Here is a 56,645-nt window from a genome sequence, read left to right as displayed (position 1 = left end):
GCGGTGCGCAGGGCGGATGCTTCGATGTCCAGCAGGTCCAGTTCCTGGCCGACGACGGACCAGTGGCCGGCGTGAGTGGGGAATGGGATGAGGACGGTGTAGGTTTGGCGGTTTGCCATAGGTGAATCTCCGGGCATAAAAAAGGCCGCAATGCGGCTTTCTTTCGTTTCAGATGGATTGTGGTACGGGAAAGCCCCCCAATGGTGCAGGAGTGTTTAGTGAAGTTGAGGTTCTAGCCAGGAAGGGCTCGTCGGACGATGGTTCGCCAACGGAAATTCGGTTTGTTGCGGCCAATTACGCAAGAGGCGTCGATATTCTTGCAACTCGGAATACTGAGCAGGCGTGAGGGTCGTTGGACCACCACTCTCTAGCTCATCACGATGCCTTGAAATAATTCCATCCGTCGGAGACAAATGAACATCGCGCCAAGCTCGCTCAGCAGCAATCAACTCTTCGTCACTGGGTGGCGGCGGTTCAGCCAAAATTGGAAAACCATCATTATTCCAAGCGATGACTTTACCTTCAGACTGACCGACCAATAATTCGGCGTATCTTTCAGTCGAGATCTCAAGTGCATCACTCGGCATAAAACTGTTTATTTCAGGGTCATAAAACCCGCGAGTAGATTTTGAAGCAAACATTGATATCTCCTTATATCAGTAGCCGATCACGATAAAAAAACCACCAAGTTTAGAAGTAGCAGCCCCCGTCGTAGAGAGCATCGCAGTAGCACTCAATGCGTTGGTAGTCATCGACGTCAGAGAGAAAACCGTCGCCCCTCCGTTTCCCAGAATAGACCCGCTGAGACACGCAGTTGGGAACGTTATTGGTAAGGTTGCCGACCAATTTCCAAATCCAGTCCCATTGGAAACGGCAGTTCCCCACTGAATAATCAGCCCATTGGGGAGTTTCTGATAACCGTGGTAGTCTATCGACGAAGCAAACTCGCCAGCTAACTTCAATGCCGCTGCGCCCGACAAAAAATAATTAGTTCCCTGCAACACTAAATCGACTGACGAGCCAGGAGGGATGACCAGACTGGTTTGAGGCCTCGTCGCTATGACTGCTATAGTATCGGTGCCAGCAGGAACCAACTTTGCGTTTACCGAACCTACGTTTCTCACAGAAATCACACTTCCTACCGGCCCGGTGCTAGAGGGCGGTAGTGTTACCGTGAATTCGGTGCTTGAATTCAGCAGCAATACCCTCCCGAAATATTGCGACGTTAAACTTGCACTAACTGAAAGCACGGAGACGTCATTATAGTTTCCCAAAGCCCGCTGCACGAACTGAGTAGACGCGGGCCGCTGGCTGATATCAAACTGCGGAACTACGGCACTGGCAAACATATTTCCGCCGCTGACATACCATGCCCCTGCACCAGTAACGTTATTCAGCAGCGTCAGTTCAAGAATATCGCCATAAATCATGCGTATACTTTTCACACTAACCGACTGACCCGGATCTGCCCCGTATATAAGATCAGTCCCAGCCCGAGTTACCGCTGCCGAAACAGTGTTGTAACAAATTACCGTGACAGTCGCACCATTCGGGAGGTCTGACGAGACGGGGAGATCTACAGTGCTGACTGTGTCACCAAACAATACAGTCATCTGACCCACCGCGGCGGCAGGAATCGAACCACTATTACTTATAGAAGTACTTCCTGAATACTGCTTACCCAGCCGCCGCGTCCACTCAGTCGTTGCCAGCAAGGAAGAGTTATCGAATCGCGGAGCCGATGGCGCCGTTGCCAACCCCTGAAATGCTGGCGAATTGAGCGGTGCAAACCCTTGCGTCACATTCTGAAACGACAAAGGCGTGGTACCCAGTACGATGGCTCCATCCGTGACCAACTGCCAGATCGTATCTGCGAGCGTCACCCCCTGCTCAACTGACACCGTCATCGCTGATGTCACTTTGGCATTTAAGTCTGCATCTTTAGCCCGAACCCATGCTGTGTTCGCCACCATATACAGCCCGTTATCTTTCGCAGCGGTCTGGTTTTTAACAAGAACCCGGTCACCTGCAACAACAGCCACACCATCAATTACTTGTGCTGCACTCAGGGTGATACTTGTCGTGGTCGCCACGCGCACCGATTGTTTCGCATCCAGTTTGGCCAACTCATCAGCCACATAATCCATCACCCAAGCCCGCGTAGCCTTGACCACCGTGTCGTCAATCAACAACGTCACCTGCGACGCGTTACTAGTCTCGAAAACCGAGCGGATATAAAACTCTTTACCCGAACCCGACATCGCCAACACTGGCTTGAATGACTCCGGGTATTTGACGATCGCATAAAGAACCCCCGTGTCCGTCCAAAGCCCAGCCTCCCGCACATACCAGCCACCGACCTCAGGCGGAATAGTCACCTCAGCCAACAACCAGCTCGGATTCCTCTCATCTTGAAAAAGCGCGTTCAATGGCCCGCGCCACACCTCACGTTTCAGCGCTTTGGCGGTGGCGTCGGGGTTGTAGACGGCACCGTTACCATCACCCACCGAAATTTGCGCGAGTTTGATCGGTACGCCAGCAGCCTTGCAGGCAGTTTCATAAGCAATACCTGCATTGGTCAGCAGGGTATAAAAGTCGGCCATTTAGGACCCCTGTGGATAAATAGTGACGGTTTCGATGGTGTAGAGCCCCGCAGCCATAAAGACCATGCCGGACGCTTCAAGCCCCTCGATAACCATCGGATAGATAGTGGTCAGTTCACCGCAGACGGTCGCGGCGCCGATGGAGTGGTTTCCAAATGCGCTCAACCCCAACGTGACAGTGAAAACATCACGTTCGCTCTTGGCTTCCGCCAGACGCCTGTCCAGCCGAGCGTCGAGTTCTTCGCTGTAGGGCAGCTCGGAATAAGCCCTGATGGAAAAGCTGTAGGGTTTGCCTCGTGGGCTCTGTTGATACCAGGCGCGCACTTCGGGGATCAGTTGCAGACCTTTGGCTGCGTTCTCGAGTGCCTTGCGGGTACCGGCCTGTCGAGCGGTGGGCCAGGCGAAACTTACCGTTGCGCGTTTTTCAGCCTCGACAGCGGTGGCACTCCATTCGATTACCCCTCGATCAGCCGCGAGATAAGGTAAAAACTCCGCGGGTGTTTGCATCGGGTCCATCAGTTCGGGAAATGGCGGAGTTACTCGCTCAAGCAGCTGGCTAAAGCCTTGATCCAACGCCTTTTCCAGCGGCGAACTGTTGACCGGCAACAGGCTTGCTTTGGGATCCCTCATAGCGTGCGCACCTCCACCTCGACACCCGTGCAATACGGGGCCTGGAACGCCGTGCTGATGATCGGCTCCAGCGGTTCGAGGATGTGCAGTTGCGCCGCGCCGGCGCTGTGGATGGCGTAGTCGATCCAGCTTGGGTCGACCCGGCCTTCCAGGCGATGACAGGAGTCGGCGTAGGTTTGCAGCAGTTGCTGCGCAGCCACTTGAGTCAGGCCCGAATCCGGTCCGGCATTGATCTTGGCCACCACACGAATTTTGTACCGTTGAATCTGCGCAGCCTGCACGGTGACCAGATCGGTTTCCGGTCGTACATCCGGCCGTGCGAAATGTCGCCGCACACCGTCGAGTAAATCGGCGGAAGGTGTGCCATCCCCTTCCCTGGACAGTACGGTGACCATCACTTCGCCAGGAGCCGTACGTCGCCCGTTGCCATCCTTGACCTGGGCTGCGTAGCCGTCCGGATCGAAGGCGTAGCTGACGGTCACCACGCCCGGCGTAGCGCTCTGCACCTTGACCGACGGCCGCTCGCCGAGGGTGAACACTTCGCGGCGGTACTGCATGCGCGAACCCGCTGCCGGCGCATGGGGTGCCAGGTAATAGCGCAGGCGCGCATCGTCGTCGCTTTCCAGGGTGGGTGGCACCGGCGGGAAGGCGGCCGGGTCGCCGGGGTCGAGCACCTGGCGCTCCAGGCCCATGTCGGCCAGGCGCGCATCCAGGTTGCTGCCGGTGGCCCACCACGCCAGCATCTGCTTGATACGGGCGTTGTATTTGCGCTCATGAGTTTGCAGCCGCACGCAAAACGCTTCCAGGGCCAGGGTCAGCAGCTCGCTTTCGTTATCGAGGCTGACCTTGAGCTTGGCTGCGGTTTGCGGCGCGCGGGTGGCGACGTAGTCGACGACGAACGCCTTGAACTCCGCCAGCAGCGGTTCGAATTCATCGACCGCGATAATCGCCGGCTCCGCCAGTTGGTTCTGGCCAGGGATCAGCATGCTCATGTCACGACCTCGAAGGATTGTTGGCGGTTTTTCCAGGTACCGGCAAAACGCAGCAATAAACCTGCGCCCTGGCGCGTGGCGACAATGACCTGGGGTTGGAAATCGGCGATGCCGTTCTGGGTGGTGTAGAACGCTTGCGCGGCGTGGCTTTGGGCGAGGATCAGCAGATCGTCACCGAGGTTCTGGCCGAGCAGTTGCGGGATCAGCGAGCCGTACAACGGGCGCTTCTGGCGAGTGCCCACGGGGGTGGTCAGCGCTCGGGTGGCACGCTGTACAAATTGCAGCCAGTCATCGACCGCTGCCCCGGTGTTCCTATCGATTCCGATCATGGCAAATCCTTATGCGCTGCTGATCACACGGCCCTGGTGATCCACCAGTGGGCCGCTCAAGTGCACACCGCCAGCGTCCAGCAGCAGGCCGACGGCACCGAGTTGCACAGCGATGTGATCGGCCGTCATTTGCAGGGTGGCGGGGCCGACTTTCACCTCGACCTGTTCGCGGGAACCGCTGAGGGTCGTGGGGCCGTTGGCCCAGTTGAAGGTGTGGCTGGCGTCGTCGTAATCGCTCTGGGTACCGTCCTGATAACGGCGTCGGGTCAATGACGCAACGCTGGAGACCGGCGGAAACAAGCTACTGTTGAGGCCGAAGAGGGCTACAGACTGCGCACCGCCCTCTCCACCGCCATAGTTGAGCAACAGACATTGCTCCCCCACGGAAGGAATGCGGGTTTCGCTCTGCGCCCCGGCACTGGGGTTGAAGAAGCGGATCGCCGGGCTGAGCAACTCACCGTGGCTGACCTTGCAGGTATTGCCGGCGGCGTCGACCTCCTGGCACACGCCAATGCGGCAGAAACTATCCGCGCGTCGATACAGGTCTTCGAGCTGGGCTTCCATTTCCGCCAGGCGCTCGATAATCGGCCCCAGTTGCATGCGTAACAATGCGTCGAACATGGCCTACTCCTGCAACGGGCGATATTGATCCGGATCGTCGATGTCCGAGACTTCCCAGGTGCAGGCAAACAACGGCGTACCTGTGGGATCTTCGAGCAGCGACGGGCCGAAATAGAGGTTTTGGGTGAAGGACACGGTCCAGCTGTCGTAGTCCGTTTCGTTACCGGTGAGTACCGTCGGTGCCGCGACGATGGCCGTGGGCAGGTCGCACTGATCAGGCGGCAGGCCCCAGCGGTTATCCAACGCCAGGTCCATCAATTGGCTGGCCAGGTCACAGGCGTCAAAAGCAGTAGCCCCGCTGGCAACCGTGACGCGGAGTGAAACCGCCAAGGCGTGGGCCTTGCGCCCTTCAAAGGAGCGAACGTCGGGGCCGTTGCGCTCCACGGTAATCAGCACACCGGTTCGGTCGCTGGCGCCCTGGAAGTCTTGATGATTGCCGACGCGCAATAGTGGAAAGGCGCGCTTGAGCGCTTCCCCAATCGCCACGGGGAGCTGGGAAGGTTTTTCGATAAGTGTCATGTAGTCGCGTCCTTGCAACGGTTACGGCTGATCCGGGCGGGAAGGCGGGGTCTCGTTGACCCCGATGCGCTTGGCCGCCCAGCGTTCATAGAGGCCGATGGCAACGTCGGCCCCCGCCATGGCGGTCAGGCAACCAATGGCGCCGGCAGTCCAGATCGACATCCCCGCGGCGTAGCACAGCATCAATGCCGACACCCCGCAGACCATGCATGCTCCCGACCGCAGGGCCAGGCGCCGCACCAGCGACCAGCCCCGCGCGCCCTCCTTGTCGGCGCGCCACATTTCGCCGGAGACCCCGCCGACCAGGGCCAGTACGATCACCAGCCAGATAGGCATTTCCGCTAACGCTTGCTGCTCGTTTGTCATGTCACGCCTCCTGGCTGAACAATGCCGGCAGAGTGCCGGCGCTTGGGTAATTCCATGTGTAGGTAGGCATTCCAAAAAGCCCGGTTACCCGGGCTTTTCAGTAATGCGGTCCTCGGTCTTTCGGCGCTACTGGCGCGGTACGGACCTTTCCTCGATGTTTTTCCGACCACGATCCCTGTCTGCCGGATAACTGCTTCTGGTGCTTTACGCTGCACACCCGGGTCAGTTGCCAACCCTCTGAACCGTTGAGGCCGATTCATCGCTGCCTGTTCGTTGAAGCGGTGTCACTAAAGAGCGTCGGCATCCTTGCCGGTGTTACCTGGCATCCTTGCCATCGCTCTGATGGCGTCCTTGCCGATGTTGCGTGCCTTCCTTGTCTTCCTTGGCAGCATCCTTGCCGCCTCCACCAAGCCTTGTTGGCTGGCTTGGAACAAAGAATATGCATGTATGCATATACAGTCAATGCACAAATGCATTTATTTTCAGCAAAGAAATGCATAGATGCATTTTCAGCCTTATGGGCAAAGGGTTGACGATTTTGTGCAGGCGAAAAAAAGCCCGCTCGATAGCGGGCTTTGTCTTACACAAGGTGGTTAACGGGCGTACATGCCCCACCAGAACACATGACCCAGGATGCTGATTTGCTCATCTTGGATGTCCTGGAAGCTGTAGTCCTCGTCCGGGTGCTCATCGCGGTTGAAACTGCGCAGGCGAATCCCGGAAGGCAGGCGGTAGAGCTGTTTCACCCGCAGTTGGCCGTTGTGATTGATGGCGTACAAGTCGCCATCAACGATGTCTCCAATGGCGCTCTTGCCCGCATTCACCCCCACCGTCGCGCCATCGCGCAACACCGGCAACATACTGTTGCCGCGTACCGTCACGCATTTGGCCTGGTCGAACTGCACACCGTTATGCCGCAGGCTGCGCTTTCCAAAACGCAGGCTGGCCTTCTCACTTTCTTCGATGACGAATCTTCCTGATCCAGCAGCCAATTCAACCTCGCGCAGAAAGGGGATCGACACCTCGTCGTCATTCACAGGGGTGTCGTCATCCCACAGGCTTATGTCCTTGAGTTCCGAATGCATCGGGTCGCGTCCATCATCACGCAAAGCACCCACGGCTGCGCGCCCGCGCAGTTGGTCGGTGCTGACGCGAAAATACTCGGCGATGCGGGAAATATGCTTGTCCGACGGATCAACGATCTTGCCGCTGAGGATCCGGGACAGTGTGGATTGAGGCACGCCGGTACGCCGGTGAAGCTCCGTGGGGGAGATCCGGTCGCGGTCCAGCAGCTCTCTTAAGACGATAGAAACGTTGCGTTTTTGCATAACGCGGATAGTGACGGGAGTTTTTTGGGTTTGCAAATGCTAATTTGCATATTTTATGCACATGCCATGCCGCCGCGCCTACCCGCTTGCGACCTGCGAACCCCGGACCTCGCGTGTTAACCTTGCGCCCATCGCAAAAAATGCTGGGCCGAGCGCCCCCTTTGCCCCACCACTTTCAACGAATTTGCCTACTATCCAATGAGTAAAAACACGTCCGATCTGTCCTCCCACACCCCGATGATGCAGCAGTACTGGCGCCTGAAAAACCAGCACCCTGATCAGTTGATGTTCTATCGCATGGGCGACTTCTACGAGATCTTCTATGAAGACGCGAAGAAGGCGGCCAAATTGCTGGACATCACCCTGACCGCGCGCGGGCAGTCGGCAGGGCAGTCGATTCCGATGTGTGGGATTCCTTACCACTCGCTGGAAGGCTACCTCGTCAAACTGGTGAAGCTGGGCGAGTCGGTGGTGATCTGCGAGCAGATCGGTGACCCAGCTACCAGCAAGGGGCCGGTTGAACGTCAGGTGGTGCGCATTATTACGCCGGGGACGGTGAGTGATGAGGCGCTGCTGGATGAGCGACGTGACAACCTGATCGCCGCCGTCCTGGGCGATGAGCGTTTGTTCGGCCTTTCCGTACTGGATATCACCAGCGGCAACTTCAGCGTGCAGGAGATCAAAGGTTGGGAGAACCTGCTGGCGGAGCTGGAGCGCATCAACCCGGTGGAGTTGTTGATCCCGGATGACTGGCCAAAAGACTTGCCGGCAGAAAAGCGTCGTGGGACCAAGCGTCGCGCGCCGTGGGATTTCGAGCGTGATTCGGCGTTGAAAAGCCTGTGCCAGCAATTCTCGGTGCAAGACCTCAAGGGCTTCGGCTGTGAAACCCTGACCCTGGCCATCGGCGCCGCCGGTTGCCTGCTCAGCTACGCCAAGGAAACCCAGCGCACCGCCCTGCCGCACTTGCGCAGCCTGCGTCATGAGCGACTGGACGACACCGTGGTGCTCGATGGCGCGAGCCGTCGCAACCTGGAGCTGGACACCAACCTGGCCGGTGGCCGCGACAACACGTTGCAATCGGTAGTGGACCGCTGCCAGACCGCCATGGGCAGCCGCCTGCTGACCCGCTGGCTGAACCGCCCGCTACGCGACCTGACCGTCCTGCAAGCGCGCCAGACGTCGATTACTTGCCTGCTGGACGGCTATCGCTTTGAAAAGCTGCAACCGCAGCTCAAGGAAATCGGCGATATCGAGCGCATCCTGGCGCGGATCGGCCTGCGTAATGCGCGGCCCCGTGACCTGGCGCGCCTGCGCGACGCGCTCAGCGCGCTGCCGCAGTTGCAAGTGGCAATGACCGAGCTGGACACGCCCCACCTGCAACAACTCGCCGTCACAGCCGGCACCTACCCGGCACTCGCGGCGTTGCTGGAAAAGGCCATTATCGACAACCCGCCGGCAATTATCCGCGATGGCGGCGTACTCAAGACCGGTTACGACAGCGAACTGGATGAATTGCAGTCCCTGAGCGAAAACGCCGGGCAGTTCCTGATCGACCTGGAAGCCCGCGAAAAAGCGCGCACCGGCCTGGCCAACCTCAAGGTCGGCTACAACCGCGTGCATGGCTACTTTATCGAGTTGCCGAGCAAGCAGGCCGAGTCGGCGCCCATCGATTACCAGCGTCGCCAGACCCTCAAAGGCGCTGAGCGCTTTATCACGCCAGAGCTGAAAGAATTCGAAGACAAGGCGCTGTCGGCCAAGAGTCGCGCCCTGGCCCGCGAAAAGATGCTCTATGAAAACCTGCTTGAAGACCTGATCAGTCAACTGGCGCCGCTTCAGGACACCGCCGCTGCCCTGGCAGAGCTGGATGTACTGAGCAACCTTGCCGAACGCGCGCTGAACCTCGACTTGAACTGCCCGCGGTTTGTCAGCGAGCCCTGCATGCGCATCGTGCAAGGTCGCCACCCGGTGGTGGAGCAGGTGCTCACCACGCCGTTCGTCGCCAACGACCTGTCGCTGGATGACGATACGCGCATGCTGGTCATCACCGGTCCGAACATGGGCGGTAAATCCACCTATATGCGCCAAACCGCCCTGATCGTGCTGCTGGCGCATATTGGCAGCTTCGTACCGGCGGCCAGTTGCGAACTGTCCCTGGTGGACCGCATCTTCACGCGGATCGGCTCCAGCGATGACCTGGCCGGTGGCCGTTCGACCTTTATGGTGGAAATGAGCGAAACCGCGAATATCCTGCACAACGCCACCGACCGCAGCCTGGTGCTGATGGACGAAGTCGGTCGCGGCACCAGCACCTTCGACGGCCTGTCCCTGGCTTGGGCGGCGGCCGAACGCCTGGCGCACCTGCGCGCCTATACGCTGTTCGCCACCCACTATTTCGAACTGACCGTGTTGCCGGAAAGCGAGCCGTTGGTGGCCAACGTGCATCTCAATGCCACCGAGCACAACGAGCGCATCGTGTTCCTGCACCATGTGCTGCCAGGGCCGGCCAGCCAGAGTTACGGCCTGGCTGTGGCGCAACTGGCGGGCGTGCCCAACGACGTAATCGCCCGCGCCCGCGAGCACCTCAGCCGCCTGGAGGCCACGGCCCTGCCCCACGAAACCGTGGTCGCGAGCCCGAAAAAAACCAACAGCAAAACCAGCGCGCCACACCAGAGTGATATGTTCGCCACCCTGCCCCATCCGGTACTGGAGGAGTTGGCAAAGCTTGACCTGGACGACTTGACGCCGCGAAAAGCGCTGGAAATGCTCTATACACTGAAGACACGGGTCTAACGCAGACGCTTGCAAGCTGATATTATCTCGCGCGGTTTGGGATGCTGCGGGCTTTTAGCCTGGTCCGCAGACTATCGCTCTCGAACCTCGCGAGCCCCACCATAAGGGGTTTCGCTGCCGCCGCCTGAGGAGAAAATTAGAAATGACCTTCGTCGTCACCGACAACTGCATCAAGTGCAAGTACACCGACTGCGTAGAAGTGTGTCCGGTGGACTGCTTCTACGAAGGCCCGAATTTCCTGGTCATCCACCCGGACGAGTGCATTGACTGCGCCCTGTGTGAGCCTGAATGCCCGGCCGTCGCTATTTTCTCCGAGGACGAAGTCCCGGAAGACATGCAGGAATTTATCCAGTTGAACGTCGAGCTGGCTGAAATCTGGCCGAACATCACCGAGAAGAAAGAACCGCTGCCGGACGCGGAAGAGTGGGATGGCAAAAAAGGCAAGATCAAAGAACTCGAGCGCTGACAGCGTCGCAGTCCAAAAAAAAGGCCCTTCCGGGCCTTTTTTGCGTTCAGGGGCAGACGCTCACTTTTCTTCAGGCAAAAAAAAGGGGCGGTATGACCCGCCCACATTTTTTCCCTAGTCCCTTTATTCCTTTTCATCATCCTGATGAATCGCATCCTGCGACGTTCCTTCAAGCCATCGTTCCTTGATGGCCGTGCCAATCCGTGGACACAGGGCTGATCTTAGAGAGTTCCCGGCGAAGTTCAACGCGATCCAACCGCTGGACTGACAGCTATCATTGCTCGAGACACAATAAATAGTTGTTATATTTCAATCAGATAGAAAAACACTCCGGTATTTAGAGGCGCTACGGGCGGGCAAAAAAACCAAACACTTACGTAAAAGTAAGCGAATGCTTACACGCGCCATTGCGTAAAAGCGCAATTCGCCGCTTTGGCAGTCCCGACTCGATCCTGCCCCCCTCAATCTTCACTGACAGTGATAGTCGGCATGGCCTGCGTCGCAGCCTCTTGCAGCACGATTCGTGCGCCGACATGGCGGGCCAGCTCCTGATAGATCATCGCGATCTGGCCATCGGGCTCGGCCGCCACGGTAGGCTTGCCGCCGTCGGCCTGCTCGCGAATACCCATCGACAACGGCAATGAGGCCAGCAGTTCGACGCCATACTGGGTCGCCAGCTTCTCGCCTCCCCCTTCACCGAACAAGTGCTCGGCATGGCCGCAGTTGGAGCAGATGTGCACCGCCATGTTCTCCACCACACCCAGCACCGGGATATTGACCTTGCGGAACATCTCGACGCCTTTCTTCGCGTCGAGCAGCGCCAGGTCCTGGGGCGTGGTCACGATCACCGAGCCAGCCACCGGGACTTTTTGCGCCAGGGTCAGTTGGATATCGCCCGTGCCCGGCGGCATATCGATCACCAGGTAGTCCAGGTCGCCCCAGGCAGTCTGCGTGACCAGTTGCAGCAGTGCGCCGGACACCATCGGCCCGCGCCAGACCATCGGCGTGTTGTCATCGGTGAGGAAGGCCATGGACATCACTTCCACGCCCATGGACTCAATCGGCACAAACCATTTCTGGTCCTTGACCTTCGGCCGCGTGCCCTCGGCAATGCCGAACATCACGCCTTGGCTCGGGCCGTAGATATCGGCGTCAAGAATGCCCACCCGCGCACCTTCACGGGCCAGGGCCAGGGCCAGGTTGGCCGCCGTGGTGGACTTACCCACACCGCCCTTGCCGGACGCCACTGCGACCACGTTCTTGACGTTGGCCAGGCCTGGGATCTGCGCCTGGGCCTTGTGCGGCGCGATCACGCACCGAATGTCGACCTTGGCCGCCCCCACGCCGTCCAGGCCTTCGATGGCCATTTGCAGCATCTGCGCCCAGCCGCTCTTGAACAGGCCGGCGGCATAACCCAGTTCCATCTGGACCGACACCTGATCGCCCTGGACCTCGATGGCGCGTACACAGCCGGCACTGACCGGGTCCTGGTTCAAATAGGGGTCGGTGTATTGGCGAAGAACGGCTTCCACCGCTGCGCGATTGACGGCGCTCATGGGCTACTCCCGAAAAAAGACTGACTGAAACAGGCGGCTATCCTAACCGTTCCAGCGGCTTAACGGCATGCTTTCGAAGACAGGGAAGATGCTGAAACAACGCCACGGGGTGAAATAAATTTCCCGGCGCTTTATAGTGGCCGACCTCCGTTTCATCAAGTAGCCGAGCCCCATGTCCGAGCCACGCAAGATCCTCGTCACCAGCGCCCTGCCCTATGCCAATGGTTCCATCCATCTTGGCCATATGCTTGAGTACATCCAGACCGATATGTGGGTGCGCTTCCAGAAGCATCGCGGCAATCAATGCATCTATGTCTGCGCGGACGACGCCCACGGCTCGGCCATCATGTTGCGCGCCGAAAAGGAAGGGATCACCCCGGAACAACTGATCGCCAATGTGCAGGCTGAACACAGCGCCGACTTTGCCGACTTCCTGGTGGACTTCGACAACTTCCACTCGACCCACTCCGACGAAAACCGCGAGCTGTCGAGCCAGATCTATAAGCGCTTGCGCGACGCCGGGCACATTGCCACGCGTTCGATCACGCAGTATTTCGACCCGGAAAAGAAAATGTTCCTGGCCGACCGCTTCATCAAGGGCACCTGCCCAAAATGCGGCACCGAAGACCAGTACGGCGACAACTGCGAAAAATGCGGTGCCACCTACGCACCGACTGACCTGAAGAACCCGCGTTCGGCTATCTCCGGCGCCATCCCGGTGCTCAAGGATTCCCAGCACTTCTTCTTCAAGCTCCCGGATTTCCAGCAGATGCTGCAAACCTGGACCCGCAGCGGCACCCTGCAGGACGCCGTGGCGAACAAGATCGCCGAATGGCTGGACGCAGGCCTGCAACAGTGGGACATCTCCCGCGATGCGCCGTACTTCGGCTTCGAAATCCCCGACGAGCCAGGCAAGTACTTCTACGTGTGGCTGGACGCGCCGATCGGCTACATGGCCAGCTTCAAGAACCTCTGCGCCCGCACGCCGGAGCTGGACTTCGACGCTTTCTGGGGCAAGGACTCCACCGCCGAGCTGTACCACTTCATCGGCAAGGACATCGTCAACTTCCACGCCCTGTTCTGGCCAGCCATGCTCGAAGGTTCGGGCTACCGCAAGCCAACCGGCATCGCCGTACACGGTTACCTGACGGTCAATGGCCAGAAGATGTCCAAGTCCCGTGGCACCTTTATCAAGGCGCGCACCTACCTGGACCACCTGTCGCCGGAATACCTGCGCTACTACTACGCCTCCAAGCTGGGCCGTGGCGTCGACGACCTCGACCTGAACCTGGAAGACTTCGTACAGAAGGTCAACTCCGACCTGGTGGGCAAAGTCGTCAACATCGCCAGCCGTTGCGCCGGGTTCATCCACAAGGGCAACGCCGGTGTGATGGTGGCGGAAAATGCCGCGCCGGAACTGACCGAGGCCTTCCTGGCCGCCGCGCCAAGCATTGCCGATGCCTATGAGGCCCGCGACTTTGCCCGCGCGATGCGCGAGATCATGGGCCTGGCCGACCGTGCCAACGCCTGGATCGCCGACAAGGCACCGTGGTCGCTGAACAAGCAGGAAGGCAAGCAGGCTGAAGTCCAGGCGATCTGCGCCACCGGCGTCAACCTGTTCCGCCAGTTGGTGATCTTCCTCAAGCCCGTGCTGCCATTGCTGGCCGCCGACGCCGAGGCGTTCCTCAACGTCGCGCCGCTGACCTGGAATGACCATGCCACCCTGCTCGGCAACCACCCGCTGAACGAGTTCAAGCCGCTGATGACCCGCATCGACCCGGTAAAAGTCCAGGCCATGACCGACGCTTCGAAAGAAGACCTGGTCGCCAGCCAGACCGATACCGGCGAATCGACGCCAGCGGGCAACGGTGAACTGGCCAAGGACCCCCTCTCCCCGGAGATCGAGTTCGACGCCTTTGCCGCCGTGGACCTGCGCGTTGCGCTGATCGTCAAGGCCGAAGCCGTTGAAGGTGCCGACAAGCTGCTGCGCCTGACCTTGGATATCGGTGACGAGCAACGCAACGTGTTCTCCGGGATCAAGAGCGCCTATCCGGACCCTTCCAAGCTCAATGGTCGCCTGACCATGATGATCGCCAACCTCAAGCCGCGGAAAATGAAGTTCGGTATTTCCGAAGGCATGGTGATGGCGGCTGGCCCTGGCGGCGAAGAAATCTACCTGCTGAGCCCTGACAGCGGCGCCAAGCCGGGTCAACGCATCAAGTAAGCCCGGCGAAACAGCCCTGTCGTTACGGCGACGGGGCTTTTCAGCTAGTACCCCCTTCTCGCTTGCCGGATAATCAGGCCCTGTTTGCTTAACCGGCATGACCATGACCGATATGTTCCTCACCCTTGTCAGCGCCGCCCTGATCAGCAACTTCGTGTTGCAGATGCCGCTGGCGGTCGACCCGGTGCTGGCCCTGGCCTCACGCCAACGGCTGCATGCCCTCGGGATCGCCACCACCCTATTGATGGTGCTCAGCGGTGTGCTGGGTTATCTGCTGGACCACTATCTGTTGCAGCCGTTCGCATTGACGACACTGCGGCTATTTGTGTTTTTGCCGCTGACCGCGCTGTTGATCCACCCGGTGCTCAGCCTGCTGACGCGCGTGCGCCCCGCCCTGGTAACCAACGGTCTGTGGCCACTGCTGCTGGGTAACGCCGGCGTACTGGCCGTGGTCGTGATGGGCACACAAAATGATAAAGGCGTGGTGCACATGGCCGCATTGAGCCTGGGCGCCGGGCTCGGTTTCTGGCTGGTGCTGAGCCTGTTCAGCGACTTGCGCCAACGCATCGCCGACAACGACATCCCCCTGCCTTTTCGCGGTCTGCCGGTCGAACTGATCAGCGTCGGGCTGATGGCAGTGGCTTTCTTCGGCTTCAACGCAATGTTCAAAGCATGAACCTGATTCAACGTATCGACGCGCTGCTGCCGCAGACTCAATGCGGCAAGTGCGGCCACCCAGGCTGCAAGCCTTACGCCGAAGGTATTGCCCAGGGTGAGGCGATTAACAAGTGCCCGCCGGGTGGGCAGGAAACCATCGCCGGGCTGGCACAGTTGCTGAAAGTGCCGGTGCTGGAACTGGACGCCACGCGGGGCGAGGCACCCGCGCAGGTTGCGTATATCCGCGAAGCCGAGTGCATCGGTTGCACCAAGTGCATCCAGGCATGCCCGGTGGACGCCATCGTCGGCGCCGCCAAGCTGATGCACACGGTGATCATCGACGAATGCACGGGTTGTGACCTGTGCGTCGCGCCCTGCCCGGTCGATTGCATCGAAATGCACCCGTTGCTCACGGCGCTACCCATCGTCGGAGGCCTCGCCACCAACGAAGACCAACGCCGTCAGCGCGGCCTCAAGCGTGATCGTGCACGACGGCGCTTTGAGCAACGCAATGCACGTCTGCGACGGGAAGAAGCGCTCAAGATCGCCGAACGCCTGGCCCGGACCAGACACACCGCTGCGCCGGAGCCAGTGCAGGTCGATAAAGCCCAGGCGGCGAGGGAGGCAGCGGTCAAGCAAGCGAAAATCAGCGTGGCCATGAGTCGCGCCCAACTGCACAAATCCTTGAAGGCGTTCGGGCATCCACCGACGTTTGAGCAGCAGTCGCAATTGATCGTGCTGCAACAGCAGTTCGAGGCCGCAGAGCAGGCACTTGCCGCGCTGGAGTTGAACAGCACCCCCAAGGCTGCAGCCCCCAGCAATACCGCCGAACTCAAGCGCGCCAAGATCCAACTGGCCATGCGCCGCGCAGAGCTGAAGAGAGCCCAGGATCAGAAGGCCGACCCGCAGCAATTGGCCGAGGCGCAAGGCAAGCTGGATGAGGCACAGCGCCTGGTGGACGCCCATGACAACGCCTGATCCGCAGCAGGCCTTGCAGCGCGTGTTGCTCGCAACGCTGCCAGGCGTCGTGGCACTGTGCTGGTGGTACGGATGGGGGGTGTTGATCAATTTGATCTTGGCTGGGGGATGCGCGCTACTGGTGGACGCGGGTGTCGACCGCCTGCGAGGACGGGGCGTTCGTGACCTGAGCAGCCTGGTCAGCGCCACACTGCTGGCCCTGGCCCTGCCACCTTATTGTCCCTGGTGGCTGTGTGTAGCCGCTGTCACCGGAGGGTTGCTGCTGGGCAAGCACTTGTATGGTGGCAATCGAAACCCATTCAATCCGGCCATGGTCGGGTACGCCCTGATGCTGGTGGCCTTTCCCCAACCCATGAGCCACTGGCCGGCGCCCCATGGCCTGGACCTGCTGGCCGGCGTCAATCAGGTTCTGGGCCTGCACGGCGCGGCGCCGGATGCCTGGGCCCAGGCCACCGCCTTGGATGCCCTGCGAATCAACAAGAGCCTGACCATCGACGAGCTGTTCGCGCGCAGCCCGGCATTTGGGCATTTCGGCGGCAGGGCCAGCGAGTGGGTCGGCCTGGCCTATCTCATGGGTGGCCTCTGGCTGTTATGGCAGCGCGTGTTCAGCTGGCATGCACCCGTTGGCATGCTGGGCAGCCTGTTTGTGATCAGCCTGCTGTGCTGGAACGGATCGGGTTCGGATTCCCATGGCTCGCCGCTGTTTCATCTGCTGACCGGCGCCACGCTTCTCGGCGCCTTTTTCATCATCACCGAGCCGGTGTCGGGCCCCAGGAGCCCGCGGGCACGCCTGCTCTTTGGCGCGGGCGTAGGCGCGCTGACCTATCTGATTCGCACGTGGGGCGGTTACCCGGACGGGGTAGCCTTCGCAGTACTGCTGATGAACCTGGCCGTGCCCGCGCTGGAGCGCCTGGTAGCACCGAAACAGCCGCAGGTGAATGCATGAGAGTCACCCGAGGCCTGCTGTTGGCGCTGCTGATTAGCATGGGCGGCATCGCCTTGACCTTGGGGCTGCAGCACCTGACCGCCGGCCATGCGGCGCTCCAAGCCCAGACGCAACAGCGTCAGGCCCTGCTCGACCTGCTACCCGCGGACCGCTACGACAACCAGCCCTTGGACCAGGCGCTGGCGATCGCTCCCCAACCCCTGTCAAACAGCCAGCTTCAAGGTGGCTACCTGGCAACCCTGGCCGGCCAGGCAAGCGCCGTGATCCTGCGGTTACAAGCCAACGGCTACGGCGGGCCGATTGAACTGCTGGTGGCCATCGACCGCGACGGTAAGCTGCTGGCAATCAAACCGCTGGCGCACTCGGAAACCCCAAGCCTTGGTGGCCATATCAGTGAGCCCGGCAACCCTTGGCTGGCCGCCTTCAAAGGCCGCACCCGCAGCGACCTGAAAGACCCGACATTCGATCAGATGGCAGGCGCGACCCTGACTTCCCGCGCGGTGTCCAATGCCGCCCACGATGCGCTGCGTTTTTTCGACGAACATCGATCTGCATTGCTGGAGCACGCGGCCCATGACTAAAGCCTTTGGCCTGGCCAATACGCTGATGCTGACACCGTTGATCGGAGTGAGTGACACGCTGCCCAAGGCCCTGAGTTTCCTGGGGCTGTCCGTGCTAGTCGTGACGCTGTACGGCCTGGTCATGGCAGGCGTGCGATCCCGTCTCAGCGCCCCCTTACGATTGATTGCCAGCCTGATGCTGGCCGCGACCCTGGTCAGTGTCGTGCAGTTACTGTTGCAGGCATTTGCACTCACGACCTATCAGCAACTGGGCTTCTATCTCGCCATGATCAGCGTGCAATGCGTAGTACTGGAACACGGCGGCTTCTTCGCGGCCGGCCAGCACAAGGCACGCCTGCGGCTGTTTGGCCTTTTCGCCGCCCTGCTGATACTGCTGGGGTTGCTACGCGCCGGTACCGCCACCACATTCATGCCTGCCGGGTTTATCCTGCTCGGGTTACTGCTCGCAGGGTGCCAAGCCTGGGCCCACTACTCGAAATCACGCTGACCGCCAGCAAGGAGCCGCCCGCCCCATGAACGCCGCAAAACGATTGGAAATTTTTCGTAGGCTTCACGAAGACAATCCGGAACCCAAGACCGAACTGGCCTACTCATCGCCATTCGAGTTGCTGATTGCCGTGATTCTCTCGGCCCAATCGACCGATGTGGGCGTCAACAAGGCCACGGCCAAGCTATTTCCTGTGGCGAACACACCCGCGGCGATTTATGCCCTGGGCGTTGAGGGTTTGTCCGAGTACATCAAGACCATCGGCCTGTACAACAGCAAGGCCAAGAATGTCATCGAGACCTGCCGCCTGCTGGTGGAGCGGCATGGCGGTGAAGTACCGCAAACACGCGAAGCCTTGGAAGCGCTGCCCGGCGTGGGCCGCAAGACGGCCAATGTGGTGCTCAATACGGCGTTTCGCCAGCTGACAATGGCCGTGGACACACATATTTTTCGTGTCAGCAACCGCACCGGCATTGCACGTGGGAAGAATGTGGTGGAAGTGGAAAAGCAGCTGATGAAGTTTGTTCCCAAGCCCTATCTGCTCGATTCGCATCATTGGCTGATCCTGCACGGGCGTTATGTCTGCCAGGCGCGCAAGCCACGCTGCGGCAGCTGTCGCATCGAGGACCTGTGCGAGTACAAGGAAAAAACCTCCGACGATTGAGGAATCATTGATTTTTACGATCAGTCGATTGAAAAAATCTTTTTTACCCATCCATGGATTATCGTTATAAGGAGCGCCAACGGCAGTCTTAGCCCGGAGTTAACCTTATGAGCACTGGCAAAGAACAACTGGAAGTGGATGACGACCTCGTTGAGTCGGATGACGACGGGGCAGAAACACCTGTAGTAGAGGTGGCCAAGACCAATCTAAGCAAACGCCGCACTATCGACAATCTCCTGGAAGAGCGACGCTTGCAAAAACAGCTGGCCGACTACGATTTCGACCTCTGATAGAGCCGATGACGGCCGGAAGCCTCCCTTGCGGAGGCTTTTTTCTGCCGATCTACCTTGATGACGCCCTCCCCTATACCAGCCCGTTGCGCTGGGCCAACTCGATCAAGTCGACCAGGGAGCGTGCATTGAGCTTGAGCAGCAAGCGCGTTTTGTAAGTACTCACGGTCTTGTTGCTGAGGAACATGCCATCGGCAATCTCCTTGTTGGTTTTACCACGCGCCAATTGCTGCAATACCATCATCTCCCGGCCGGAGAGACGCTCGACCATGTCCGCCTCACTGGCGTTGCCCATGGTGGAACGTACCGAGTTCAGCGCCTGATTCGGGAAGTAACTGTAGCCGGAGAGCACCGCCTTGATAGCACTCAGCAACTCTGTCAGGTCCTGCTGCTTGCACACGTAGCCGGCCGCCCCTGCCTGCATGCAACGCATAGAGAAATGCCCGGGTGCCTGCGATGTCAGCACCAGCACCTTGAACGGCGTGGCCTGTTTGGTGGAGGACAGTCGACAGATAACTTCCAGACCATCCAGTTTGGGAATTCCAATATCCAGTATGACAATGTCCGGCATATGCTCCCGCGCAAGTTGCAACGCATCGACACCGTTATCGGTCTCGGCAACGACCTCATAACCATGGCGTTCCATTAGCATACGCACAGCAAGACGAATGACGGGATGATCATCCACGATCAGCACTTTATTCATGAGAAAGTCCAATTTCGCTGTTCGAATTATTCAGAGCAAGCACAATAGCCTAGTCGTTTCCTAGTTGGCATAGCATTCCCCCCTGAGCAACAGCAAGCAGAGACCCAACCCACAACCAGATAGGAATTAACCTACAAAAAATCACCAACGCGGATGTATCGAGTTTTATGGAGCCTTTCAGACCTTTCCGGGGGCACACATATTTTGAGTGAAATATCCAATACATAAGGGGGTGAAGGTAAACGTGGCGCACAGGAGTTTCAGGAAACGCCCCTTGTTTGTCGCCTTCACGCGTACGAGCTGGCAAAAAAAGCCTGACTCTTTCAGTTCCATTTAACATATCTACTTACACCCTAATTTTCCTACAGAACTTTCTGCGTCTTACAACTGCCCCGCACTTTTATGAGTGAATTTTCTGTAAGACATAGTTCCTGATCAGGTGTAAATAATTCATTCATACCTTTAAAAACAGCTACGCCCGCAAACTCAACTTTTTAAGCGCTTAAAATTCCGCATTAAACACTGCTTAAACATATGGAGTTCCCACCTTTTTCAAGGCAAAAAAAATGGCCCCTTGAAAAAGGGGCCATCTTTCACACCATCTTAAAGACTCAGAACAACTTGCGACCCTTGTTGGCCGCAATGCGCATGCGCAGTGCGTTCAACTTGATGAAGCCTGCCGCGTCCGCCTGGTTGTAGGCGCCGCCATCTTCTTCGAAGGTGGCGATATTGGCGTCGAACAGCGATTCATCAGACTTACGACCAGTAACGATCACATTGCCCTTGTACAGCTTCAGACGTACAACGCCGTTCACGTGGACCTGGGAAGCATCGATCATCTGTTGCAGCATCAGGCGCTCAGGGCTCCACCAGTAGCCGGTGTAGATCAGGCTGGCGTACTTGGGCATCAGCTCGTCTTTGAGGTGAGCCACTTCGCGATCCAGGGTGATGGATTCGATGGCGCGGTGAGCGCGCAGCATGATGGTGCCACCCGGGGTTTCATAGCAGCCACGGGACTTCATGCCCACGTAGCGGTTCTCGACGATGTCGAGACGGCCGATACCGTGCGCGCCACCGATACGGTTCAAGGTCGCCAGCACGGTGGCCGGGGTCATTTCGACACCGTCCAGCGCGACGATATCGCCGTTGCGGTAGGTCAGTTCCAGGTATTGCGGCTTGTCGGGAGCGTTCTCCGGGGAGACGGTCCATTTCCACATGTCTTCTTCGTGCTCGGTCCAGGTGTCTTCCAGCACGCCGCCTTCATAGGAGATGTGCAGCAGGTTGGCATCCATCGAGTACGGGGATTTCTTCTTGCCATGACGCTCGATCGGGATTGCGTGCTTTTCAGCGTAATCCATCAGCTTTTCACGGGACAGCAGGTCCCACTCACGCCAAGGAGCAATCACTTTCACACCAGGCTTCAGCGCGTAGGCGCCCAATTCGAAGCGTACCTGGTCGTTGCCCTTGCCGGTGGCACCATGGGAAATGGCGTCAGCGCCGGTTTCGTTGGCGATTTCGATCAAGCGCTTGGCGATCAGCGGGCGTGCGATGGAAGTACCCAGCAGGTACTCACCTTCGTAGACGGTGTTGGCGCGAAACATCGGGAAAACGAAATCGCGGACGAACTCTTCGCGCAGGTCGTCAATGTAGATCTCTTTCACGCCCATGGCTTGCGCCTTGGCACGTGCAGGTTCGACCTCTTCGCCCTGACCCAGGTCAGCGGTGAAGGTCACCACTTCACAGTTATAAGTATCCTGCAGCCACTTGAGGATCACCGAAGTGTCCAGGCCGCCGGAATACGCGAGAACGACCTTGTTTACGTCGGCCATGCCATCACTCCACGGGGTTTTACGGAAAGGCGTCGATTCTACCGACCAAAACCGTGAATTTACAGGGGCGCGACAGCAAATGAAGATAAAGCGACAGATTATGTCGACCGAGCGACCGATGGTCGCACCTTATGACGTGGCAGCAGGGTTGCTGGGGGCCTTGGCCTGGGGCGCCGTTTTGTCCGGAACGGCAACGCGCTCGAGCTGAATGTTCACGCGGCGGTTACGGGCGCGGTTGGCGGCGTTGGTATTAGGCGCCAGGGGGTAGCTTTCGCCATGGAAGCGCATCGTGATCTGCGACTCCTGGATACCATTGGCCTTGAAGTAGTCCATCACCGCCAGGGCACGCCGGCGCGACACATCGCGGTTGGTCAGGCGATTGCCGCTGTTGTCGGAGTGGCCGTTCAACTCGATATGGTTCACCGTCGGGTCGGCTTTCATGAACGCGAGAATCACCGCCAGCTTGCGCTTGGCCGCAGCATCCAGTTCGATGCCACCACCGGGGAAGCCGATTTCGGTCTGTTTGACCTGATCGTAATTCATCGGTAACAGCTTGGCGGTGCACAGTTGATAGTCGTTATAGGCCTTGTTGAATTTCACCGGTAACAGGCGAATTTCCGAATAGCCGCCCTCGCGGGCGTAATGCCGCACGGTCGGGCTGCGCCCCTCGAGCAAACCGGTGAACAGGCGCCCGGCCTGGGCCTGGGAACTGTTGAACAGAACATCGCCACTGCCCGCGTGCACGGCGCCGAGGTTGATATCGCCCCGGCCCGGTTGCCAGGGCGCAGCGGCCGCCAGCAACGTGGCCGAGCCCGCGCCCAACGCGCCGCTGTAGGCTTTCAAACGGAACGTGGCCTGCTCGCCGGCCCGGCGCACGAACTCACCCGAGCCGAAATCGGTGATCGGCTGGGTCAGGCGGCACTCGAATTGGTCGCCTTCCACCTTCCACTCAATATTTTCCAGACGTGTCTGGAACGTGAGGGCCATCGCAGGCAGGCTGGCGAACACACTGAGCAGGGCTAGATAATGCTGGCGCACGGGAGGCTCCACTGGTTTCTACAACACTTCAAAGCGTCATACATCGTTAAGGCATACCCAGGGATATCGGTCGCATCCTGCAAAACTTGATAGCGAGTGCCTGCAAGAGTCTTTTCCGGTAGCATTCCCACCAGATTGACCCGCCTGGAATCCCCAATGTCCGACCGCCTGACCCTGCTGCGTCCCGACGACTGGCATATTCATCTTCGCGATGGTGCTGCGTTGCCCCAAACCGTGGCCGATGTAGCGCGTACGTTTGGCCGCGCCATCATCATGCCTAACCTGGTACCTCCGGTGCGCAATGCCGAGCAAGCCGACGCCTATCGCCAGCGTATCCTCGCTGCGCGGCCGGCCGGCAGCCGCTTCGAACCGCTGATGGTGCTCTACCTGACCGACCGCACCCAGCCCGACGAAATTCGTGAGGCCAAGGCCTGCGGTTTCGTGCACGCCGCCAAGCTGTACCCGGCGGGCGCAACCACCAACTCCGACTCAGGCGTGACCAGCATCGATAAGATCCTGCCCGCCATCGAAGCCATGGCTGAAGTTGGCATGCCGCTGTTGATCCACGGTGAAGTCACCCGTGGCGACGTCGACGTGTTCGATCGCGAGAAGATCTTCATCGACGAGCACATGCGCCGCGTGGTCGAGCTGTTCCCCACGCTCAAGGTGGTGTTCGAACACATCACCACGGCGGATGCCGTGCAGTTCGTCACCGAGGCCTCGGTCAACGTGGGCGCGACCATCACTGCGCATCACCTGCTCTACAACCGCAACCACATGCTGGTGGGCGGGATTCGGCCGCACTTCTATTGCCTGCCGATTCTCAAGCGCAATACCCACCAGGTGGCCTTGCTGGACGCCGCCACCAGCGGCAACCCGAAGTTCTTCCTCGGTACCGACTCGGCTCCCCATGCCCAGCACGCCAAGGAAGCCGCATGCGGTTGTGCCGGGTGCTACACCGCGTATGCCGCCATCGAGCTGTATGCCGAAGCGTTCGAACAGCGCAATGCCCTGGACAAGCTCGAAGGCTTCGCCAGCCTCAACGGTCCACGTTTCTATGGCCTGCCGGCGAATACCGATCGCATTACCCTGGTCCGTGAAGACTGGACCGCCCCTGCCAGCCTGCCGTTTGGCGAGCTGACTGTTATCCCGCTGCGCGCCGGTGAAACACTGCGCTGGCGCCTGCTGGAGGAAAGCAAGTGAGTGAAGACCATTACGACGACGAACACGAGCATAGCGGGGGCGGCTCCCGTCACCCGATGGCCGAGCGGTTTCGCGGCTATCTGCCGGTTGTCATCGACGTAGAAACCGGGGGCTTCAACTGCGCCACCGATGCCCTGCTGGAAATCGCGGCCACCACCATTGGCATGGATGAACAGGGCTTCGTGTTCCCGGAACACACGCATTTCTTCCGGGTTGAACCGTTCGAAGGCGCCAATATCGAAGCCGCGGCCCTGGAGTTCACCGGGATCAAGCTTGATCACCCATTGCGCATGGCAGTCAGTGAAGAAGCGGCGCTGACCGATATCTTTCGTGGCGTGCGCAAGGCATTGAAGGCCAATGGCTGCAAACGCGCGATCCTGGTGGGTCACAACAGCAGCTTCGACCTGGGCTTCCTCAACGCCGCAGTGGCGCGCCTGGACATGAAGCGCAACCCGTTCCACCCGTTCTCCAGCTTTGACACGGCGACCCTGGCCGGCCTGGCCTATGGCCAGACCGTCTTGGCCAAAGCCTGCCAGGCGGCCGGTATCGACTTTGACGGACGCGAAGCCCATTCGGCCCGCTACGACACTGAAAAGACCGCCGAACTGTTCTGCGGTATCGTCAACCGTTGGAAACAGATGGGTGGCTGGGAAGACTTCAGCGACTGAGTTCATCGCCCGCGCATAAAAAAACCGGCCCTCTCAGGCCGGTTTTTTTTACCCGGAATCTGGCTTACAGCTTGCCAGCGTTCTCGGTCAGGTAAGCCGCAACACCTTCAGGCGAAGCGTTCATGCCCTTATCGCCTTTTTTCCAGTTGGCAGGGCAGACTTCGCCGTGTTCTTCGTGGAATTGCAGGGCGTCGACCAGACGGATCAGCTCTTCCATGTTACGGCCCAGCGGCAGGTCGTTGATGATCTGCGAGCGCACAACGCCCTTGTCATCGATCAGGAACGCGCCACGGAAAGCCACGCCGCCTTCGGACTCAACGTCGTAGGCCTTGGCGATGTCGTGCTTCATGTCGGCAGCCATGGTGTATTGGACTTTGCCGATGCCGCCATCATTGATGGCAGTGTTACGCCAGGCGTTGTGGGTGAAATGGGAGTCGATGGAAACGGCGACCACTTCAACATTGCGCGCCTTGAAATCGGCCATGCGGTGATCCAGGGCGATCAGTTCCGAAGGGCAGACAAAGGTGAAGTCCAGCGGGTAGAAAAACACCAGGCCGTATTTGCCTTTGATGGCTTCAGACAATTTGAAGCTGTCAACGATTTCGCCATTGCCGAGGACGGCTGGGACGTCGAAATCCGGGGCTTGTTTACCGACGAGTACGCTCATGGGTTATCTCCTGATGTAGGGGTGACGATTGAAGTAAAAGGACCGGCCTCGAGTCTGTCGCACCTAAGCGACAGACCTGTGACGCAGTCACGCTTCGTGAAGACCGAACATCATACACTGAAAAAACCGTTCGTCAGCGCGCGGGCGTTTAGCCTAAAGACCTACAATTCTACTTTGACAATCATTCTCGTTAACATTAAGATCCATCGCACTTAAGCCTCAACCCGCGACGGTTCTCCCTTATGTATGTCTGCCTCTGCACTGGCGTCACCGACGGACAAATCCGCGAAGCAATCTATGAAGGTTGCTGCAGCTACAAAGAAGTGCGTGAAACCACCGGCGTTGCCAGCCAATGCGGCAAATGCGCCTGCCTCGCCAAGCAAGTGGTACGGGAAACCCTGACGCAGCTGCAAACAGCCCAGGCCGCGCTCCCCTACTCAGCAGAATTTACACACGCTTAAATAAGCGTGTTTTAAAGAACCGGACAGAGTGTCCGGTTTTTTTATGCCCGTATTTCAATTAGTTAGCGTCAAGACGCGGAACACAAACATTCTTATTCCTATTAATTTTCATTTATTATTCAATAACTTAGGTTTGACAGTAGGGGTTTCGACACTCAAACTCCGCCCTATATACAGCTATTACAGGGCAGGACCCCAGTCATGAAAGGCGACATCTCAGTCATCCAGCAACTCAATAAAATCCTTGGCAATGAACTGGTCGCGATCAATCAGTACTTCCTGCATGCACGCATGTATGACGATTGGGGCCTCGAAAAGCTGGGCAAACGCGAATACAAAGAATCGATCAAGGCCATGAAGGACGCCGACGCGCTGATCAAGCGCATCCTGTTCCTGGAAGGCCTGCCCAACGTGCAGGACCTGGGCAAGCTGAACATCGGCGAACACACCCAGGAAATGATCAACAGCGACCTGGGCTTCGAGCGCAAGAGCCACAGCGACCTCAAGGCCGCCATTGCCCACTGTGAAACCAAAGGCGACTTCGGCAGCCGTGAACTGCTGGAAGATATCCTGGAAGACCAGGAAGAACATATCGACTGGCTGGAAACCCAACTGGGCCTGATCGACAAGGTCAGCCTGGAGAACTACCTGCAATCGCAGATGGGTGAATAACCCTTAGCGACAGGTACAAAAAAGCCCCGCTCTCTCAGGAGAAGCGGGGCTTTTTATTACGCGCTTTTACACCAGCATCAAGCTTCAGTCTTGGCTGCCGCTTTTGCCGCTGCGTCTTTGATCAGCGTCTGCAACGAACCGTCAGCGGCCATTTCAGTGATGATATCGCTGCCGCCGACCAGTTCACCGTCAACCCACAGCTGTGGGAATGTCGGCCAGTTGGCGTACTTAGGCAGGTTGGCGCGAATTTCCGGGTTTTGCAGGATATCCACGTAGGCGAATTTCTCGCCACACTGCATCACGGCCTGGGACGCCTTCGCGGAGAAACCGCACTGCGGAGCGTTTGGGGCGCCCTTCATGTAAAGCAGAATGGTGTTGTTGGCAATCTGCTCTTTGATCGTTTCGATGATATCCATGGAACACCTCGGCTGGAACTTTGCGACTCACAGGTCGGCACGGTGGCGCATTGTAACGCAAAATTCCAGCGCGGTGCTCGGGCACCTTATGCGGCCGCGACCTGTACAGGCACGCCATTGAGCGCCGCGTTCCCCGACAGCTCATCCAACTGCCGCTCGTCGGTCAGGTCGTTGGCACTGGCCCCAGGCTGAGTGCTGGCGATAGCCATCTGCACCCCCGGACGCCCATGCCCCCAACCATGGGGCAAGCTGACGACGCCAGGCATCATGTCCAAACTGGCCACGACCTCCACCTCAATCATGCCGATACGCGAACTGACCCTCACCCGCTGCCCATCACTCAACCGACGGCTGGCCAGGTCATCAGGGTGCATCAGCAACTGATGGCGCGGCTTGCCCTTCACCAGCCGATGATAGTTATGCATCCAGGAATTGTTGCTGCGCACATGGCGGCGGCCGATCAGCAGCAGTTCGTCGTCCACGGGTACCGGCTGCGCCGCAAAACGCGCCAGGTCTGCCAGGATCACCGCAGGGGCCGCCTGCACCCGGCCGTTGGCCGTTTTCAGTCGCTCGGCAAGATTGGGCTTGAGCGGCCCCAGGTCCACGCCATGGGGATGGTCCGCCAGCATTGCCACCGACAATTTGTGAGCGGACGCATCACCGTAGGCACCCGCGCGCAGCCCGAAATCGATCATCTGCGCCGGCGGCAGGGTCGGCTTGAGTGCCACACCGGTCCGCGCCGCAAAAGCCTTGGCCAACCCGACAAAGATTTCCCAGTCATGCAGCGCGCCCTCAGGCTTGGGCAGGATCGCGCGATTGAAACGGGTGACATTGCGTACGGCGAACATATTGAACGTGGTGTCGTAATGGTCGTTTTCCAGCGCCGAGGTGGACGGCAGGATCAGGTCGGCGTATCGCGTGGTTTCGTTGATATAGAGGTCGACACTGACCATGAACTCGAGCCCGTCCAGAGCCTGTTCCAACTGACGCCCATTGGGTGTCGAGAGCACCGGGTTACCGGCCACTGTCACCAGGGCGCGGATCTGTCCTTCGCCTTCGGTGAGCATTTCCTCAGCCAGTGCCGACACGGGCAACTCGCCGCCGTACTCCGGGCGCCCGGAAACCCGGCTCTGCCAGCGGTTGAAATGCCCACCGCCGGTGGAGGCCACCAGATCCACTGCAGGGCTGGTGCAGAGCGCACCACCCTCGCGGTCGAGGTTGCCAGTCACCAGGTTGATCAATTGCACCAGCCAATGGCACAGCGTGCCGAACGCCTGGGTCGAAACCCCCATCCGTCCGTAACACACGGCCTTGTCCGCCGCGGCGAAGTCCCGCGCCAACTGGCGAATCTGCCCGGCAGGCACCGCACACTGACGGCTCATGGCCTCTGGGGTAAATCCGGCGATAGCGCGGCGTACCTCTTCCAGGCCCTCAACCGGCAAATGGCTGTCGCGGGTCAGGTCCTCGGCAAACAGCGTGTTGAGCAAGCCAAACAATAGCGCCGCATCCCCGCCAGGCCGCACGAAAATGTGCTGGTCGGCCATCGCCGCCGTCTCGCTGCGCCGCGGATCGACCACCACCACTTTGCCCCCCCGGGCCTGGATGGCCTTGAGACGCTTCTCCACATCAGGCACGGTCATGATGCTGCCGTTGGACGCCAGGGGGTTGCCGCCGAGGATCAGCATGAAGTCGGTGTGGTCGATGTCCGGGATCGGCAGCAACAGGCCATGGCCGTACATCAGGTGACTGGTGAGGTGATGGGGTAATTGGTCCACCGAGGTTGCGGAAAACCGATTGCGCGTCTTCAACAGGCCGAGAAAGTAGTTACTGTGGGTCATCAGCCCATAGTTGTGCACGCTGGGGTTGCCCTGATACACCGCCACGGCATTCTGCCCATGCCGCGCCTGGATCCCCGCCAGTCGCTCGGCGACCAGGGCAAAGGCGTCTTCCCAGGGGATCGGCTGCCATTCGCTGCCCACTCGCAACATAGGCTGGTGCAGGCGGTCCGGGTCATTCTGGATATCCTGCAATGCCACGGCCTTGGGGCAGATATGGCCGCGACTGAACGTGTCCTGCGGGTCCCCCTTGATCGAGGTAATTGCCAGGCTACCGTCGTCGGCGCGGGTGGTTTCCAGGGTCAAGCCACAAATGGCTTCGCACAGATGGCAGGCACGGTGATGGAGAGTCTTGGTCATGGCCAGTCTCTTTATTGGGCTTTGGCCCAACTATGGGCCGCGACCGCCAGAGGCGCCAGCAACGTTCGTCCTGTGAATCGACGAGCATCAGGCTAAGCCATGGCTAAGCGTGAGCAAATGTTTCAGAAAACGCCTGCGCAGCCCCTGAAAGCGACGCAGCCTGGCCTGTGCCCGGCCTCGCAGATTGCAAAAGGTCGTAACGCCAGTGTACAAATGACCCGCTGCTGTCAGGAAATCGTCTTCAAAAGCGCTCTCGCGCCCTTCTTGAACACCCCTAAAAACCGTAGCCCTATTGGTAAGACGCGACATTTAATTATAAGATCGCGCCTTCCCCTATTTCGTCGCCCCGTGCGGCTTTCGCCGCAGGTCTCGCCCGTTGTCACAATAAACAAGGCTTTGAGTATCTGCGGTCTGTTGCAAAAAGGTAGTTAATGATGAGCGCAAGGCACTTTCTCTCCCTGATGGATTGCACGCCCGAAGAGCTGGTCAGCGTGATCCGTCGAGGCATTGAGCTTAAAGACCTGCGTAACCGCGGCGTACTGTTCGAGCCTTTGAAAAACCGCGTGCTCGGGATGATTTTCGAGAAGTCGTCGACTCGCACCCGCTTGTCCTTCGAAGCCGGCATGATCCAGCTGGGTGGCCAGGCCATCTTCCTGTCGCCGCGCGACACCCAATTGGGCCGTGGCGAGCCGATCAGCGATTGCGCGATCGTCATGTCGCGCATGCTCGATGCGGTGATGATCCGTACCTTTGCCCACAGCACCCTGACTGAATTTGCCGCCAACTCACGCGTCCCGGTGATCAACGGCCTGTCCGATGACCTGCACCCTTGCCAGTTACTGGCGGACATGCAGACCTTTCTCGAACACCGTGGCTCGATCCAGGGCAAGACTGTGGCCTGGATCGGCGACGGCAACAATATGTGCAACAGCTATATAGAAGCGGCGATCCAGTTCGATTTCCAACTGCGTATCGCCTGCCCGGAAGGCTACGAGCCTGACGCCCGCTTCCTGGCACAGGCGGGTGACCGCGTCACCGTTGTGCGCGACCCGCGCGAGGCGGTGATCGGTGCGCATCTGGTCAGCACCGACGTCTGGACCTCCATGGGCCAGGAAGACGAAACCGCCAAGCGCCTGGCGCTGTTTGCGCCATTCCAGGTAACCCGCGCCCTGCTCGACCTGGCCGCGCCGGATGTGCTGTTCATGCACTGCCTGCCCGCCCACCGTGGCGAAGAAATCAGCCTCGACCTGCTTGACGATCAACGTTCGGTCGCCTGGGACCAGGCTGAAAACCGCCTGCACGCGCAAAAGGCCCTGCTTGAGTTCCTGGTCGAGCCGGCGTACCACCACGCATGAGCCAGTCCTTACTGCTGAACCTGCGCAATCTGGCATGCGGCTATCAAGACCAACGGGTGGTGCAGAATCTCAACCTGCACCTGAATGCCGGCGACATCGGCTGCCTGCTGGGTTCCTCGGGGTGCGGCAAGACCACCACCCTGCGCGCGATTGCCGGGTTCGAACCGGTGCACGATGGTGAAATCAGCCTGGCAGGCGAAGTCATCTCCAGCGCCGGCTTCACCCTTGCCCCAGAGAAACGTCGCATTGGCATGGTCTTCCAGGACTACGCGCTGTTCCCTCACCTCTGCGTGGCCGACAACATCGCCTTCGGCATTCGCAAGCACCCGCAGAAAGACCGCGTGGTCGCCGAGCTGCTGGAGCTGGTCAATCTGAAGAACCTGGGCAAGCGCTTCCCCCACGAGCTTTCCGGGGGGCAGCAGCAACGTGTGGCCCTCGCCCGTGCCTTGGCGCCGGAGCCCCAACTGCTGCTGCTGGATGAGCCGTTCTCCAACCTTGATGGCGAACTGCGGCGCAAGCTCAGCCACGAGGTGCGCGACATCCTCAAAGCCCGCGGCACCAGTGCGATCCTGGTAACCCATGACCAGGAAGAAGCTTTCGCCGTGAGCGACCATGTCGGCGTATTCAAGGAAGGCCGCCTGGAGCAGTGGGATACGCCCTACAACCTCTATCACGAACCTCTGACGCCCTATGTCGCCAGCTTCATTGGCCAGGGTTATTTCATTCGTGGCCAGCTAAGCACCCCGGAATCCGTCAATACCGAGCTGGGCGAACTGCGCGGCAACCGTGCCTACTCCTGGCCGACCGGCGGCGCCGTGGACGTGTTGCTGCGCCCGGACGACATCGTCTACGCGCCGGACAGCGCTTTGAAAGCGCGAATTGTCGGCAAGACCTTCCTCGGCGCATCGACCTTGTACCGCTTGCAACTGCCGACCGGCGCACAACTGGAATCGATCTTTCCCAGCCATGCCGACCATCAGGTCGGTGCGGATGTCGGGATTCGCGTCGCGGCTGAACACCTGGTGCTGTTCCAGGCCTGCGGCAGCGTCGCGGCGCAGGTACCACGGTCCGAGTCAGGCGTACGGCGCTACAGCCCGGCCAGCAGTATTTGAAGAAACCGGGTCGAAATGTGGGAGGCCCCCGACTTAGCACCGTCGCACAGCAAACTGCCCCCCTTGCCCTGATGCCGTTCAGTCAAAGCTTTTTTGTAGGAGCGAGCTTGCTCGCGAAAAACTCACAGGCGCCGCGTTGATTCAGGAAACACGCGTCATCGTTGACGTTTTTCGCGAGCAAGCTCGCTCCTACAGAAGGCGATGTACGCTTAACTGAACGGCATTAGGGCTTGCCCCGGTACAACCCGGGGCATGGTCTACAGGCTAATACGCAGGATCAGGAGTAACTGATCAGGCCCTGCCAATCGGCGCGAATTTGGCCTGGGTATGTTCCGCCAACACTGCGGCGGACAATTCCACTTCCAGCCCCCGTCTCCCCGCACTGACAAAAATCGTCGCGAACGGCTGCGCCGTCGTATCGATAAACGTGCGCAAGCGCTTTTTCTGCCCCAGCGGGCTGATACCGCCCAACAGGTAGCCCGTCGACCGTTGCGCCGCCGCCGGGTCAGCCATCTCGACTTTTTTCACCCCGGCCGCATGGGCCAAGGCTTTTAAATCCAGACTTCCGACGACCGGCACCACCGCCACCAATAACTCGCCTTTTTCGCTGCTCGCCAACAGGGTCTTGAACACCTGAGCCGGGTCAAGACCCAACTTTTCCGCGGCCTCCAGACCATACGACGACGCTTTGGGATCGTGTTCATAACTGTGAATGCGATGTTCGGCGCGAACTTTTTTCAACAAATCCAGTGCAGGGGTCATGCATGCTCCAGGCGTGGCAAACAGAGGACAGATTCTAGGCCAAGCCCACACAAAACGCTCTAGTACGCCCCTGACTCCCGTCAACACTTGCGGTGACGAGCGTGATCATTCATCAAACCTATAGTTGGAAAATGACTAATAGTTCACTTTCGACCTTTGACAGGCGTCATTCTTGTCTATATTTTTTCGTTTCCGAATACTGTAGGAATACAGCCGCAGTATTCGAGCAGTAAGCCGCGCCGAGGATGGGGATCCTCGACACGGTGAAAATCGCGCAAGGCCCGTTGAGGCCCGACGCCTGACAAGAACAACAAATTGAGGTTTTCCATGACAACTGCACTTCAACAGCCTTCACTTTCGAGCCAATGGATGGCCGAATTCCTGGGGACTGCGCTTCTGATCTTCTTCGGTACAGGATGTGTCGCTGCCCTCAAAGTCGCGGGTGCCAGCTTTGGTTTGTGGGAAATCAGTATCATCTGGGGGATCGGCGTCAGCATGGCGATCTACCTGAGCGCCGGTATCTCCGGGGCTCACCTCAATCCGGCGGTGAGTATTGCCCTGTGTCTTTTCGCCGATTTCGACAAGCGTAAACTGCCCTTCTATATCCTCGCCCAGGTCGCCGGTGCCTTCTGCTCCGCGGCGCTGGTGTACATGCTCTATAGCAATCTGTTTTTCGATTACGAACAAACCCACCATTTGGTGCGTGGGACCCAGGCCAGCCTGGAACTAGCCTCGGTGTTTTCGACCTACCCCCATGCGCTGTTGAGCACCGCTCAGGCGTTCCTGGTGGAAATGGTCATCACCGCCATCCTGATGGGCGTGATCATGGCCCTGACCGACGATAACAACGGCTTGCCACGCGGCCCCCTTGCTCCGCTGCTGATTGGCTTGCTGATCGCAGTCATCGGCAGCGCCATGGGCCCATTGACCGGTTTTGCGATGAACCCTGCGCGGGATTTCGGGCCCAAGCTGATGACCTTTTTCGCCGGCTGGGGTGAAATGGCCTTTACTGGCGGACGCGACATTCCCTACTTCCTGGTTCCGATTTTCGCGCCGATTGTCGGTGCTTGCCTCGGTGCCGCGGCTTATCGCGGGCTGATTGCCCGCCATCTGCCAAGCGCCGCACCTGCCGCAGCGGAGGCCAAAGAAGCCGCCGTCAACGGCGAAACGCGTATTTCCTGATAGCAACCGCCTGGGCCCTACTGCCCTTTTAGTGATCCAGGCCGTTTCCAACTCCCTTATTTCTCGTCCAAGGCAATCGACATGACCGACATTCAGAATAAGAACTACATCATTGCCCTTGATCAGGGCACCACCAGTTCGCGGGCGATCATCTTTGATCGTGACGCCAACGTGGTCTGCACCGCCCAGCGTGAATTCGTCCAGCACTACCCGCAGGCGGGCTGGGTCGAACATGACCCGATGGAAATCTTCGCCACCCAGAGCGCGGTAATGGTCGAGGCCCTGGCCCAGGCTGGCCTGCACCATGACCAGGTTGCCGCTATCGGCATCACCAACCAGCGTGAAACCACCGTGGTCTGGGACAAGGTCACCGGTCGCCCGATCTACAACGCCATCGTCTGGCAGTGCCGCCGCAGCACCGAAATCTGCCAGCAGCTCAAGCGTGACGGCCACGAGCAATACATCAGCGACACCACCGGCCTGGTCACCGACCCGTACTTTTCCGGCACCAAGCTCAAGTGGATCCTCGACAATGTCGAAGGCAGCCGCGAACGTGCGCGCAACGGCGAACTGCTGTTCGGCACCGTCGACAGCTGGTTGATCTGGAAATTTACCGGCGGCAAGACCCACGTCACCGACTACACCAACGCCTCGCGCACCATGCTCTTCAACATCCACACCCTGGAGTGGGACGCGAAGATGCTGGAAATCCTTGATGTGCCGCGCGAGATGCTGCCGGAAGTCAAGTCGTCGTCGGAAATCTACGGTCGCACCAAGAGCGGCATTGCCATCGGCGGCATCGCCGGTGACCAGCAGGCCGCGCTGTTCGGCCAGATGTGCGTTGAACCGGGCCAGGCCAAGAACACCTACGGCACCGGCTGCTTCCTGCTGATGAATACCGGCGACAAGGCCGTGAAATCCAAGCACGGCATGCTCACCACCATCGCCTGCGGCCCGCGTGGCGAAGTGGCCTACGCCCTGGAAGGCGCGGTATTCAACGGTGGTTCCACCGTGCAGTGGCTGCGTGACGAGCTGAAAATCATCAACGACGCCCACGACACCGAATACTTCGCCGGCAAGGTCAAGGACAGCAATGGCGTCTACCTGGTACCCGCGTTTACCGGCCTGGGCGCCCCCTACTGGGACCCCTACGCCCGTGGCGCGTTATTCGGCCTGACCCGAGGCGTACGCGTGGATCACATTATTCGTGCAGCCCTTGAGTCGATTGCCTACCAGACACGCGACGTACTGGACGCGATGCAGCAGGATTCCGGCGAACGCCTCAAATCCCTGCGGGTGGATGGCGGCGCAGTGGCCAACAACTTCCTGATGCAATTCCAAGCCGACATCCTCGGCACCCAGGTCGAGCGCCCGCAAATGCGCGAAACCACTGCACTGGGCGCGGCCTACCTGGCGGGCCTGGCTTGCGGGTTCTGGGGTAGCCTGGACGAACTGCGTGGCAAGGCGGTGATCGAGCGCGAATTCGAACCTCAGCTTGAAGAAGCCGCCAAAGAGAAACTCTACGCCGGCTGGCAAAAAGCAGTGAGCCGCACCCGCGATTGGGAACCCCACGAAGGCGCTGAATAAGCCAAGCGCAGGACCCATATAGGGTTGTAACTGGCAGGGAGCAGATTCCTGCGTCATCATGGGCCACTTTTGTATGGCAGCCCAAAGGACGCCCCATGAATCTGCCTCCCCGCCAGCAACAAATCCTCGAACTGGTCCGCGAACGCGGCTACGTCAGTATCGAGGAAATGGCGCAGCTATTCGTTGTCACCCCGCAAACCATCCGCCGCGATATCAACCAGCTGGCGGACGCCAATCTGCTGCGCCGCTACCACGGCGGCGCGGCCTATGACTCCAGTGTCGAAAACACCGCCTACGCCATGCGTGCCGACCAGATGCGCGACGAGAAACAGCGCATCGGCGAAGCCATCGCCGCGCAAATCCCCGATCACGCGTCGCTGTTCATCAACATCGGCACCACCACCGAATCCATCGCACGTGCGCTGTTAAACCACAATCACCTGAAAATCATCACCAACAACCTCAACGTCGCCACCATGCTCAGTGCCAAGGACGACTTCGATGTGTTGCTGACCGGCGGTAATGTGCGCCGTGATGGCGGCGTGGTGGGCCAGGCCAGCGTGGACTTTATCAACCAGTTCAAAGTCGACTTCGCCCTGGTGGGTATCAGCGGCATTGACGAGGACGGCAGCCTGCTCGACTTCGATTACCAGGAAGTGCGGGTGTCACAGGCGATCATCGCCAATGCACGCCAGGTGATCCTGGCGGCGGACTCGAGCAAGTTCGGGCGCAATGCCATGATTCGCCTGGGGCCGATCAGCCTGGTGGACTGCCTGGTGACCGACCAGCAGCCCGTGCCGGCGCTGGTGCAGTTGTTGAACCAGCATAAGGTTCGCCTGGAAGTGGTCTAGCGCCTGCATTGACGCCATCGGGGGCAAGCTCCCTCCCACCTTTGATGTGTGAACCCGCTCAAATGTGGGAGGGGCGGTGCGACGATTCGACTTGCCCCCGACGGCGATCTATCTGACAGGCCATTGCCTAAGCCTGCCTCGGTTTCATGTTCACAAATTTTCTTTTCTCGCCCCTTCGATGAGTTTTTTCAATCGAAGTCGGGTGGCTGTGGGCGCGTTTATCAGCTACCATTTTCGCAAATGAACATTAATGTTCGAATTCCAATACGAAAAAGATCGCGAGGCCAGCCGATGAACCCTTCTACCTTGCCTGCTCCACCGCTTGCCGAAGTCTATGACGTTGCCGTTATCGGTGGCGGGATCAATGGCGTCGGCATTGCAGCAGACGCAGCCGGACGCGGTCTGTCGGTGTTCCTTTGCGAAAAGGACGACCTGGCCAGCCACACCTCTTCCGCCAGCAGCAAGCTGATCCATGGCGGCCTGCGCTACCTCGAACATTACGAATTCCGCCTGGTGCGCGAAGCCCTGGCCGAACGTGAAGTGCTGCTGGGCAAGGCACCGCACATCGTCAAACAGATGCGCTTTGTGCTGCCACACCGCCCGCACCTGCGTCCGGCGTGGATGATTCGTGCCGGCCTGTTCCTGTATGACCACTTGGGCAAGCGGGAAAAGCTCGCCGGTTCGAAAAGCCTCAAGTTCGGCCCTGACAGCCCGCTGAAAAGCGAAATCACCAAAGGCTTCGAATACTCCGACTGCTGGGTCGATGACGCCCGCCTGGTCGTACTCAATGCCATGGCCGCCCGTGAAAAAGGCGCGCATATCCACACCCAGACCCGTTGCGTCAGCGCCCACCGCAGCAAGGGCCTGTGGGAAATGAACATGGAACGCGCCGATGGCAGCCTGTTCTCGATCCGCGCCAAGGCGCTGGTGAATGCAGCCGGCCCATGGGTCGCCAAGTTCATCAAGGAAGACCTGAAGCTCGATTCGCCCTACGGTATCCGCCTGATCCAAGGCAGCCACCTGATCGTGCCGAAACTGTATGAAGGCGCCCACGCGCACATCCTGCAGAACGAAGACCAGCGTATCGTCTTCACCATCCCCTACCTGAACCACCTGACCATCATCGGCACCACCGACCGCGAATACACCGGCGACCCGGCAAAAGTGGCGATTACCGAAGGCGAAACCGACTACATGCTCAAAGTCGTCAACGCCCATTTCAAGAAACAGCTGAGCCGCGACGACATCGTCCACACCTACTCCGGGGTGCGTCCGCTGTGCAATGACGAGTCGGACAACCCCTCGGCCATCACCCGCGACTACACCCTGTCCCTCTCCGGCGGCACGGGCGAAGCACCGATCCTGTCGGTATTCGGCGGCAAGCTGACCACCTATCGCAAGCTCGCCGAATCGGCGATGGCGCAATTGGCACCGTACTTCACCCAGATGCGCCCAAGCTGGACTGCCACGGCCAGCCTGCCCGGTGGCGAGGACATGACCACGCCAGAAGCGCTGGCCGAGGCCATTCGCGCCAAATTCGACTGGGTACCCAGCGAGATCGCGCGCCGTTGGTCCACCACCTACGGCAGCCGTACCTGGCGCCTGCTGGAAGGCGTACACACCCTGGCCGACCTGGGTGACCACCTGGGTGGCGGCCTGTACACCCGCGAAGTCGACTACCTGTGTGCCGAAGAGTGGGCGACCCAACCCCAGGACATCCTGTGGCGCCGCACCAAGCTCGGCCTGTTCACCACCCCGGAAGAACAGGACAACGTGCAACGTTACCTGTCCAAGGTTGAACAGAACCGTAGCCGCATCCAGGCAGCCTGACGGACCCGTCGTACAAAAGCCCCTGCGCCCTGTGGCCCAGGGGCTTTTTCATGCCGGCCTCCACATTCGGTTTTCCGAACGCAATCCATCATCCGATTCGGTTTGCCGGATCGAACCGTTGCAAATTTGCCGTCACGCAAAGTTAATCTCGATATAAATCAACTAGTTAACCTTTTACTCCCGGTCTGGCACGACTCATGCTCTACACTCTCTCACGATTGCCTTGGACGCCTCAGGAGCCGTCACGGGCATTCGCCGTACAAGAGAGCCGTCTAGCCGGCTTCATAAAAAAAACAAATGTCGAGGAAGTATTGATGCGCATCGTTCCCCATATTTTGGGCGCAGCTATCGCTGCTGCTCTGATCAGCACTCCAGTTTTCGCCGCCGAACTCACCGGCACACTGAAGAAAATCAACGACTCCGGCACCATCACCCTCGGGCACCGCGACAGCTCCATTCCGTTTTCCTACATTGCGGATGCTTCAGGCAAGCCAGTGGGCTACTCCCACGACATCCAGCTGGCCATCGTCGAAGCCCTGAAAAAAGACCTGAACAAACCCGACCTGCAGACCAAGTACAACCTGGTCACCTCGCAGACCCGTATCCCGCTGGTGCAGAACGGCACCGTGGACATCGAGTGCGGTTCCACCACCAACAACGCCGAACGCGCCCAGCAAGTCGCCTTCACCACCAACATCTTCGAAATCGGCACTCGCCTGCTGGTCAAGAAAGACAAGGAAGGCAAGCCTAGCTACGCCGACTTTGCCGACCTGAAAGGCAAGAACGTCGTGACCACCGCCGGCACCACGTCCGAGCGCATCATCAAGGCGATGAACGCCGACAAGCAGATGGGCATGAACGTCATCTCCGCCAAAGACCACGGCGAGTCCTTCCAGATGCTGGAAAGCGGCCGTGCCGTAGCGTTCATGATGGACGACGCCCTGCTGGCCGGTGAAGAGGCCAAGGCCAAGAAGCCGGATGACTGGGTCATTACCGGTACACCGCAGTCCTTTGAAGCCTATGCCTGCATGGTTCGCAAAGACGACCCAGCCTTCAAGAAAGCCGTGGATGACGCCATCGTCGGCCTGTACAAGTCCGGCGAAATCAACAAGATCTACGCCAAGTGGTTCGAAAGCCCGATCCCACCAAAAGGTCTGAACCTTAACTTCCCGATGAGCGAAAAGGTCAAGGAACTGATCAAGAACCCGACCGACAAGCCGGCGCCGGAAGTAAAGATCTAAATACTGACTAACCTTATCTCCTGAGGGAGCCAACGCTCCCTCAGGCGTCTGTTACTACCTGCTGGCTGTATTTTGGAACACTCGACCTGGCGGTTTTCGAGCCGATCGCGTGTGCCTGACGTTCGTCGTCAGGCGGGAAAGGATCTTCCCCAAGCGGGTGCTTGTACATCGATCGATCTCGAGGGGAGACCCTAATGAATTACAACTGGGACTGGGGCGTGTTCTTCAAGTCCACCGGCGTGGGCAGCGAGACTTATCTCGACTGGTACATCGCCGGCCTGGGCTGGACCATCGCCATCGCTGTCGTGGCATGGATTATCGCCTTGCTGCTGGGGTCCATTCTGGGCGTCATGCGCACCGTGCCAAACCGTCTCGTATCGGGCATTGCGACCTGCTACGTGGAACTGTTTCGTAACGTACCGCTGCTGGTGCAGCTGTTCATCTGGTACTTCCTGATACCCGACCTGCTGCCGCAGAACCTGCAGGACTGGTACAAGCAGGACCTCAACCCGACCACCTCGGCCTACCTGAGCGTTGTCGTGTGCCTGGGCCTGTTCACCGCCGCCCGTGTGTGTGAACAGGTGCGCACCGGCATCCAGGCGCTGCCACGTGGCCAAGAAGCGGCCGCACGCGCCATGGGCTTCAAGCTGCCGCAGATCTACTGGAACGTGCTGCTGCCCCAGGCCTACCGGATCATCATTCCGCCGCTTACCTCGGAATTCCTCAACGTGTTCAAGAACTCCTCCGTGGCGTCCTTGATCGGCCTGATGGAACTGCTGGCGCAAACCAAGCAGACCGCCGAGTTCTCGGCCAACCTGTTCGAGGCCTTCACCCTGGCCACGCTCATCTACTTCACCCTGAACATGAGCCTGATGCTGCTGATGCGCGTGGTCGAGAAGAAAGTCGCAGTGCCCGGCCTGATCTCCGTGGGGGGTAAATAATGGAATTCGATTTCAGCGGCATCATCCCCGCCATCCCGGGCCTGTGGAACGGCATGGTCATGACCTTGAAGCTGATGGTCATGGGCGTAGTCGGCGGCATCATCATCGGCACCGTCCTGGCCCTGATGCGCCTGTCGTCCAACAAGCTGTTGTCCCGCGTGGCCGGCGCCTATGTGAACTACTTCCGTTCGATCCCGCTGCTGCTGGTGATCACCTGGTTCTACCTGGCGGTACCGTTCGTACTGCGCTGGATCACCGGCCAGGACACGCCAATCGGGGCATTCACCTCCTGCGTCGTGGCGTTCATGATGTTCGAGGCGGCGTACTTCTGCGAGATCGTACGGGCCGGCGTGCAGTCGATCCCCAAGGGCCAGATGGCCGCCGCACAAGCGATGGGCATGACCTACGGCCAGACCATGCGCCTGATCATCCTGCCCCAGGCGTTCCGCAAGATGACCCCGTTGCTGCTGCAACAGAGCATCATCCTGTTCCAGGACACCTCGCTGGTCTACACCGTGGGCCTGGTGGACTTCCTCAACTCCGCCCGCTCCAACGGCGACATCATTGGCCGCTCCAATGAGTTCCTGATCTTCGCCGGTGTCGTCTACTTCATCATCAGCTTTTCCGCCTCGCTGCTGGTCAAGCGTCTGCAAAAAAGGTTTGCCGTATGATCTCTATCAAGAATGTCAACAAGTGGTATGGCGACTTCCAGGTGCTGACCGATTGCAGCACCGAGGTCAAGAAAGGCGAAGTGATCGTGGTGTGCGGGCCGTCCGGTTCGGGCAAATCCACCCTGATCAAATGCGTCAACGCGCTGGAACCGTTCCAGAAGGGCGATGTGATCGTCGACGGCACGTCCATCGCCGATCCGAAGACCGACCTGCCGAAGTTGCGTTCGCGCGTGGGCATGGTGTTCCAGCACTTCGAGCTGTTCCCGCACCTGACCATCACCGAAAACCTGACCATTGCGCAGATCAAGGTGCTCGGCCGCAGCAAGGAAGAAGCCACCAAGAAAGGCCTGCAACTGCTTGATCGTGTTGGCCTGTCGGCCCACGCCCACAAGCACCCTGGCCAGCTTTCCGGTGGCCAGCAGCAACGTGTGGCGATTGCCCGCGCCCTGGCCATGGACCCGATCGTCATGCTGTTCGACGAACCGACCTCCGCCCTCGACCCGGAAATGGTCAACGAAGTGCTGGACGTGATGGTGCAACTGGCCCAGGAAGGCATGACCATGATGTGTGTGACCCACGAAATGGGCTTCGCCCGCAAAGTGGCCGACCGCGTGATCTTCATGGACGCCGGCAAGATCATCGAAGACTGCCCGAAAGAAGAATTCTTCGGCGACATCAGCGCCCGCTCCGAGCGTGCGCAGCACTTCCTTGAGAAAATCCTGCAGCACTAAAAACAGCAGCGCTCCCTTCTGCGAGGGCGAGCGGGCTTGTTGTGGCGAGCGGGCTTGCCCCGCGTTGGGCCGCGGAGCGGCCCCAGTACCGAGGAATGCGGTGTGTCAGGCAATCCTCAGTAGCTGGTTTGGGGCCGCTCCGCGGCCCAACGCGGGGCAAGCCCGCTCGCCACCACAAGCCCACCCACCACAAGCCCGCTCGCCACAATCAGTCCGCTCGCAGCAGGACAAACATCGTCACCATAACTGGTTGACCCAAGGCATCTGTGATGAAATGCGACCCCAACCTCTATCGCGCCGCGCCGCCATCACTTGCCGTGAAGCCCCGCCTGATTCGCCAACTGTTCCTGCCGCCGTTGATCATCGCCCTGATGGTCGGCCTGGGTTACATCGGCTTCTGGATCAGTGAGTACTACGGTATCCGCACCCTCAGCGATACCGGCGAGCGCCAACTGGAGTTGCACGCCCGCACGGTCGAAAGTGAACTGAGCAAATACACCTACCTGCCCAGCCTCCTGGAACTGGAATCCAGTGTCTCCAAGCTGCTGGCCGACCCAAACCAGGAAACCCGCAAAACCGTCAACGACTACCTCGAAGGCCTGAACCGACGCAGCCGCAGCCGGGCCATCTACGTGATGGACACCACCGGCAGGGTGCTGGCCACCAGCAACTGGCGCGACGCCGACAGCTACCAGGGTGAAGACCTGTCCTTCCGGGCCTATTTCCAGAACGCGGTACGCGGCCAGCCAGGGCGTTTCTACGGCATCGGCAGCACCAACGGCGAACCCGGCTACTACCTGGCCCACGGCCTGGAAGAGCACGGCAAGATCATCGGCGTCGCCGTGGTCAAGGTGCGCCTCGAAGCCTTGGAAGAACGCTGGCAGCGCGCACGCCTCGAAGCATTTGTCAGCGATGAGAACGGCATCATCATCCTCTCCAGCGACCCGGCCCGCCGCCTCAAGGCCGTGCGACCGCTGAGTGACGAGACCAAGGAACGCCTGGCCCACAGCCTGCAATATTACTGGGCCACGCTCAACGAACTGGAACCCCTGGCCCGCGAGCGCCTCAACGAAGGCACCGAAAAACTGACCTTCCCGGCCAACAGCGAAGTGGTGGCGGACGAGCGGGAGGTCAGCTACCTCGCCCAGACTCGACCGCTGAGCGACACACCCTGGAATTTCACCCTGCTCACCCCGCTCAACGACCTGCGCCGCGCTGCAATCAACCAGGGCATCCTGGTGGCCGTCGCCTTTGGCCTGGTGGCATTCCTGTTGATTGCCTGGAACGAGCGGCGCAAAGTCATCGCCACCCGCCTCGCCGCTCGGGAGGCATTGCAGGAAGCCAACAGCCAGCTGGAACGTCGGATTGCCGAACGTACCGCCGACCTGCGCGCCAGCAACGAACGGCTCAAGGGCCAGATTCGCGAACGGCGCCAGGCCGAAGAGACCCTGCGCCGCGCCCAGGATGAACTGGTGCAGGCCGGCAAGCTCGCCGCCATCGGCCAGATGTCCACCAGCATCGCCCACGAACTGAACCAACCCCTGGCCGCGCTGCGCACGTTGTCCGGCAACACGGTGCGCTTTCTCGAACGCGGGGCGCTGGATACCGCCAGCGCCAACCTCAAGACCATCAACGAACTGATCGACCGCATGGGCCGCATCACCGCCAGCCTGCGCTCCTTTGCCCGGCGGGGCGATGACCAGGGCGAAGCCAACCTGGGCAAGGCCGTGGACGCCGCGTTCCAGGTGCTCGGCGCACGCCTGGACAGCCTGCCGCTGACCCTGCACCGCGACTTCTCCCCTGCCCTTTTGCAGATCGACCAGACGCGCCTGGAACAGATCCTGGTCAACCTGATCGGCAATGCCCTCGATGCGATGCAGGCACAACCTGCCCCCGAACTGTGGCTCGAAGGCAGCAGCGCCGACGGTAAATATCGCCTGCTTGTGCGCGACAACGGCCACGGCATCGACCCCGAGGCACGCAAGCATCTGTTCGAACCGTTCTTCACCACCAAACCCGGCGAGCAAGGCCTCGGCCTGGGCCTGACCCTGTCCGCCAGCCTCGCGGCGGCCACGGGTGGCAACCTCGCCGTGGAACACCCAGCCAGTGGTGGTACGGCCTTTGTCCTCTGCCTGCCTTTGGCGGGCGCTCAAAAAACTGAGTCGACATGAACGTAGAAAAAAACACTGACCTGACCGTCCTGATCGTCGAAGACGACCCCCATGTGCTGCTCGGCTGCCAGCAAGCCTTCGCGCTGGAGGACATCCCCAGCGTCGGTGTGGCCAGTGCCGAAGAGGCGTTGAAGCACGTCGACGAAAACTTTGCCGGCATCGTCATCAGCGATATTCGCCTGCCGGGCATCGACGGCCTGGAACTGCTGACCCGCCTCAAGGCCCTGGATAAAAGCCTGCCGGTGGTGCTGATCACCGGGCATGGCGATATCTCCATGGCCGTCGGCGCCATGCGCAACGGCGCCTACGACTTCATGGAAAAGCCCTTCTCCCCCGAGCGCCTGGTCGATGTGGCCCGCCGCGCCCTGGAACAACGCGGGCTGGCGCGGGAAGTCTGGTCGCTGCGCCGCCAGTTGGCCGAGCGCGATTCCCTTGAAGGCCGCATCATCGGCCGTTCGCCGGCCATGCAGAACCTGCGCGAATTGATCGCCAACGTCGCCGACACCTCGGCCAACGTGCTGATCGAAGGCGAGACCGGCACCGGCAAGGAACTGGTCGCGCGCTGCCTGCATGATTTCAGCCGGCGCCACGATCACCCGTTCGTTGCGCTGAACTGTGGCGGCCTGCCGGAAAACCTGTTCGAAAGCGAAATCTTCGGCCACGAAGCCAACGCCTTTACCGGCGCCGGCAAACGTCGCATCGGCAAGATCGAACACGCCCACCAAGGCACGCTGTTTCTCGATGAAGTGGAAAGCATGCCGATCAACCTGCAGATCAAGTTGCTGCGCGTGTTGCAGGAGCGCACCCTGGAACGCCTGGGTTCGAACCAGAGCGTGGCCGTGGATTGCCGGGTGATCGCCGCCACCAAGTCCAACCTCGATGAACTGAGCCGCGCCAACCAGTTCCGCAGCGACCTGTACTACCGCCTCAACGTGGTCACCCTGGAACTGCCGCCCCTGCGCGAACGCCGCGAAGACATCCTGCAACTGTTCGAGCACTTCCTGCAGCAGTCATCACTGCGCTTTGACCGCAGCGTGCCGGACCTCGACAACCAGACCCTGTCCAGCCTGATGAGCCACGACTGGCCCGGTAACGTGCGCGAACTGCGCAACGTCGCCGAACGCTTCGCCCTGGGCCTGCCCGCCTTCAAGAAAAGCGGCGCCAGCAGCGGCGGCCAGGGCCTGGCCTTTACCGAGGCCGTGGAAGCCTTCGAGCGCAACCTGCTCAACGACGCCCTGCAACGCAGCGGCGGCAACCTGACCCAGGCCAGCCAGGAACTGGGGATGGCCAAGACCACGCTGTTCGACAAAGTCAAGAAATACGGGTTGAGCCACTGATGGATCTTGTATTGAAGGCCGCACTGGGCGCGGCAGTGGTGCTGATCCTGGCGGCGCTGGCCAAGACCAGAAACTACTACATCGCCGGGCTGGTGCCGCTGTTTCCGACCTTCGCGCTGATCGCCCATTACATCGTCGGCAAGGGCCGCTCGGTGGACGATTTGAAGACCACGATCCTGTTTGGGATGTGGTCGATCATTCCGTATTTTGTGTACCTGGCGACGTTGTACGTGATGGTGGATCGGATGCGGCTGGAGGCCTCTTTAGCCGTAGCAGCGGTAGCGTGGCTGATGGCCGCGACGGTGTTAGTCAGCGTGTGGGTACGCGTCCACGCCTGACACCACTCAATCCAACTGTGGGAGCAAGCCCCCTCCCACCGTTTTATCCCGGTTGTGTCAGCGGACTATCTTGTCGATCTGGATCCCGAGTTTCTTCAACCGATACCAGAAGCTGCGCTCGGAAATCCCGATCTTCGCCGCCGCCGCAGCCTGCACGCCATGGCACTCGTGCAACGCCGCAAGAATGTAGGCTTTCTCGACCTCGGCCAGCGCCGCATCCAGGTCCTGGGGAATGCCCGGCCCGTCGCTGAGGATCGCCGTCACACCGCCCTCGCTTGGCTTGGACGCAAACAGGTAACCCGGCAGGTCGATATCCTCGATCACCGGCTTTGCGGCCACGATAGTCGCCCGCTCAACGCAGTTCTGCAGCTCACGGATATTGCCCGGCCAGTGATACGCCGCCATGGCCTGCAACGCTTCGGCGCTGAAGCCGGTGATGCGTTTGCCGGCGGTGGCGCTGAGGGTCTGGGCGAAATGCCGGGCCAGGGGTGCGATATCTTCCACACGTTCACGCAGGGCCGGCAGCGGGATCGGAAACACATTGAGACGGTAGTACAGGTCTTCGCGAAACTCTTTGTTGGCCACCGCCTCCAGCAGGTTCTTGTTGGTGGCCGCGATCACACGCACGTCCACCTTGCGCTCGCGGGGGTCACCCACCGGTTCGATCACCCGCTCCTGCAAGGCGCGCAGGATCTTGGCTTGCAACGCCAGGGGCATATCGCCCACTTCGTCGAGAAACAGCGTGCCCTTGTCGGCCTGCATAAAGCGCCCTACCCGATCAGACACGGCGCCGGTAAAGGCGCCCTTGCGATGACCGAACATTTCGCTTTCCAGCAGCCCTTCGGGGATCGCCGCGCAATTGACCGCCACGAAAGGCTTGTCGGCACGGCTGCCGTGCTTGTGGATGGCGCGGGCGACCATCTCCTTGCCGGTGCCGCTTTCGCCGGTCAGCAGGATGGTTGCGGTACTGTCACGCACCGAGTCCACGGCGTGCAGTACCTTGCGAAACGCCGGGCTATCGCCCACCAGGCTGTCGAACTGCGCGTGTTCATCCAGCTCGGCACGCATGCGCGCGTTGTCGCGCATGATGTCGCGAAATTGCAGGGCCTTGGCCACGGTGATGTCCAGCTCGTCGATATCGAACGGCTTGGCGATGTAGTCGTAGGCGCCGTTGCGCATCGACTGCACGGCATTCTTTACCGTGCTGTAGGCGGTCATCACGATCACCGGTACCTGGGGAAATCGCACCTTGATCTCGGCCAGCAGCGCCGGCCCGTCCATGCCCGGCATGCGCCAGTCACTGATCACCAGGTCGATGTCTTCCTGCTCCAGCACTTTGAGCGCATGCAGGCCGTTGCCCGCGGTGAACACCTTGATGCCGTTCTGGCCCAGGGCGGAGGACAGCAAGTCACAGAGCTTGGGCTCGTCGTCGACCACCAATACGTTATGCGTCATGACTTTCCTCATCATCAGCGTCGTCTTCACCATGAGCCGGAATGTACAGGCTGAAGGTGGCGCCCGCATCGTTCTCACTGACACATTCGATGCTGCCGTCATGACTTTCCATGATCGAATAGACTTTAGCCAGGCCCAGGCCGGTGCCGGATGCCTTGGTGGTGACGAATGGCGTGAAGATGCGCTCGATCATATCCGCCGCAATGCCCTGCCCGGTGTCGGCGATGCTGATGACGGTGTTGTCGTTGACCGTGCGAATGCCCAGGGTCAGGCGCCCGCCTTCGGGCATTGCATCGATGGCGTTGAGGATCAGGTTCAGGCACGCCTGCTTGAGCTGCTTGGCGTCGGCATAGATCGTCGCGCCGGGGGCCTGGTCGTCGATCTGCGCCTGGATGTTGTGGGTCGCCAGCTCCGGGCCGCAGAAGCCTAGGATTTCTTCGACCAATGGGCGCGCCGCCTGCAACACGCGCAAGGGCGGATTGGGTTTGGCGAAGTCGAGGAATTCGGTGATCAGGTCGTTGATCCGGCTGACCTCGCTGATCACGTATTCCAAATGGCGCCTGTCGCTTTCCGGCAGGTCGGAGCGACGATGCAGCAACTGGGTGGCGGTCTTGATGATGCCCAGCGGGTTGCGGATTTCATGGGCCAGGCCCATGGCGACCTCGCCCAGGGCATGCAGGCGGTCACGCCGACGCAGCTGGGCCTCGAGGTGATGCAGCTCGCCCAGGCGCTCGGTCATATGGTTGAAGGTGCTGCTCAATTGCGCCAGCTCATCGCCACCGCTGACCACCACCCGGTGTGTGTAGTTGCCCGAAATCACTGCGCTTACGCCCTGGGACAGGTCACGCAACGGCTGGGTCAGGCGCCGCGACACCAGCACCCCCGCCGCCAGGGACAACGCCGAACTGAGCAGGAAAATCAGCACAAACAGATTGCTCTGGTTCACCAGCCCCACCAGGCTGGTATGCCGCAGCAGGCCACTGAAGATCACCCCTTGCAGCTCGCCATTGTCATTGAATATCGGCCAGTACAACCCGCTGTAGTTATTGGTGAACTGCTCGCTGGGCTGGCGGGTGCTGCGCAATGCGGCCTCGACACTCTTCGGAATGCGCGAGGGGTGATCCTGAAAGCGCTGGGTCGAGAAGATTTCCGTAAAGCCGCCCGGATTGGCCAGGTACAAACGCAGGTCGAGGGAGTGCACATCGGCCACGCTGGTCAGGAAGCTGCTGTCCAGGTAGGTCGCCACCAGCAACACATAGTCGACATCGTCCCGGGTGGTCTCGAAGGTCGAGACCACGATACCGGTACTCACCCCCGCCACTTGCACGGTCTGCAACACCGCGTTGCTGGTCAGGCTGATCTGCTTGACGATGTCGTCGGAGGCGGTGCTGAACACCAGCTTGTGGTCGCTGGTGCGAATCAGCGCCACCACGTCGATATCCGTCGCCTGGGCGATATCGGCGGTCAGCCGGTCGTGCTTGGCTGCCTGCCGGCTGGAGGGCGGGCTGGTGTAGCGCAGGAACAATTTAGCCATGCGCGCGTTGTCATGCAGGATGTCACCGATCTCGTCCTTGACGATCTTGGTCGACTCCTGCAGCCAGATGCGCACGTTGCTGTCGAAAATCTGCGACAACGTGGTGGCGGCCAGCTCAGCCGCGATCATGGTCGGGATGACGCTGACCAACCAGAACGCCAGCACCAGCTTGCGCTGGACGCTCCAGCGCGAAATGGCAAAGGGACGAGCTTTCTGGCGGGTCTTGGTGATCATCAGGTTTCGCTTATCGCAGCAGCCATGGCAGGGTCGGAACGATCCGGTCGGATAAAAATCTTCACTACTTTGAGCAGGGTGTTCACCAGCCGATTGCGGTGGCGGAAGAACAGGCTGTTGCCTTCGAACTCGCACCCCAGGCGCAGCTTACTGGCATACCCGGCCTGGCCGCACTCATACACTGCAATATTGTGCTGGATACAGTAATCGACATTGGTCAGCCAACTGCGGAAGTACAGGTTGTAGTCACGGGTGTACTCGACGTCGTGCCCGAAGAACTTATCGACCAACCGATGCTGGTCTACCAGGATCAGGTTGAACGCCACCAACTGCGCGTCCACCCAGTAAAGTACACAGACCGCACGCTCTCCAAGGCGTTCGAGCACGCCGGTGAAGTAGCCGGCGGGCAGGCGCTCGAACTGCAGGTCGGCGCGGGTGAGCGTGGCCTCGTACAGGCGCATGACCTCGGGCAGCACGTCGTCGATATTGCGTCGCCACTCGACACGTGGGCCCGGTGCGCGCAGTTTGCGGCGCAGGTCCTTGCGCGTGGACTTGCCCAGCGACCCCAGGTAGGCGTCCACCGAGCCATAGGGCAGCGGCAATACCCCGGTGGGCAGGCTCGGCATGCTCTGGAAACCAGCCGCCCGGCAGCTGTCGGCCCAGTGCGGATCATTGGCCGGCGCATCCTTGACCGCCACCAGGCCGATACCGAACGCATCGGCATCCTGGCGGGCGGCCTGGAGCAAATGCTGGAGCAACAGCGGGCGTCGCCCCTGCGGCACGTCACTGGCAAACCCGGCGTCGCAACGCTCGGCCACCGGCGAGCCAATGGCATACAGGCCCAATTGCAAAACACCCGGCCACAGTCGCTCCAGGCGCTCGGTCAAGCGCTTGCCGGCGCCCGACACCGTGGTGTCGAGCCGATAATGGGTGATGAACGCGGCGGCCACAGCCACCAGCGTGCCGTTTTCAAAAACCGCCAGGTAACGCCATTGAAAATCGGCGATGGCCGCGTGTTCCACCGCGACGTAATAGTCCCAGTCCTCCAGCGCACCGGGAAAGCAGTCGTTCCAGGCACTGCGCGGGATGGCCCGGACGGTCGGGAAAGCTTGGGTGGTGATCACATCATTTCCCTTGTTATGGCCTGTGCCAAGCGGACGCGTTGTGGCTATGGTGATCAGGCTTGTTGTGGCGAGCGGGCTTGCCCTAATGCCGTTCAGTTAAGGTTTTTTGTAGGAGCGAGCTTGCTCGCGAAGAACTCACAGACGCCGCGTTCATTCAGGAAACACGCGTTATCGTTGACGTTTTTCGCGAGCAAGAACTAGGCGTCCCCCTCGCTCCTACAGAAGGCGATGTCCGCTTAACTGAACGGCATGAGGGCAAACAACCCCGTTAGCCACAAGCAGCCAGCTCACCACAACCCGCCAGCTCGCTGGAGAGTGCGGAGTGTCGCTCGACAAACTCCGTACTCAACTCGATCACGCGGCGGTATTGCAGGTCGACGGTGATCATGTGGTAGCAGTTGTCCAGCAGGATCTTGGTCACCGGCCCGCCGAGGTGGCGTTCCACGTAGTCAGCATTCCAGCGGCTGGTGATGTCGTCCTCGATGGAATGCAACACCAGCGCCGGCACCTTGACCTCGGGCATGCGCTTCTTGACCACGGCGTTCATACGGTGCAACTCGCGCACCGTGATGCCTTCCATGGTCAACAAACCGGCTTCGCTGCTCTCCCCTTCCTTCATCTGCCGCTCGACAATCGCCCGCAGGCGTTCGTTCTTGATGCCATACGGCGGCTTCTCTTCGAAGCGGCAGATATGCACGCCGAACGGAATCTTCATCAGCAACGGCGTGAGGAACGCCAGCTTGTTGATGCTCCAGCCGTCGTACTTCAACGTCGTGGAATACATCAGCAGCCCGGCGACTTGCCCTGGGTGTTCGGCGGCGACGTACATCGACATCACCGCCCCCATGGACAAGCCACCGACAAACACCTGTGCATGGCGCTGCTTGACCTGGGCGAAGGTCTTGCGCACACCTTCGTACCAGTCCAGCCAGCCGGTAGCCTGCAGGTCGCTGTTGTCACCGCAGTGCCCGGCCAGGGTGGGCACGTACACCGTGCAATTGCCCACCTTGGCCAGGCCCTTGGCGACCTGGCGCAGTTCCGTCGGAGTGCCGGTCAGGCCGTGGATCAACAGGATCCCGACCGGACCTTCACCGAGAACGAAGCCGGCATCACCTTCACCGAGGTCGATCTCTGCCGGTTTCACCGTTTGGTCGCCCGCACCAGCAATTGCTCGAGCAGCTTCAGGCCCAGCTCGATTTCCGGGTAGCTGATTTCCAGGGACGGTGCCAGGGTGATCACGTTCTTGTAGTAGCCGCCCACATCGAGGATCAGGCCCAGCTTGCGGCCGTCTACCACCATGTCTCCTTTCATACCTTCCTCGACCATGTAGTCCAGGGTCGCCTTGTCTGGCGTGAAGCCATCCGGGCCGCAGATTTCGCAGCGCAGGGCCAGGCCCAGGCCGTCGACGTCGCCGATGATCGGGAAACGTTTCTGCAAGTCCTGCAGGCCTTCCAGGAAGTATTTGCCCTTAGCCATGACCATCGCGCCGTAGTCGACTTCGTTGGTCATCTTGAACATTTCCAGGCCCACCGCCGTGCCCAATGGGTTGGAGGCGAAGGTGGAGTGGGTCGAACCTGGCGGGAAGACCTTCGGGTTGATCAACTCTTCACGGGCCCAGATACCGCCCAGCGGGTTGAGGCCGTTGGTCAGCGCCTTGCCGAACACGATGATGTCTGGCTTGACGTCGAAGTGCTCGATCGACCACAGCTTGCCGGTGCGATAGAAGCCCATCTGGATTTCATCGGACACCATCAGGATGCCGTGCTGGTCGAGAACTTTCTTCAGCTCGCTGTAGAAGTTCATCGGCGGGATCACATAACCGCCGGTGCCCTGGATCGGCTCGACGTAGAACGCGGCGTATTCACTCTGGCCGACTTTCGGGTCCCACACGCCGTTGTATTCGGTCTCGAACAGGCGGGCGAATTGCTGCACGCAGTGGCTGCCGTATTCTTCCTTGGTCATGCCTTTAGGGCCGCGGAAGTGGTACGGGAACGGGATGAACTGCGCACGCTCGCCGAAGTGGCCGTAGCGACGACGATAGCGGTAGCTGGAAGTGATCGACGAAGCGCCGAGGGTGCGCCCGTGGTAGCCGCCTTCGAAGGCGAACATCAGGCTCTTGCCGTTGGTGGCGTTACGTACGACCTTCAGGGAGTCTTCGATCGACTGCGAACCGCCGACGTTGAAGTGGACGCGACCGTCGAGGCCGAATTTCTTCTTGGCATCGACCGCGATCATTTCCGACAGCTCGATCTTGCCTTTGTGCAGGTACTGGCTGGCGATTTGCGGCAGGGTGTCGATCTGCTGTTTCAGCGCATTGTTCAGGCGCGGGTTGGCATAGCCGAAGTTGACGGCCGAGTACCACATTTGCAGGTCGAGGTAGGCCTGGTCTTCGGTGTCCCACACGTAGGAGCCTTCGCAGCGGCTGAAAATGCGCGGCGGCTCGATGTAGTGGACAGTGTCGCCGTACGAGCAGTACTTGGCTTCTTTATCCAGAAGCACCTGGTCTTCGGCGGTAGCGATACGGATATCAGACATGGTGGAAGAGTTCCTGATTTTCAATAGAGAGGTCAGTCGCAGCAAAGGTGGTGGCGTTGGCGGCAATGCCCTGGGGCAGCCTGGCCAGCAATGCGGTCACTTCGGCGAAGGTGTCGAAGCGCGCGTGGGGAATGTTGTTGGCTTCGCAGTACTGAGCGAGGCTGCCTTTGGCGAAGACGAAATCGGCGGTGGACGCGACGCACATGTCGGACTTGCCATCGCCGATCACCAGCACGCGCTTGTTGCGCGGCGTGGACTTGCACTTGCAGTTGCCCGACGCGGCGCGGCACGCATCGCTGGAATACGGGAAGTCGATGCGCCAGCTGTCCTGGTCGACCTGGCGCAGGCGGTTGGCGAGGATCGGCAGCAGGGTCACGTAGTTGCGCGACAGAATCCGCGCGATACCCTGCTCGATGCCGTCGCTGACCACTTCGACGGAGGCCCCGAGGCCGATGACGTGATCAACGAAATCCGGGAAGTCCGGGTCGATCTCGACGCTGTCGAAATACGCCAGCAGTTCGCTGGGGGTGGCCTTGATCAGCGCCAGTTGGCGGCTCAGGCATTCGCGTGAACCGATATGCCCATCCAACCATTCCTGCTCGATGGTTTCCCATTCGGGACCCGCGAAGCGTTGGAGGACGTTGTCGATGACATCGGTGGGGGTAATGGTCCCGTCGAAGTCACACACGATATGCCAGTGGATCATCTGCCTGTCCTTGAGTTGGAGGGCTTGAAGAAGAGCGCGCTGTGTGCGCTTGCAGAAGGGGTAGAGCAGGGACTGTGCCAACTGGCCTGGGCCCAGCAGGGCTGGGGGTTTGGCGGGTAATTCGGGCGATATGTGTCGCAGGAGCTACAATTTTTGTAGCTTGCTACAAACAAGATGAGTGCTTGCGCCAGGCACCCCCTTCGCGCGTTCATGCGCGCATGGTCAGATAAGGAAACGCTCCATGTTCAAGGTTACTTCTGCTGTATTCGCCGGTTTATTGGGGCTCTGGGGCTTTTCCAGCGCAGCCCTGGCAGAAGGCATCACCGGCGAAGTCGGCGCAGGTATCGCTTATCAACCCCATGACCCGACCGGCAGTCGCTACGAAACGCGGCCCATCCCCTACGTGGACCTCGACTGGGGCAGCGTCAGCCTGGGCACCGATGACGGCCTGACCTGGAGCGCCCTCAATACCAACGGTTTTACCGCCGGCCCCTATATCAATTACCTGCAGGGGCGTACGGCCAACGGCTCACTGCGCGGCCTGCGCAATGTCTCGGACATGGCCGAAATCGGTGGCTTTGTTCAATACGCCCCGGTCGATTTCTGGCGTGTGTACGCCCAGGTGGGCCAGGCCGTTGGCGGCGGGCATGATCAAAGTGGCGTACTGGGTAAGCTCGGCGGTGAGTTGGGTTACCCACTGGGCAGCGGGATTATTGGCAGCACCGGCCTGATGGCGCACTTTGCCGACGCCCGCCAGACCCAGACCTATTTCGGCGTGGACGCCAACGAATCCGCGGCCTCCGGCATTCGCGCCTACAACGCCAGCGCGGGCTTCCAGAACATGACGCTGACCCAGAGTTTTGAATTCCCCCTGGCGTCCCACTGGTCGCTGCTGACCAGCGCCAGCTGGGTGCACCTGGTGGGCTCGGCGGCCAATAGCACTATCGTCAAGGCGACCGGGGACGTGAACCAGGGCCAGGTACAGACAGCCATCAGCTACAAGTTCGACTAATAAGCACACACCTTCTTACAAACTGGTCTGAGCCTTGCAATGACGCCCCGGAATTCATTTCTTCAGGACGCTATTCATGGCTCGCCCCGCTTACCGCCTGCTGCACCACTCGCTCTGGGACCTGGTCCCCATCACGATGGGCCTGGCCCATTTCGTTTTTGTCATCTGGCTGGTAACCGCCTTTCATAGCCTGAGCGGGTGGGCCCTGTTGCCCCTGGCGCTACTCTACGCGGTGAGCCTGTCGTGGAGCATCAACAGCATCTCGCACAACCAGATCCACAACGCCTACTTCAGCCATCGCGCGATGAACCGCGCCTTCGACCTGTTGCTGTCGGTGACCATCGGCTTTTCCCAGACGCTCTACCGCGATATCCACAACCGCCATCATCGCGGTAACGCCGATCTGCCGGGGCCGGATGGGCACACCATCGACCCCCTGTCGATCTACCAGCGCGGCAAGGATGGGCAGCCGGAGAATCCCTGGGCCTATACCTTCCTCAGTTTCTTCCGTGACGACCCCAAGCCGTTCTACGACGAAATGAAGCGCAAGCGCCCGGCGGATGCGCGTTGGGTCAAGGTCGAGATCGGCGTGACAGTGGCGTTCTACATCGCCCTGGCGTTCTACAACTGGCAGGCGGTGTTGTGGTTATTGCCGTTCTGGTACCTCGGCCAGTGCCTGTCATCGCTCAATGGCTACTATGAGCACTTCGGCGGCAACCCGGACCTGCCGATCGCTTGGGGCGTGAGTTCCTATAGCCGGTTGTACAACCTGATCTGGATGAACAACGGCTACCACGCCGAACACCACTACCGGCCCAAGATGCACTGGACCAAGATGAAGGCGTTTCATCGGGAGATTGCCGAGCAACAGCGTGCGGCGGGGGTCAAGTCGATTCCAGTGTCACACGGCCTGGGCTTTTTGGTTGCACACCGCAAACCCTGACCTCCCTCCCGTAGCAGCTGTGTGACCCAGCTGCTACGGGAAGGGCGATTTCAGTTTTCTTCGCCCTCGGCCAGCAGGGCGATCCCGCCGATAATCACCGCAACCCCCACCCAATGCAGCAGGCTGATGTGTTCCCCCAGCCCCAGCCACGAACCGAGCAGCACCACCACAAACACCAACGAACTCAGGGGGAACGCCAGGGACAGGCTGCTGCGCCGCAGAATCAGCATCCACACGAAAAACGCCCCGATGTAACTGGCGATCGCTGCCAGAATCCCTGGGTTGCGCGCCACCTCGGACAACCACTGCCAGTTGAAATCCATCTGGCCCAGTTGGTTGCCAGCCACCTTGGTAAACAACTGCCCGGCGCTTTCGGTACAAATCAGCAAGGCCCACAGCACCACGGTGCCGAGGCGCCCGTGCAACCAGCCACTTGGGCGCGCTACCACAACATCCTGCGTATTCATGCCTGACTCCCAATCGCCACCAACATCACCCCCAGGGTAATCACCAGGGTTCCCAGCCAACGGCGCCGGCTGACGGTTTCCTTGAGCACCAGCTTGCCTGCCAGCACCACCCCGCAATAAGCCAGCGCCGCCGCCGGGAACAACAGGCTCAACGGCGCACGGGACAAGGCTTCCAGCCAGACGAAGAACTCGATGACATAGGCGCCGATCCCGGCCCACAGCAACGGCGCATTGAACACCTGGCCCCAGAAGGCATTCAGGCGAAACTCACCCTCCAGCGCTGGCAGGCGGTCCAGGCCAATCTTGAAACACAGTTGGCCGATCACATCGAGCACGATGGAAAAGGCCACCAGCAACACCACGGTCAGGGTCACGGGAACAGCTCCTCAAACAGGTTGATCAGGGCTTCATTGGTGGCGGCGTTGCGCTGCAAATCCTCCGTGCTCCAACGCTCCGGCGGCGGCTGGTCGGACTTGGCCTCCCAACGCTTGAACGCGTTACTGAACACCGGCGTGGCGAACTCGCCGCACACGTCGATGCCGATGATCCGCTTGCGCGCCGCCAGGGCCCGCAGCGCCTGGAGCAGGTGGGTCAGGCGCATGCCGCCCTGGTCCCAGTTGGTGGCTGCGTCTTCACTGGCCAGCACATCTTTGTCGATGGTGATCCAGATCGCCTCGGTGGGCAGACTGGTGATCATCTGGTCCAGAAAGGCGGCCCAGTCGAGCTCCGCCAGGTTGCGCCAGTGCAGGTAGTTTTCCTGCTGCTGGTGGCCAGCACCATCGCCCACCCGGCCCCAGACCTTCGATGGCGGGTGCTGCCACGGAAACAGCTGCAATTTCCCGTGCTTGAGGGCGCCAAGGTTGCCACCGCGCAGTTGCGGGTTATGCAGGTCGTCGCTGCACGGGCCGAGGGTCACGATACGTTGGATCGCCGGCATTTTCAGCGCACGGTTGACCCACGAACCACAGTGACGCTTGGGGGCCAGGCGCACCCAGTCGGGGTGGTTGTCGAAGTGGATCAGGCTGACAGGTTCTTTCAAATCCGCGAGGAATGCCGGCGTGAGGTGGTGATAATCGCCGGAGCCGACAAATAGAATTTCCGGCCGCGCATTGGTGGGCCGCGGCCGGTGGGCCAGGCGTTCGGCGAAGCGCTTCCAGGTTTTTTCGGTGGACCACAGGCGTAATTTAGGGCCCAGGTCCAGCAAGTCGATACGGTTGGCGCGGCCACTGGCCAAACGTTGGGCAATCGGCGCCTGACCGGTGAGGCTGTGGTCGAGGTCAAGAATATTCAAGGTAGTGTTTCACCCCTAATGGCAGCGCCCAACCGGATACCGGCTGGGCTTTAGGGGGTCAATGCAAGGGGCGGGCCAGCGGGTGAACGAGCGAAGGCTTGAAGCCTGCGCAGAATTGATGTGGGAGGGGGCTTGCCCCGATGGCGGCCTTCGGGCCGACCATGTGGTTGGATTTGACCGAGTACATATCCGTTGCTGCGGTAACGGCTGCCTATGGTTCCGCTCTTACAGCGGGTCACTTTTGGAAAGAGCGCCAAAAGTAACCAAAAACGCTTCGCCGGTATGACTCACCCACATGGGTTACAAATCAGTTCACGCACATAGGTAACAGTTTTTAACTGGCAGGGTCGATT

At 60.0% G+C, this 56,645-nt stretch carries 55 protein-coding genes and 1 pseudogene (1 of these 56 running past the window's edge); 29 read left to right on the top strand and 27 right to left on the bottom strand.

The genetic code is table 11. The features are described from left to right. The 10 genes from AC1Q6I_RS16370 to AC1Q6I_RS16325 all read right to left on the bottom strand — a co-directional run. Positions 1–119: the 5' portion of a hypothetical protein gene (locus AC1Q6I_RS16370; protein ID WP_102624417.1), read on the bottom strand. Its footprint begins 82 nt before the window's first position; the window shows 119 of its 201 coding nt (coding positions 1–119); the start codon lies at positions 117–119; the stop codon falls past the left edge of the window. A gap of 96 nt (positions 120–215) precedes the next feature. Further along, on the bottom strand, positions 216–641 hold the full coding sequence (locus tag AC1Q6I_RS16365) for a phage tail assembly chaperone (RefSeq protein WP_102624418.1): 426 nt from the start codon (positions 639–641) through the stop codon (positions 216–218). 15 nt (positions 642–656) lie between these two features. Beyond that, positions 657–2,603 (bottom strand): phage tail protein, encoded by a 1,947-nt coding sequence (locus AC1Q6I_RS16360; RefSeq protein WP_102624419.1) that lies wholly within the window; start codon positions 2,601–2,603, stop codon positions 657–659. Beyond that, positions 2,604–3,233 carry a phage tail protein I gene (locus AC1Q6I_RS16355; RefSeq protein WP_102624420.1) on the bottom strand — a complete coding sequence of 210 codons (630 nt, stop codon included), beginning with the start codon at positions 3,231–3,233 and terminating at the stop codon, positions 2,604–2,606. Further along, a complete protein-coding gene (locus AC1Q6I_RS16350; protein WP_102624421.1) occupies positions 3,230–4,225 on the bottom strand; it encodes a baseplate J/gp47 family protein in 996 nt (331 codons plus the stop codon). Before AC1Q6I_RS16350 ends, AC1Q6I_RS16355 begins: the two co-directional genes overlap by 4 nt. Continuing rightward, entirely contained in the window at positions 4,222–4,554 is a 333-nt protein-coding gene (locus AC1Q6I_RS16345; RefSeq protein ID WP_024073735.1) for a phage baseplate protein, read from the bottom strand. Before AC1Q6I_RS16345 ends, AC1Q6I_RS16350 begins: the two co-directional genes overlap by 4 nt. A gap of 9 nt (positions 4,555–4,563) precedes the next feature. Beyond that, complete coding sequence (locus AC1Q6I_RS16340; protein WP_024073734.1) at positions 4,564–5,175, bottom strand: phage baseplate assembly protein V; 612 nt, start codon at positions 5,173–5,175, stop codon at positions 4,564–4,566. Positions 5,176–5,178: 3 nt separating this feature from the next. Beyond that, positions 5,179–5,694, bottom strand: coding sequence for a hypothetical protein (locus AC1Q6I_RS16335; protein ID WP_024073733.1), 516 nt, complete (start codon positions 5,692–5,694; stop codon positions 5,179–5,181). Between the two features lie 21 nt (positions 5,695–5,715). Continuing rightward, entirely contained in the window at positions 5,716–6,060 is a 345-nt protein-coding gene (locus tag AC1Q6I_RS16330; RefSeq protein ID WP_024073732.1) for a phage holin family protein, read from the bottom strand. Between the two features lie 593 nt (positions 6,061–6,653). Then, on the bottom strand, positions 6,654–7,388 hold the full coding sequence (locus tag AC1Q6I_RS16325) for a LexA family transcriptional regulator (protein WP_024073730.1): 735 nt from the start codon (positions 7,386–7,388) through the stop codon (positions 6,654–6,656). A 198-nt stretch (positions 7,389–7,586) separates the two neighbouring features. On the opposite strand from AC1Q6I_RS16325, the gene mutS reads away from it, so the two are divergent. Both mutS and fdxA read left to right on the top strand, forming a co-directional pair. Further along, positions 7,587–10,178 (top strand): DNA mismatch repair protein MutS, encoded by a 2,592-nt coding sequence (mutS, locus tag AC1Q6I_RS16320; RefSeq protein ID WP_024073729.1) that lies wholly within the window; start codon positions 7,587–7,589, stop codon positions 10,176–10,178. A gap of 142 nt (positions 10,179–10,320) precedes the next feature. Beyond that, on the top strand, positions 10,321–10,644 hold the full coding sequence (gene fdxA / locus AC1Q6I_RS16315; protein WP_024073728.1) for a ferredoxin FdxA: 324 nt from the start codon (positions 10,321–10,323) through the stop codon (positions 10,642–10,644). A gap of 461 nt (positions 10,645–11,105) precedes the next feature. On the opposite strand, the gene apbC is transcribed toward fdxA, so the two are convergent. After that, entirely contained in the window at positions 11,106–12,200 is a 1,095-nt protein-coding gene (gene apbC, locus AC1Q6I_RS16310) for an iron-sulfur cluster carrier protein ApbC (protein ID WP_024073727.1), read from the bottom strand. A gap of 172 nt (positions 12,201–12,372) precedes the next feature. On the opposite strand from apbC, the gene metG reads away from it, so the two are divergent. The 8 genes and pseudogenes from metG (at position 12,373) to AC1Q6I_RS16270 (ending at position 19,027) form a co-directional block, all read left to right on the top strand. Continuing rightward, complete coding sequence (gene metG, locus AC1Q6I_RS16305) at positions 12,373–14,424, top strand: methionine--tRNA ligase (protein ID WP_069075357.1); 2,052 nt, start codon at positions 12,373–12,375, stop codon at positions 14,422–14,424. Between the two features lie 103 nt (positions 14,425–14,527). Beyond that, a complete protein-coding gene (locus AC1Q6I_RS16300) occupies positions 14,528–15,100 on the top strand; it encodes an Rnf-Nqr domain containing protein (RefSeq protein WP_041161112.1) in 573 nt (190 codons plus the stop codon). Positions 15,101–15,117: 17 nt separating this feature from the next. Beyond that, positions 15,118–15,489: pseudogene (rsxB, locus tag AC1Q6I_RS16295) on the top strand (electron transport complex subunit RsxB); the annotation flags it as partial. A 556-nt stretch (positions 15,490–16,045) separates the two neighbouring features. Further along, positions 16,046–17,005: an RnfABCDGE type electron transport complex subunit D gene (locus AC1Q6I_RS16290; RefSeq protein WP_102624423.1), complete on the top strand. Its 960-nt coding sequence runs from the start codon at positions 16,046–16,048 to the stop codon at positions 17,003–17,005. Then, on the top strand, positions 17,002–17,586 hold the full coding sequence (locus AC1Q6I_RS16285) for an RnfABCDGE type electron transport complex subunit G (protein ID WP_024073722.1): 585 nt from the start codon (positions 17,002–17,004) through the stop codon (positions 17,584–17,586). Before AC1Q6I_RS16290 ends, AC1Q6I_RS16285 begins: the two co-directional genes overlap by 4 nt. Next, complete coding sequence (locus tag AC1Q6I_RS16280) at positions 17,579–18,073, top strand: Rnf-Nqr domain containing protein (RefSeq protein WP_102624424.1); 495 nt, start codon at positions 17,579–17,581, stop codon at positions 18,071–18,073. Before AC1Q6I_RS16285 ends, AC1Q6I_RS16280 begins: the two co-directional genes overlap by 8 nt. A gap of 25 nt (positions 18,074–18,098) precedes the next feature. Continuing rightward, positions 18,099–18,737 carry an endonuclease III gene (gene nth, locus AC1Q6I_RS16275; protein ID WP_024073720.1) on the top strand — a complete coding sequence of 213 codons (639 nt, stop codon included), beginning with the start codon at positions 18,099–18,101 and terminating at the stop codon, positions 18,735–18,737. Between the two features lie 107 nt (positions 18,738–18,844). Next, the gene (locus tag AC1Q6I_RS16270; protein WP_024073719.1) at positions 18,845–19,027 is read left to right on the top strand and encodes a PA3496 family putative envelope integrity protein; all 183 of its coding nucleotides are present in this window, start codon (positions 18,845–18,847) and stop codon (positions 19,025–19,027) included. Positions 19,028–19,100: 73 nt separating this feature from the next. Here AC1Q6I_RS16270 and AC1Q6I_RS16265 read toward each other — a convergent pair whose 3' ends face one another. From AC1Q6I_RS16265 to AC1Q6I_RS16255, 3 genes are all read right to left on the bottom strand, one after another. After that, positions 19,101–19,733 carry a response regulator transcription factor gene (locus tag AC1Q6I_RS16265; RefSeq protein ID WP_017844627.1) on the bottom strand — a complete coding sequence of 211 codons (633 nt, stop codon included), beginning with the start codon at positions 19,731–19,733 and terminating at the stop codon, positions 19,101–19,103. A 611-nt stretch (positions 19,734–20,344) separates the two neighbouring features. Then, the gene (locus AC1Q6I_RS16260; RefSeq protein ID WP_024073718.1) at positions 20,345–21,562 is read right to left on the bottom strand and encodes an argininosuccinate synthase; all 1,218 of its coding nucleotides are present in this window, start codon (positions 21,560–21,562) and stop codon (positions 20,345–20,347) included. Between the two features lie 129 nt (positions 21,563–21,691). Next, positions 21,692–22,600, bottom strand: coding sequence for a flagellar protein MotY (locus AC1Q6I_RS16255; RefSeq protein WP_024073717.1), 909 nt, complete (start codon positions 22,598–22,600; stop codon positions 21,692–21,694). A gap of 156 nt (positions 22,601–22,756) precedes the next feature. Between AC1Q6I_RS16255 and pyrC the strand changes: the two genes are divergently transcribed. Next, positions 22,757–23,803 (top strand): dihydroorotase, encoded by a 1,047-nt coding sequence (gene pyrC, locus AC1Q6I_RS16250; protein ID WP_102624425.1) that lies wholly within the window; start codon positions 22,757–22,759, stop codon positions 23,801–23,803. Then, positions 23,800–24,471 carry a ribonuclease T gene (gene rnt / locus AC1Q6I_RS16245; protein WP_024073715.1) on the top strand — a complete coding sequence of 224 codons (672 nt, stop codon included), beginning with the start codon at positions 23,800–23,802 and terminating at the stop codon, positions 24,469–24,471. Before pyrC ends, rnt begins: the two co-directional genes overlap by 4 nt. A 64-nt stretch (positions 24,472–24,535) precedes the next feature. Here rnt and AC1Q6I_RS16240 read toward each other — a convergent pair whose 3' ends face one another. Continuing rightward, positions 24,536–25,138: a peroxiredoxin gene (locus tag AC1Q6I_RS16240; protein ID WP_024073714.1), complete on the bottom strand. Its 603-nt coding sequence runs from the start codon at positions 25,136–25,138 to the stop codon at positions 24,536–24,538. Between the two features lie 242 nt (positions 25,139–25,380). Between AC1Q6I_RS16240 and AC1Q6I_RS16235 the strand changes: the two genes are divergently transcribed. Both AC1Q6I_RS16235 and bfr read left to right on the top strand, forming a co-directional pair. Beyond that, positions 25,381–25,599, top strand: coding sequence for a bacterioferritin-associated ferredoxin (locus AC1Q6I_RS16235; protein WP_010564137.1), 219 nt, complete (start codon positions 25,381–25,383; stop codon positions 25,597–25,599). A 201-nt stretch (positions 25,600–25,800) separates the two neighbouring features. After that, complete coding sequence (bfr, locus tag AC1Q6I_RS16230) at positions 25,801–26,271, top strand: bacterioferritin (protein ID WP_024073713.1); 471 nt, start codon at positions 25,801–25,803, stop codon at positions 26,269–26,271. A 77-nt stretch (positions 26,272–26,348) separates the two neighbouring features. Here bfr and grxD read toward each other — a convergent pair whose 3' ends face one another. Continuing rightward, a complete protein-coding gene (grxD, locus tag AC1Q6I_RS16225; RefSeq protein WP_024073712.1) occupies positions 26,349–26,687 on the bottom strand; it encodes a Grx4 family monothiol glutaredoxin in 339 nt (112 codons plus the stop codon). Positions 26,688–26,773: 86 nt separating this feature from the next. Continuing rightward, positions 26,774–28,882, bottom strand: coding sequence for a molybdopterin oxidoreductase family protein (locus tag AC1Q6I_RS16220; protein WP_102624426.1), 2,109 nt, complete (start codon positions 28,880–28,882; stop codon positions 26,774–26,776). A gap of 434 nt (positions 28,883–29,316) precedes the next feature. Between AC1Q6I_RS16220 and argF the strand changes: the two genes are divergently transcribed. Then, entirely contained in the window at positions 29,317–30,237 is a 921-nt protein-coding gene (argF, locus tag AC1Q6I_RS16215; protein WP_024073710.1) for an ornithine carbamoyltransferase, read from the top strand. After that, the gene (locus AC1Q6I_RS16210; protein WP_069075352.1) at positions 30,234–31,349 is read left to right on the top strand and encodes an ABC transporter ATP-binding protein; all 1,116 of its coding nucleotides are present in this window, start codon (positions 30,234–30,236) and stop codon (positions 31,347–31,349) included. Before argF ends, AC1Q6I_RS16210 begins: the two co-directional genes overlap by 4 nt. Before the next feature lie 291 nt (positions 31,350–31,640). Here the strand turns inward: AC1Q6I_RS16210 and ybaK are convergent, their stop codons facing one another. Continuing rightward, the gene (ybaK, locus tag AC1Q6I_RS16205) at positions 31,641–32,111 is read right to left on the bottom strand and encodes a Cys-tRNA(Pro) deacylase (protein WP_024073708.1); all 471 of its coding nucleotides are present in this window, start codon (positions 32,109–32,111) and stop codon (positions 31,641–31,643) included. Between the two features lie 327 nt (positions 32,112–32,438). Here ybaK and AC1Q6I_RS16200 point away from each other — a divergent pair, with 327 nt between their 5' ends. The 11 genes from AC1Q6I_RS16200 to AC1Q6I_RS16150 all read left to right on the top strand — a co-directional run bounded on the left by AC1Q6I_RS16200 (position 32,439) and on the right by AC1Q6I_RS16150 (position 44,991). Next, positions 32,439–33,293, top strand: coding sequence for an MIP/aquaporin family protein (locus tag AC1Q6I_RS16200; protein ID WP_102625270.1), 855 nt, complete (start codon positions 32,439–32,441; stop codon positions 33,291–33,293). An 81-nt stretch (positions 33,294–33,374) separates the two neighbouring features. Continuing rightward, positions 33,375–34,880: a glycerol kinase GlpK gene (glpK, locus tag AC1Q6I_RS16195; RefSeq protein WP_024073706.1), complete on the top strand. Its 1,506-nt coding sequence runs from the start codon at positions 33,375–33,377 to the stop codon at positions 34,878–34,880. A 95-nt stretch (positions 34,881–34,975) separates the two neighbouring features. Further along, entirely contained in the window at positions 34,976–35,731 is a 756-nt protein-coding gene (locus tag AC1Q6I_RS16190; protein WP_010212755.1) for a DeoR/GlpR family transcriptional regulator, read from the top strand. 291 nt (positions 35,732–36,022) lie between these two features. After that, on the top strand, positions 36,023–37,561 hold the full coding sequence (gene glpD, locus AC1Q6I_RS16185) for a glycerol-3-phosphate dehydrogenase (RefSeq protein ID WP_102625271.1): 1,539 nt from the start codon (positions 36,023–36,025) through the stop codon (positions 37,559–37,561). Between the two features lie 314 nt (positions 37,562–37,875). Then, positions 37,876–38,802, top strand: a complete 927-nt coding sequence (locus AC1Q6I_RS16180) for a glutamate/aspartate ABC transporter substrate-binding protein (RefSeq protein ID WP_024073703.1) — start codon at positions 37,876–37,878, stop codon at positions 38,800–38,802. A 194-nt stretch (positions 38,803–38,996) separates the two neighbouring features. Continuing rightward, positions 38,997–39,743 (top strand): amino acid ABC transporter permease, encoded by a 747-nt coding sequence (locus tag AC1Q6I_RS16175; RefSeq protein WP_024073702.1) that lies wholly within the window; start codon positions 38,997–38,999, stop codon positions 39,741–39,743. After that, positions 39,743–40,414, top strand: a complete 672-nt coding sequence (locus AC1Q6I_RS16170) for an amino acid ABC transporter permease (RefSeq protein WP_024073701.1) — start codon at positions 39,743–39,745, stop codon at positions 40,412–40,414. The genes AC1Q6I_RS16175 and AC1Q6I_RS16170 overlap by 1 nt, the downstream gene beginning before the upstream one ends. Next, complete coding sequence (locus AC1Q6I_RS16165; RefSeq protein ID WP_024073700.1) at positions 40,411–41,145, top strand: amino acid ABC transporter ATP-binding protein; 735 nt, start codon at positions 40,411–40,413, stop codon at positions 41,143–41,145. Before AC1Q6I_RS16170 ends, AC1Q6I_RS16165 begins: the two co-directional genes overlap by 4 nt. Before the next feature lie 269 nt (positions 41,146–41,414). Continuing rightward, positions 41,415–43,316 (top strand): two-component sensor histidine kinase AauS, encoded by a 1,902-nt coding sequence (gene aauS / locus AC1Q6I_RS16160; RefSeq protein WP_041160851.1) that lies wholly within the window; start codon positions 41,415–41,417, stop codon positions 43,314–43,316. Beyond that, a complete protein-coding gene (gene aauR, locus AC1Q6I_RS16155; RefSeq protein WP_024073698.1) occupies positions 43,313–44,653 on the top strand; it encodes a two-component response regulator AauR in 1,341 nt (446 codons plus the stop codon). Before aauS ends, aauR begins: the two co-directional genes overlap by 4 nt. Then, a complete protein-coding gene (locus AC1Q6I_RS16150) occupies positions 44,653–44,991 on the top strand; it encodes a GlpM family protein (RefSeq protein ID WP_024073697.1) in 339 nt (112 codons plus the stop codon). The genes aauR and AC1Q6I_RS16150 overlap by 1 nt, the downstream gene beginning before the upstream one ends. Before the next feature lie 57 nt (positions 44,992–45,048). On the opposite strand, the gene AC1Q6I_RS16145 is transcribed toward AC1Q6I_RS16150, so the two are convergent. From AC1Q6I_RS16145 to AC1Q6I_RS16120, 6 genes are all read right to left on the bottom strand, one after another. Then, entirely contained in the window at positions 45,049–46,446 is a 1,398-nt protein-coding gene (locus tag AC1Q6I_RS16145) for a sigma-54-dependent transcriptional regulator (protein ID WP_102625272.1), read from the bottom strand. Next, positions 46,436–48,214, bottom strand: coding sequence for a sensor histidine kinase (locus AC1Q6I_RS16140; RefSeq protein ID WP_069075349.1), 1,779 nt, complete (start codon positions 48,212–48,214; stop codon positions 46,436–46,438). The genes AC1Q6I_RS16145 and AC1Q6I_RS16140 overlap by 11 nt, the downstream gene beginning before the upstream one ends. After that, positions 48,214–49,338, bottom strand: a complete 1,125-nt coding sequence (locus AC1Q6I_RS16135; RefSeq protein WP_024073694.1) for a GNAT family N-acetyltransferase — start codon at positions 49,336–49,338, stop codon at positions 48,214–48,216. The genes AC1Q6I_RS16140 and AC1Q6I_RS16135 overlap by 1 nt, the downstream gene beginning before the upstream one ends. A 268-nt stretch (positions 49,339–49,606) precedes the next feature. Continuing rightward, on the bottom strand, positions 49,607–50,482 hold the full coding sequence (locus AC1Q6I_RS16130) for an alpha/beta hydrolase (RefSeq protein WP_024073693.1): 876 nt from the start codon (positions 50,480–50,482) through the stop codon (positions 49,607–49,609). Beyond that, the gene (locus AC1Q6I_RS16125; protein ID WP_024073692.1) at positions 50,479–51,873 is read right to left on the bottom strand and encodes an aspartate aminotransferase family protein; all 1,395 of its coding nucleotides are present in this window, start codon (positions 51,871–51,873) and stop codon (positions 50,479–50,481) included. Before AC1Q6I_RS16125 ends, AC1Q6I_RS16130 begins: the two co-directional genes overlap by 4 nt. After that, positions 51,866–52,579, bottom strand: coding sequence for an MtnX-like HAD-IB family phosphatase (locus tag AC1Q6I_RS16120; RefSeq protein ID WP_024073691.1), 714 nt, complete (start codon positions 52,577–52,579; stop codon positions 51,866–51,868). The genes AC1Q6I_RS16125 and AC1Q6I_RS16120 overlap by 8 nt, the downstream gene beginning before the upstream one ends. A 241-nt stretch (positions 52,580–52,820) precedes the next feature. Between AC1Q6I_RS16120 and AC1Q6I_RS16115 the strand changes: the two genes are divergently transcribed. Both AC1Q6I_RS16115 and AC1Q6I_RS16110 read left to right on the top strand, forming a co-directional pair. Then, a complete protein-coding gene (locus tag AC1Q6I_RS16115; RefSeq protein ID WP_024073689.1) occupies positions 52,821–53,591 on the top strand; it encodes a MipA/OmpV family protein in 771 nt (256 codons plus the stop codon). A 76-nt stretch (positions 53,592–53,667) separates the two neighbouring features. After that, the gene (locus AC1Q6I_RS16110; protein WP_024073688.1) at positions 53,668–54,534 is read left to right on the top strand and encodes a fatty acid desaturase family protein; all 867 of its coding nucleotides are present in this window, start codon (positions 53,668–53,670) and stop codon (positions 54,532–54,534) included. A gap of 50 nt (positions 54,535–54,584) precedes the next feature. On the opposite strand, the gene AC1Q6I_RS16105 is transcribed toward AC1Q6I_RS16110, so the two are convergent. From AC1Q6I_RS16105 to AC1Q6I_RS16095, 3 genes are read right to left on the bottom strand one after another with little or no spacing between them, the layout of a single operon-like run. Continuing rightward, on the bottom strand, positions 54,585–55,001 hold the full coding sequence (locus AC1Q6I_RS16105) for a DMT family transporter (RefSeq protein ID WP_069075347.1): 417 nt from the start codon (positions 54,999–55,001) through the stop codon (positions 54,585–54,587). Beyond that, positions 54,998–55,375, bottom strand: coding sequence for a DMT family transporter (locus AC1Q6I_RS16100; protein ID WP_102625273.1), 378 nt, complete (start codon positions 55,373–55,375; stop codon positions 54,998–55,000). Before AC1Q6I_RS16100 ends, AC1Q6I_RS16105 begins: the two co-directional genes overlap by 4 nt. Continuing rightward, the gene (locus AC1Q6I_RS16095) at positions 55,372–56,292 is read right to left on the bottom strand and encodes an arginase family protein (protein WP_102625274.1); all 921 of its coding nucleotides are present in this window, start codon (positions 56,290–56,292) and stop codon (positions 55,372–55,374) included. The genes AC1Q6I_RS16100 and AC1Q6I_RS16095 overlap by 4 nt, the downstream gene beginning before the upstream one ends. Positions 56,293–56,645 lie beyond the last annotated feature (353 nt).

The sequence above is a fragment of the Pseudomonas sp. MPR-R2A5 genome, assembly GCF_058793055.1.
This window is presented reverse-complemented; position numbering and strand designations above follow the sequence as displayed.

Excerpts from the sequence above, each read along its gene's own strand:
- AC1Q6I_RS16365 (WP_102624418.1), bottom strand. The coding sequence starts at position 641 with ATGTTTGCTTCAAAATCTACTCGCGGGTTTTATGACCCTGAAATAAAC.
- AC1Q6I_RS16360 (WP_102624419.1), bottom strand. The coding sequence starts at position 2,603 with ATGGCCGACTTTTATACCCTGCTGACCAATGCAGGTATTGCTTATGAA.
- AC1Q6I_RS16355 (WP_102624420.1), bottom strand. The coding sequence starts at position 3,233 with ATGAGGGATCCCAAAGCAAGCCTGTTGCCGGTCAACAGTTCGCCGCTG.
- AC1Q6I_RS16350 (WP_102624421.1), bottom strand. The coding sequence starts at position 4,225 with ATGAGCATGCTGATCCCTGGCCAGAACCAACTGGCGGAGCCGGCGATT.
- AC1Q6I_RS16345 (WP_024073735.1), bottom strand. The coding sequence starts at position 4,554 with ATGATCGGAATCGATAGGAACACCGGGGCAGCGGTCGATGACTGGCTG.
- AC1Q6I_RS16340 (WP_024073734.1), bottom strand. The coding sequence starts at position 5,175 with ATGTTCGACGCATTGTTACGCATGCAACTGGGGCCGATTATCGAGCGC.
- AC1Q6I_RS16335 (WP_024073733.1), bottom strand. The coding sequence starts at position 5,694 with ATGACACTTATCGAAAAACCTTCCCAGCTCCCCGTGGCGATTGGGGAA.
- AC1Q6I_RS16330 (WP_024073732.1), bottom strand. The coding sequence starts at position 6,060 with ATGACAAACGAGCAGCAAGCGTTAGCGGAAATGCCTATCTGGCTGGTG.
- AC1Q6I_RS16325 (WP_024073730.1), bottom strand. The coding sequence starts at position 7,388 with ATGCAAAAACGCAACGTTTCTATCGTCTTAAGAGAGCTGCTGGACCGC.
- mutS (WP_024073729.1), top strand. The coding sequence starts at position 7,587 with ATGAGTAAAAACACGTCCGATCTGTCCTCCCACACCCCGATGATGCAG.
- fdxA (WP_024073728.1), top strand. The coding sequence starts at position 10,321 with ATGACCTTCGTCGTCACCGACAACTGCATCAAGTGCAAGTACACCGAC.
- apbC (WP_024073727.1), bottom strand. The coding sequence starts at position 12,200 with ATGAGCGCCGTCAATCGCGCAGCGGTGGAAGCCGTTCTTCGCCAATAC.
- metG (WP_069075357.1), top strand. The coding sequence starts at position 12,373 with ATGTCCGAGCCACGCAAGATCCTCGTCACCAGCGCCCTGCCCTATGCC.
- AC1Q6I_RS16300 (WP_041161112.1), top strand. The coding sequence starts at position 14,528 with ATGACCGATATGTTCCTCACCCTTGTCAGCGCCGCCCTGATCAGCAAC.
- AC1Q6I_RS16290 (WP_102624423.1), top strand. The coding sequence starts at position 16,046 with ATGACAACGCCTGATCCGCAGCAGGCCTTGCAGCGCGTGTTGCTCGCA.
- AC1Q6I_RS16285 (WP_024073722.1), top strand. The coding sequence starts at position 17,002 with ATGAGAGTCACCCGAGGCCTGCTGTTGGCGCTGCTGATTAGCATGGGC.
- AC1Q6I_RS16280 (WP_102624424.1), top strand. The coding sequence starts at position 17,579 with ATGACTAAAGCCTTTGGCCTGGCCAATACGCTGATGCTGACACCGTTG.
- nth (WP_024073720.1), top strand. The coding sequence starts at position 18,099 with ATGAACGCCGCAAAACGATTGGAAATTTTTCGTAGGCTTCACGAAGAC.
- AC1Q6I_RS16270 (WP_024073719.1), top strand. The coding sequence starts at position 18,845 with ATGAGCACTGGCAAAGAACAACTGGAAGTGGATGACGACCTCGTTGAG.
- AC1Q6I_RS16265 (WP_017844627.1), bottom strand. The coding sequence starts at position 19,733 with ATGAATAAAGTGCTGATCGTGGATGATCATCCCGTCATTCGTCTTGCT.
- AC1Q6I_RS16260 (WP_024073718.1), bottom strand. The coding sequence starts at position 21,562 with ATGGCCGACGTAAACAAGGTCGTTCTCGCGTATTCCGGCGGCCTGGAC.
- pyrC (WP_102624425.1), top strand. The coding sequence starts at position 22,757 with ATGTCCGACCGCCTGACCCTGCTGCGTCCCGACGACTGGCATATTCAT.
- AC1Q6I_RS16240 (WP_024073714.1), bottom strand. The coding sequence starts at position 25,138 with ATGAGCGTACTCGTCGGTAAACAAGCCCCGGATTTCGACGTCCCAGCC.
- AC1Q6I_RS16235 (WP_010564137.1), top strand. The coding sequence starts at position 25,381 with ATGTATGTCTGCCTCTGCACTGGCGTCACCGACGGACAAATCCGCGAA.
- bfr (WP_024073713.1), top strand. The coding sequence starts at position 25,801 with ATGAAAGGCGACATCTCAGTCATCCAGCAACTCAATAAAATCCTTGGC.
- grxD (WP_024073712.1), bottom strand. The coding sequence starts at position 26,687 with ATGGATATCATCGAAACGATCAAAGAGCAGATTGCCAACAACACCATT.
- AC1Q6I_RS16220 (WP_102624426.1), bottom strand. The coding sequence starts at position 28,882 with ATGACCAAGACTCTCCATCACCGTGCCTGCCATCTGTGCGAAGCCATT.
- argF (WP_024073710.1), top strand. The coding sequence starts at position 29,317 with ATGAGCGCAAGGCACTTTCTCTCCCTGATGGATTGCACGCCCGAAGAG.
- AC1Q6I_RS16210 (WP_069075352.1), top strand. The coding sequence starts at position 30,234 with ATGAGCCAGTCCTTACTGCTGAACCTGCGCAATCTGGCATGCGGCTAT.
- ybaK (WP_024073708.1), bottom strand. The coding sequence starts at position 32,111 with ATGACCCCTGCACTGGATTTGTTGAAAAAAGTTCGCGCCGAACATCGC.
- AC1Q6I_RS16200 (WP_102625270.1), top strand. The coding sequence starts at position 32,439 with ATGACAACTGCACTTCAACAGCCTTCACTTTCGAGCCAATGGATGGCC.
- glpK (WP_024073706.1), top strand. The coding sequence starts at position 33,375 with ATGACCGACATTCAGAATAAGAACTACATCATTGCCCTTGATCAGGGC.
- AC1Q6I_RS16190 (WP_010212755.1), top strand. The coding sequence starts at position 34,976 with ATGAATCTGCCTCCCCGCCAGCAACAAATCCTCGAACTGGTCCGCGAA.
- glpD (WP_102625271.1), top strand. The coding sequence starts at position 36,023 with ATGAACCCTTCTACCTTGCCTGCTCCACCGCTTGCCGAAGTCTATGAC.
- AC1Q6I_RS16180 (WP_024073703.1), top strand. The coding sequence starts at position 37,876 with ATGCGCATCGTTCCCCATATTTTGGGCGCAGCTATCGCTGCTGCTCTG.
- AC1Q6I_RS16175 (WP_024073702.1), top strand. The coding sequence starts at position 38,997 with ATGAATTACAACTGGGACTGGGGCGTGTTCTTCAAGTCCACCGGCGTG.
- AC1Q6I_RS16170 (WP_024073701.1), top strand. The coding sequence starts at position 39,743 with ATGGAATTCGATTTCAGCGGCATCATCCCCGCCATCCCGGGCCTGTGG.
- AC1Q6I_RS16165 (WP_024073700.1), top strand. The coding sequence starts at position 40,411 with ATGATCTCTATCAAGAATGTCAACAAGTGGTATGGCGACTTCCAGGTG.
- aauS (WP_041160851.1), top strand. The coding sequence starts at position 41,415 with ATGAAATGCGACCCCAACCTCTATCGCGCCGCGCCGCCATCACTTGCC.
- aauR (WP_024073698.1), top strand. The coding sequence starts at position 43,313 with ATGAACGTAGAAAAAAACACTGACCTGACCGTCCTGATCGTCGAAGAC.
- AC1Q6I_RS16150 (WP_024073697.1), top strand. The coding sequence starts at position 44,653 with ATGGATCTTGTATTGAAGGCCGCACTGGGCGCGGCAGTGGTGCTGATC.
- AC1Q6I_RS16145 (WP_102625272.1), bottom strand. The coding sequence starts at position 46,446 with ATGACGCATAACGTATTGGTGGTCGACGACGAGCCCAAGCTCTGTGAC.
- AC1Q6I_RS16140 (WP_069075349.1), bottom strand. The coding sequence starts at position 48,214 with ATGATCACCAAGACCCGCCAGAAAGCTCGTCCCTTTGCCATTTCGCGC.
- AC1Q6I_RS16125 (WP_024073692.1), bottom strand. The coding sequence starts at position 51,873 with ATGTCTGATATCCGTATCGCTACCGCCGAAGACCAGGTGCTTCTGGAT.
- AC1Q6I_RS16120 (WP_024073691.1), bottom strand. The coding sequence starts at position 52,579 with ATGATCCACTGGCATATCGTGTGTGACTTCGACGGGACCATTACCCCC.
- AC1Q6I_RS16115 (WP_024073689.1), top strand. The coding sequence starts at position 52,821 with ATGTTCAAGGTTACTTCTGCTGTATTCGCCGGTTTATTGGGGCTCTGG.
- AC1Q6I_RS16110 (WP_024073688.1), top strand. The coding sequence starts at position 53,668 with ATGGCTCGCCCCGCTTACCGCCTGCTGCACCACTCGCTCTGGGACCTG.
- AC1Q6I_RS16105 (WP_069075347.1), bottom strand. The coding sequence starts at position 55,001 with ATGAATACGCAGGATGTTGTGGTAGCGCGCCCAAGTGGCTGGTTGCAC.